This window comes from Nocardia sp. XZ_19_369 (assembly GCF_015355715.1).
In the GTDB taxonomy this organism is placed as follows: domain Bacteria; phylum Actinomycetota; class Actinomycetes; order Mycobacteriales; family Mycobacteriaceae; genus Nocardia.
In genome coordinates this window covers 1-56307 of record NZ_JACVED010000012.1, presented here as the reverse complement: position 1 = coordinate 56307, position 56307 = coordinate 1, and the positions used below count along the sequence as shown (strand labels likewise).

Here is a 56307-nt window from a genome sequence, read left to right as displayed (position 1 = left end):
TCGGCAAGAACGACGAGGCAGACCAGATCACCATGCGCGCCGGGATCGACCTCTACAACAAATACGGACCCAACATGACGCCGGAACAGTTCCACCAAGGTGTGACCGAGGCGATCGACAAGATGGAGGCCGCCGAGAACGACGGCAGGGATCTCACCCAGTTCAGGCACGAGAACTGATGCGCAACCCCGGCCCCGCCGTCTGCGTAATCGCCAGTGCGGGTGCCGCTTTCGGCACGGTGATACTGCTCGGGCGCATGTGGAGTGCCTGCGACGTCGGCGGTGCCGGCAATGCGATGGTCCTGCTGCTGCTCTACCTGCCCGCCACCTTTGTCGTCTCGGTCGCGGTGACGGGGGTTGTGTATGCGGTCACGCAAAGGGTGAGTCATCGGACGTCGCTCGCCTGCCTCGCCGCCGTCGTCGCCGCAGTGCTGATCGTGTGGGCCACGCTGTGGTTGTTCCACGGCGGCGACTACCCGACACCGATCTGCGAGGACAACATCCCGCCGTGGTGGCCGGACTGGATCCCGCTGTAATCGCGCGCGATAGCTCAGTTCAGCGGCGAAAGGCTCGTTCGCTCACCCGATCACCGTGATTTCATCGAGTATCGCTCGACGTCCGGCTAGGTAGTCGAGCCCGTCGACATGGCTGGCGACCGCCTCCGTCAACGCGCGCAGTTCGGTAACTTCTTGTTGCCTCACGGCCACCCCTCCCTGCTGCAGGGCTGCCAGTAAGTTGTCGGCGCATTCTTCGAATTCCCCACCGAAGTTCATGGATTCGCATGCCTCTCTGACGTCGGCGGGTATGCGTTCCCCGAGACCAGCCAGTAAGGCGTCCATCCTGGCTTTCCATTCCACGGCTTTCCATTCCGGCGCGAGCATCAATCACTCCTAACGTAGATTTCCGTTTTAGGAAATCGTCTGCGGGATTCCTTCTCCGTCATACTTGCACACGCCGGGGCCACTGACGGGCCATGCTGTTCGGATAGTGCCGTCGGAGTTGACGATGGCGACGATTTTCACTCCATCTCGCGTGCCTTCCACTTTGTACCGCCCATTCGGCTGCGGCTTATCAGGAATGCTGTCCGGCGATTTCGCCACACTCGTTGCCTCCTGGGCGATTCGCGCTTCATTCCAACCCTTCGGGAACACTGTTTTTCCGGGTTCCCCGCCGGTTTCCTTGAACCCGTGCCCGCCACCAGTAGCATCGCCGTTGACCACGTGATTGATGCGGTCGGGGGTAATCTTTATTTTATCGCCTGGTGGATACTGACGCGGAATCATCTCCGCGTTCATCTCAGAGTACGCTGCTCCTTTGTTGTAGACGAATTCGACGCGATGCTTGACCTTGACATCGTCCCCAGGTTTTACGTCGGGGATCTCATAAGTGTAATTGTCACCTCTTTTCGTCCTTTTGATTTTTCGCGCTTCCCCGTTAACCGTCACCGTCAGGTCATCGTCCCAATATGTGCCTTTGCGAATCCCCGTGTTATTGGTGACTGTTATTTTTCCGGTCTGCGAGCCGGGCGAATCAGGTTTCCACACCGCCGTGGCGGTCTGCGGCAGGAGCGCACCTTGACCCGGTTCGGTTTTTGTAATCGTCTGGTTTGGGTCGAGATAGTCTATTTTGCTGGCCACCGGAGTGACTGGAACGCCGGAGCGGCCCAGCCTTGCTCCGGGCGGAGAGGTAAGCGGAGCGCTCGTAGTCCTAACGCCCTTCTCACTGCTGACCGGATGCTTCAACCCAGTGAATTGAACAGAGCTGGAACGACTCCGTGGTGCCGCGGCCACGAAGGAAGCCGCCCCCAGCAGTGCCAGTAGGGGGGTCCGACGGTCTAGACCGCTGCCGGTCGTTTCTTGATCGACTTCTGGGCCGCCGGGTGGAGGTGACTGCGGACCGTGTACCGGCGGGGACGCGGGAGCCGGGATCTCCGGATGCAGGATGCGTTGTTTGAGGTCGGCGAATTCGGCGTCGGTCAGAACGCCTTGGTCATGGAGCTGGGCGGCGCGTTCGAGCTGGGAAACAACGTCCTCACCCGACGCTGCCGGAGGAGCTGGTGGTATCCCACCGGGTTGGTCCGGGACTCCCGGCGCAGCTGGTGCCGCCGGTGGTGCTGGTGGCAGGTTGCCGGGCAAGACGGGTTCGGGTGCGCCGGGGACCGGAATGATGGGGGTGCCGTTGTAGGGGCCGGGTGCGGGTGGGATGTAGGCGCCACCGTTGGGCCCACCGCCGGGACCAGCAGGATCCGGCAACGTGGGCACCACCGGTGTGGGTACTGGTGCGGTGCTCGGCACTCCGGGTTGAGGCTGCGGGGGCGGCGGGGGCGGACACGACACCATCGGAGACGGGATGCAGATCGGCTGCGCCGCGACAGGATTGGCCCAGAACACCGCAGCACCGCCACCGAGAAATACGACCAGCATCACGTAACCGGTAAGCCGTCTCCCCACGGTTGGCTGTATCGCGGTGAAGGTGGTCACCGGCCCGATCCGGGTGCGCTGCGGATCCGCTCGACCAACTTGTCAGCGCCTTGCCAGAACAGCCGTCCCGCGATCGACATGACCACGAAATAGCCCAAATACACCCAGATCACACCGTACTGATCGGCCCAACCGGGTATCCGATTCAACACCGCGAACGCCGCGATCAACACAGCCAGCCCGACCACCAGAGCGACGACCGGACGAACCAGCCCCGCCTCGGGATTCGCTGCCGATGCCCCCTCGGCGTTGCCTGCCGCGGTGGATGCTCCTGGAGTCACTGCCCATGCTCCCTTCGCCTGCTCTGACAGCCTTGGTCGAACTGGGGAATGCGCGGAGAACTGTTCACACGACAACATCATCGAGATCAGTACCGTCGGGATGCTACTCCGCTGACTCACGGCCTTGACCAGCAACGATTGCTGGCGATGGCAACGATCCGATCACTACGGGGACGGCGGCGCGGCCGGTCAGAACGATTGGGGTTCACCGTAGACGGTGACCGAGTCGTCACGGGTGGCGGTGGAAACAGTGAACGAGGCGATCGTGCGCATCGCCACCTGCCCGATACAGGCATCCACATGCAACGCCACCCCCTTCAACGCCAAGTCCCCTGTCGCGGCGGCGATCGGCTTGGCGGCCAGGGTGACGGTGGTGATCGAGCCCGGCCGCAGCGTCACCTGGACATTGCCACCCAATCCCGCATTGGCGCCACCGTTGAGACCGGCAGTGCCCGAAGGCGACTGCGACAGTGTGCCGTTACCGGAGGCTCCGAGGTTCGCGCCCAGGTTGGCGTTCAACCCCAGCGTCAGCCCGGGCGAGACATCGGTATTGCAGCCGATCATCACCCCCGCCGCGATCACCCCCGCCCGCACCGCAGTAGCACCCTGCCCACCGATCGACGCGCTGGCAGTAACCGACAAGAACGCCTCACGGGAGAATGCCGCAGCGTTCAACGGCGGCACCGGATCCAGCGTCTCCTCGGTCTTAGCTATCGAAATCTCCCAACCCTCCGGGGATTGCATCGTCTGAGCCTTATCAATACCCGGGCCCGCGAACCCGACCCCAGAGGCGGACACACCGAACAGCAACGCTGCGGACACCGGGCCCCCCACTGAGAGGAACGATCGGGCCCTGCTTCTAGACACGAGCATGCAGGTCAAACCTCCACAATCGGTGGACTCCACTGTCATGAGCAAAGCTCGGCGAACATTAGCTGCTCGCGAAGGCTGTATAAGTCGTTCCGGATCGAGACACACCGGACCTCTGCGATCGAGGCCGGTCCATAACTCGGACAACGCTCTCGCCCATAGGCTTTCGATCAATCGACCGCCCAGTACAGTGCGCAACTCGACTGGTTGTGCGCACCAAGGATGTATTCGTAACCGCACTCGCTCCGGATCGATGCCACCTCGCGTACCAGAGGTCGGGAGGCCAGGTGCGCGCGCTCTGCGCCAGCCGTTGTACGGCCGCCGCTGACGCTAAGACTTGGTAGCCGCGAATCGTGCGGAGTTCGCTTGGGTCTGGACTAGGTCCGGCTCGAACTTCCGGGCAGAAGGGACCGTCCGCGTTCGAAGAAGCGTTGAACCTGGTTGCGGGTGAGGTTGGTCCAGGCTTGGACCGGGGCCGACCACCATGGCGCGATCTCGCGGGGCCGGGTGGTGACGGCGTGGCAGACCAGATCCGAGGCCTCGTCGACGGTGAGGCCGGGGACGCGGCTGAAGTCGGTGGGGGCGCTCATTCTGGTGTGCACCAGCGGCATGTAGATGGAGGTGGTGGTGACGCCGTCGCCGGAGACTTCCGCGGCGACGCTGCGCAGCCACACGTCGAAGGCCGACTTCGACGCACCGTAGGCCGCCCACTGCGGGGCGGGCGGCATGAGCACACCCCAGGTGGAGATGTTGACGATGTGGCCCTGCTTGCGTTCGCGCATGTCCGGCAGCAGGGTGAGCAGCAGGCGCACCGGGCCCAGGTAGTTGATGTCGATGGTGCGGGTGAAATCGTGGAAGCGGTCGTAGGAATCGCTGATGGAGCGGCGAATCGACTTGCCGGCGTTGTTGATCACCACATCGATGTGACCGTGTTCGTCCAGGAACCGACGAGCCAACCGCTCCACCGCGTCCATGTCGGTGAGATCAGCGGGATAGACGTGCGCGGTACCGCCGTCGGACTCGATCTCGGCGGCGACCTGTCGCAGATCGTCGGCGGACCGGGCGACCAGCAGCACGATCGCGCCCGCCGCACCGAGCTTGCGCGCACTCGCCTTGCCGATGCCGTGCGACGCGCCGGTGACCAGCACAACTTTGCCGTCGACGGCCTCACGCAGCGTCTTCGCCCGCGGACGAGAAGTCGGATACAGCAGTCGCGTCGCCACTCGCTCGGCGATCGGCCGCCCGTTGCTCTGCGCCGGAGTCTCGTTCACGCTTCCGACTCTATTAGCAGCACGCCAATTTGGGTGGCGATACTAGTGCGCCGCTCCCGCGTTGGAACGGACGCGCGCGGGTGAGGCGAATCGCGCGATCATCGCCATCGCGATGAGCAGCGTGGCGCCGACCGCAGTCGCGATATGCATTCCGGAGACGAAGGATTCGCGGGCGGACTCGATCAGCGCGGCGTTGTCGCCGGACTCGTGGATGGTCTCGCCGAGGGTGGCCGCGAAGTCACCGCCGGAGCGGAAGATCAGTGCGGCAAGCGATCCCAGCAGGGCGAGGCCGAGCGCGTTGCCGAGCTCAAAGCTGGTCTCCGAGATGCCGACGGCCGAGCCGGCCCGTTCCGCGGGGACCGAGGACACCGCCACGTCCGACACCAGTGTGAAGGCGAGGCCGTAACCGATGCCGGCGATGGTGGATCCGGCCAGGTACCACCCGAGACCACCGTGCACGCCGACGCCGAGCAGCATAAGGTTGCCGACGGCCGAGGCGATCAGCGCGAACACGAAGGTGTTGCGGGTGCCGAAGCGATGACCGACTCGGGCACCGCTCATCGAGAAGATGAAGACCGCGACCGCCATCGGAATCCCGAGCAGCGCCGCGGCGAGCGGGTCGCGTCCGGTGACCGACTGGAGGTAGATGCTGGTGAGGTAGCTCATCGCGGCCAGCGACATCATGCCGACGAGACTGGACCCGATGGCCACCGAGAACCCGGCCCTGGAGAACAGCCGCAGGTCGAGCAGCGGTTCGTCGAGCGTGCGCTGCCTGCGCACGAACGCGGTCAGCATCAGCACGCCGAGCAGCGAGATGATGACCGACTCCGCGTCGATCCCGTTGGCTGCCGCATGCTTGACTCCGTACACCAGCGGCAGAATGCCGCCGATGGACAGCGCGACGCTCGGCAGATCGAGTGGTCCGAGCACACCCGCGCGGTGCTCGGGCAGTACGAACGGACCGAAGGCAAGCAGGATCAGCAGCACCGGGATGTTGATGAGAAAGACCGAGCCCCACCAGAATTGGTGCAGCAGCACGCCGCCGATGATCGGGCCGACGGCCGAGCCGCCCGCGAAGAACGCGGTCCATACGCCGATGGCGGCGGCCCGTTCGCGCGCGTTCGGGAACAGCGTGGAGATCAGCGCGAGGCTGGACGGCAGCAGGGTCGCGCCGCCGACACCCATCAGCGCCCGCGCCACGATGAGCACCGCGGCGCTCGGCGCGAAGGCGGCAACGACCGAGGCGATGCCGAAGATGGTGGCGCCGACGAGCAGGATGTTGCGCCGCCCGATCCGGTCACCGAGGTTGCCCATGGTGATCAGCAGGCCCGCGATCAGGAAGCCGTAGATGTCCAGGATCCACAGCTGCTGGGCGGCCGACGGGTCGAGGTCGACGGTGAGGGTCGGCATCGCCAGGAACAGCACCGAGATGTCCATCGACACCAGCAGCACCGGCAGCAGCAACACCGCGAGCCCGAACCATGCGCGGCGCGAGCCGACAGTGGGCGCCGCCTCCGCGGACCGCACCGCCTCAACGTCTGTCATCCTAGGTATTCCTCTCCATCTCGCGTACGCCGTACGCACAACTGGAGTACAGTGTACGCAAGCTCCCCCGGAAGTGAAAGTGAGTCATGGGATGACTGAGCTCAAGCTCAACCGAGCCGCCATCATCGACACCGCGATAACGCTTGCCGACGAAGAGGGCCTCGACGCGTTGTCCATGCGTCGGATCGCCGACAAGATGGGCGTCGGCGCCATGTCCCTGTACCGGCACGTCGCGAACAAGGACGAACTGCTCGAGGCGATGACCGACGAGGTGGCGCGGCGCAATCCCTACCCCTCCGCCGAGGGCCAGCAGTGGACCTGGCGCGACCGGGTCCGCATCGCCGCCGAGATCGATTGGGCGCTCTACCAGCAACATCCGTGGGTCCTCCTCACCTTCGCCACGCCGCGCTACAGCTTCGGCCCGCAAAGCCTGGCCTGCCTGGCGTGGATGGTCGAGGGATTTTCCGAGCTGAATGTGTCGACGCGGGAAGCCACGACCATGGCGTTCAGCGTGTGGAATCACATCTCCGGCGCGACCCTGCCGCACATCAGCGCTGCGCTGATGGCGCGCAAGGGGATGAACCCGGAGGGTGACAATGGATTGCGCACGATGCTGAAAGGAAAATCACAATTTCCGGTGCCGCCCGCGCTCGCCGACCTGGAGGGCAGCGGGATCAACGACCTTTCGCAAGAAGATCTGCTCTACGCCGGTCTCGCCGCGCTCTGCGACGGCTTCGAGGCCAAGGCACGCAGGCGGGCCGACTTGACCTGAACCTAGCTTCATGTTGCACGGTGGTCGGTGACCATCACGAACAGGAGCCACCGTGCACGCGATCCGTCTTCACGCCTTCGGCCCGGCCGACAATCTGCGCTACGAAACCCTGCCCGATCTGAACCCGGGGCCGGGCCAGGTGCGAATCACCGTGGCAGCGGCCGGAGTTCATCTCATCGACACCGCGTTGCGCAAGGGGTTGTCCGGGCCTTACCCCGTGCCGGAGCTGCCGACGGTGCCCGGGCGTGAGGTCGCCGGGACAATCGATGCGGTCGGCGCCGAGGTCGACGCGGGCTGGATCGGTAAGCAGGTGGTCGCGCACCTGGGCATGGTGCCCGGCGGGTATGCGTCGTCAGCGGTGACGGAAGTGGCTCGGCTGCACGAGATTCCGGCGAATCTCGACCCTGCGGAGGCGGTCGCGATGATCGGTACCGGCCGCACCACCATTGGCATTCTGCAATTCACCGAACTCGGTCCGGACAGCGTTGCCATCGTGACGGCGGCGGCGGGTGGCATCGGCACGCTGCTGGTGCAGTACGCGAAGAATGCCGGGGCGACCGTTATCGGTCTTGCGGGTGGTCCCGCGAAAGTTGCACTGGTGCAACGCAATGGAGCGGACCTTGCGGTCGACTACCTGCGCGCCGACTGGCCCGATCAGATCCGTGGCTACCTCGGGGACCGTTCGGCGACAGTGCTGTTCGACTCGGTAGGCGGCGAGACGGCCCGCGCTGCCCTCGATCTACTGGGCAAAGGTGGGCAGCATCTGGTCTTCGGTGCGTCCGGTCAAGATCCGAAAGATGCTGGGACACCGCCACTCTCCGCAGATGAGCTCGCTGCGCGCGGTATCACGTCCGAGTTCGTGATCGGCCCGCCCATGCTCCAGCGCGCGGGCGGTGACCTTCGCACCCTCGAGGACCGTGCGATCGCCGAGGCGGCCGCCGGGCGGCTACGTCCCGCGGTCCACCGATTCCCGCTCGCCGACGCTGCCGCGGCGCATCACGCATTGGAGAACCGTGGTACGACCGGCAAGGTCGTGCTGATCCCGTGACGGCTACGGACTGAATGTGGTTGGCGCGCAGGGAGTTCGATCGCGGACGCCCCGGGGTGATCAGCTGCGTCCGCGATCGCGCAGGTGTGCTCAGTCCGTCGGCTCGCCGTTCACCACTGCGTAGGCGAAGCCGTCCCAGCCTTTGCTGCCGACGGTCTGCACGACCGTCGCGTCCAGTGCCGGTTCGGCGGCGAGCAGCTCGACGGTGGCGCGGCTGGCGCGGATGGCCTGGTCCTCGGAGGTGGCGTCGACGAGGCCACCGTGGCGGACGACATTGTCGACGATGATCACCGAGCCCGGGCGGGTCAGGCGCAGGGCCCACTGGACGTAGTTGGGGTTGTTGACCTTGTCGGCGTCGATGAACACCAGATCGAAGGGCTCGGGGGTCTCCTCGGCCAGCACCGGCAGGCTGTCCAGGGCCGCGCCGACGCGGATGTCGACCCGCTCGCCCACCCCGGCGTCGTCGAGGTTCTTGCGCGCGACCTCGGCGTGCTTCGGCTCGAACTCGAGCGTGACCACCTGGCCCTTCTCGCCGACCGCGCGAGCAAGCCAGATCGTGCTGTACCCGCCGAGGGTGCCGATCTCCAGCACCCGCCGCGCTCGCGCCGTCCGCGCGAGCAGATACAGGAACTTCCCTTGCGGCGCAGACACATCGATCGCAGGCAACTCCGCCGCGGCATTCGCCGTCAGCGCCGCCGCCGTCGCCGCGTCCTGCACCAGAGTGTCCACGATGTAACCATCGACATCGGCCCATTCGGTTGTCGTCATACCTCGCAGTCTGCCACCGCACTCCCTCCCCCGCCCACCACAGCAAGCCCGCACTCTCTCTGGGGATCCGCACCCTTTAGGGGCACCCCTAGTGGGTGCGGATCCCAAGAGAGAGTGCGGCTGTTGCCCGAAGCGACGCCCTTGCCCGTCACCCCCACCCGTTTGGCAGCCGCACACCTTTTTCCTAATCCGCACACCCGGTATACGGGGTGTGCGGATTAGGAAAAGGGTGTGCACCGACAAAGGTGTCCGCCTTTTGCGTCCCCGGCGCACCCGTCCTGCTCCGGCTGCTCACGGCCTGCCCCACCCACCCGCACCCAATCCCCCATTTCGACTGCGTCCTTCCCCGAAAGATCCCGAAAACAGCACCACAGCCAGTCCCCACGCCGGAACCCACACCCTGCCCATCCCAAGCCGCGGAAGAGAAAGCCGGGAACCCCACCCGACGCGCCCAGCACTATCCGGGCATCCCATCGACTGCCATCAACCCTCAGGTCAGCTCACCCGGAAGGTCTTTAAGCGCGCGGCCCTAGACGGGTACACCCCAAGACACCCCGCCAAGGTTCACCTTCCCGATGGGAGCAATCAACGACTCCCCAGGCGGACGGTCCAGTGAGCTGAAGACCTCGCCAGGTTTTCCCGTGAGTAGTGCTGGGCGCGTCGTGTGCCGTACCCGGCTTACCTCCGCAGTCGGTCACGCGGCGCTCGGTTCCAGCGTGGTCATCTGGCTGTGGTTGCGTTCCTAGAGCTCCGAGGGGTGGAACACGTTGAGGGGTATGGAGACTCCCAAGTCGTGCACATCATTCGCAGACGGTCAGCGCCCCATGAAGGGTGTACACGGTCTGCGAGATCACCCCAACGCTGGCGGCGCGGTGGTTGCCAGCAAGATCCGCACTGGCTCTCGGGATCCGCACCCACTACGGGGACCCCAAGTGGGTGCGGATCCCGAGAGAGGGTGCGGATTTCGCTGGCAGCGGCCCGCTTTCATGATCGACGGGCATGGAGGGCGGAAAACGCGAGTAAGCCCGCCATGATGTCCCACTCGAAGCCGAGCCAATCACCCAGCGGGACATAGGGGTCGGAAAACGCGAGTAAGCACGCCATGACGTCCCGCTCGGGGCCGAGCAGATCACCCAGCGGGACATAGGGGCGGGAAAACGCGAGTGAGTCCGGCGTGATGTCCCACTCGGCATGCGGCTGCTCACCCAGCGGGACATAGCGGCGGCGAGCCGTGCGCTTTGGTGCCACTGGGGTTCGGTTGATCATGAACGGAGCTCCAGGGGGTACGCGAAATCGCGCCAATGCTGGCGGGGCGCGGTGGTTGCCAGCAAGATCCGCACTGGCTCTCGGGATCCGCACCCACTACGGGGGTCCCCAAGTGGGTCTCAACTGACAGCACATCCCTGACACTTCGGTGACAGGACATCCCGGACACTGATCGGTTCGTCGGTGCAGTGTTCATCGATGGGCCAGAAGGTAGTCACGATGGAGCAGAGGCTTGCTGCTGTGTTCGCTGATGTTGCTGCTGGTAGGTCGACAGTTGTCGGGGTGTGTGCGGAGCTGGGGATCAGCAGGGACCGGTTTTATGTGTATCGACGCCGGTTCGCTGAGGAGGATTTGGCTGGTCTGACGCCGCGCTCGCGCCGGCCCAAGACCAGCCCGACCCGTACCGGGGAGTTGATGAGCGGGTTGATCGTGGCGGCCCGTAAAGAGCTCGAACGCGAGGGCTGGGACAACGGCGCCCTGTCGATCCGGGCTCGGCTGCTCCACGACGGTGTCGTGGATGCCCCGTGTGCTCGCACGATCCACCGCGTTCTGACCCGGGCCGGGATGGTCGAACCCGAACCCCGCAAACGCCCCCGCGCCACCTACCGGCGCTTCGTGTTCCCCGCCACCGACGACTGCTGGCATATCGACGCTTTCGAACACACCCTCGCCGATCACGCCGCAACAGTGGTGGTGATCTTCCAGCTCACCGACGACCACTCCCGCTACGAACTCACCGACCTCGCCTGGGCGCGCGAGGACACCGAAGGAGCCTGGCGATGCGTCGCGACCGCGATCGAACGCTATGGACAACCACGAATGATCCTGTCCGACAACGGCTTATCGTTTACCGGCAAACACATGGGCATCATGGTGTCCTTCGAACGCAACCTCGCCCGCCTGGGAATCAAACTCATCACCACCGCACCACGACATCCCCAAACCAACGGCAAAAACGAACGCGCCCACCGCACCCTGCGCAAATGGCTCACCGCCCAACCCCCAGCGACCAGCCTGCCCGAACTACAAACCCTGCTCGATGACTACCGGCCCCTCTACAACACCCGACCCCACCAAGGACTACACGGCACAACACCAGACCAGACACGTCTCACCGGCCGCCGCCACACACCCCACACCGACCTCGCAACCCCCTACCTCCTAGCCCGCGAAGCCACCGTCACCAGCCGCGGACTGGTCAACATCGCAGGCGCCGCCATCCCCATCGGCACCGAATACGCCGACCGCACAGTCACCGCCTTCGTCCGCGACGACGACGTCCTGATCTTCTACCGAGAACAACTCGTCCGAGAACTCACCCTCGACCGCACCCGCAGACGACAAGACCCCATCCGCCCCCGCAACGGACCACACCGACCTACCCTCAACTACAACCCATAACTGTCCGGCATGTCCTGTCACCAACTGTCAGCAATGTCCTGTCACATCACAGGGTCCCCAAGTGGGTGCGGATCCCGAGAAAGGGTGCGGATTTGGCTGGCAGCGGGCTGGTTCATCTCCCGCTGGTCTTGAAAGCCAACGGCACCGCTTCCCTTAGACGGGCGCACTCCTCCGCCGCCCCGCGTGCGGTGGGTGGTTTTGATGTGCACCGTGTCCCTTCGCGGGCAGGCTCGCGCAGCTCGGTGTGCCAGCGGTCCAGGTCAATGGTCGTCGGCGGGGAGGGGCCAGTGGTCGATGTGGGTGAGGACGGCGGTGTCGGCCAGTATTGTGCGGGCCTTGCTGAGGTAGTGCTGGAGGTGGGGGGAATTCTGTTGTAGGCGTTGCGATTCGGCTAGCCAGCCGCTGGCTTGGCGTTGGACTTCGGTGGTGGTGAGGGGGTGGTCGGCGGGGAGGAGGGTGCCGCCGTGGCCGGGGGCGACGAGCATGGCGGAGCCGAGGTGTTTGAGGCAGCGGGCGGTGCCGTGGTCGTCGGCCAGGGTGCGGTAGGCGGTGAGGGCTTGTTGCCAGGAGCGCAGGGCGCGGCGGGGTTCGCCGCGCGACCACCACACGATGCCCATGGTTTCGCGGATGTGTGCGCGGCCGTCGGGGTCGCGGCCGTCGCGGGTGAGTGATTCGGCGAGTTCCAGGCGGTCTTGGGCGGCGTCGAGCCGACCTTGGCGGATGTGGACGACGGCCAGGTTGATCAGCGCGCAGACCTCGCCCGCTACGTCTTCCCGCGGGAGGAGCCACCAGGCGGACTCCAAATGGGCAACTACAGCGTCCAGGCTGCCGGAGGAATCCGTCGGTGGATCGGCCGGCCCAGGTGGACCGGACGGCTCAGGCGGATCGGCCGGCTCAGGTGGACCGGGCGGCTCAGGCGGACCGGACGGCTCAGGTGGACCGGGCGGCTCAGGCGGATCGGACGGCCCAGGCGGCTCAGGCGGACCGGACGGCGCAGGCGGACCGGACGGCGCAGGCGGATCCTGCGGCGCAGGCGGATCGAGCGGTCCAGGTGGTTCGAACGGCCCAGGTGGACCGGTCGGCCCAGGCGGATCGAGCGGCCCAGGCGGACCGGTCGGCCCAGGTGGATCGAGCGGCGGACGCGCATCGGTCGGCGGACGCGGATCGGTCGAAAGCCATTCGGCCAACTCGCGCAATGCCTCTTCGTGTTCCCACCGAGCGGCCAGACTGGTGGACACGTTGCGGGGCCGGTAACGCTTCGGTCGTTCGGTCAGCTGTCCCGCCCGCATCGACGCCAGATCCCGGTGCAGCACAAGGTCTTCCATCCCGTGCACCCGGCCCAGTTCAGCGGCCAGCAGGAGGTTGCGCTCCGACTCGCCGATGCGGGCATACCACCCGTCCAGCGCATCCCCGATTCGCACCAGTTCCGGCACCAGCGTGGTCGGTAGGTCCGAACCGAGGTCCGCGCAGGCGCTGACGAGCTTGCACAGGTCCGACTCTTCGGCTTCGAACCAGCGGCGCGACCCGGCGGCGAAGCGCACCGAATCCAACGCCAACGCCCACCGAGCGGCTCTATCGGCGTAATAGTGCACGAGCGCGGTCAACGCCGCAGCCCATCGCGGACCCGCGATCACCTGCTCTTCTCGGGGCTGTCCAGGTACCTCGAGTAGTCGATAACGTTGCGCGGCACCGGTTGCCACGCGGCCGTCCTGTAACAGGTCACGGAGCAGCACAGCGGCCGTTCGTGGCGACTCGTCCTGTGTCCACGGCAGCCGAGCCGGTGCGTCGAGCGCGGCGGTCAATACGGCAAGCAATGCGGCCGTCTCGAATTCGTTGACCGGCAGTTCCCGCAAAACCGCGACTACGTCATCACTCCACTCCTCGATGACGCGCGGCGGGTCCGGCTCCGGCCGCGGCCCAACCTCCTCCGTAGAAACCTCAGGCCCCGGCTCGACCAGATCAGCGATCATGTCGAGTTCGTGTGCTGTACGGACCTTTTCGCGATACCGCTGCACGAACCGGTACCCCACATAGACCGCTGCCGCGACAACGACGAGCACCGACAGCCACCGTAAAGTCCCGGCCGCCACCTCGACCGCAGGACTCTCCCCGAGCGAGTTCACGACCACATTGCGGGCCAGCTCGAACAGCAGCGCATAAGCAACCACCGACGCGGTCCCCAGAAACCCCTGCCAGATAGAGGATCTCGGCGCGCTCGGTTCGACCGACGACGCGCCCTCCTGCTCGCCGGGATGACTCATCGCAACACTCCCCCGGTCAGCCCCGGCACCAGCCAGCGCCGCCACGTCGCCAACAACAACGCGACCGGCAGAATGGCCGACATCAACGCACCCGCCGCCAATTGTGCCGAGTTCTCACTGAATTGACGCGCCTCGCCCCACAGCAACAGCGACCACGGCGTCGCCCCCGCGCCGCTGATCAGCAGTCCGATCACGAAATCGTTCCAGACCTGGATGAATTCGAGCACCGCCACCGCACCGAGCGCCGGACCCGCGGTGGTCAGCACGCGCCGGGCGATCGTTCCTGGCCCCGCCAGACCGTGCAGTGCATCGGCAGCAGGGGTGCCGGGCGCGGCCAGCAGAGCGCCGCGCAGCACCAAAATCGCGATCGGCAGACCAGCCGCTGCGTGCAGCAGAATCAATGGGATTCGGGTGCCGGAGAGCCCATAGGTGTCGATGAAGGTGTTGACCGGTCCGAGGTAGCTCTGCACCGGCAGCACCGAGAGCACCACCAGCGACACCACCGCGATGTTCGCAGCAGGACGGTTAGGGCGCAGTGCCGCAAGCCGATACGCGACCGGCACCCCGGCGGCGACCACGACGACGGTGGCCAGCCCGGCCACCCACGCGGTCGTCTCCAGTGACCGCAGCAGGGCCGGGTCGCGCCACATGCGGGTGATCGCGCCGAAGCCCCACCCGTTCCGATCTCGCAGCGCCGCCAGGATCAGCGCGACGATCGGAAGCAACGCCACTCCCGAGACCGCCAGCATCACCAGCACCCGCAGCGGTTTCGCCGGATGCCGCGCCACCTCCACCGTGTGCCGCCTCGGCACCGACCAGCTCGTCTTCTGGGTGCGCACATCGGGCTGCAACAGCCAGGCCACGAATCCGACCAGCACCGCGAGCGGCAAACCGTAGGCCGCCGCGACACCCGCCTCGATCTCGGAGTCGACGGCCAACCGCCACCAGTGCACGGTCGCGCTGTCGACTTGGTACTGCATCGAACCCGGCACCCCGATCAGCACCACATCGAACACCCTGGCCGCGGCCACTCCCACGGCCAACCCGACGATCAGCATCACCGGACGCAGTTGGGCGTCGAGCCGCTGCGCCAACGTCCCCTTCTCGCCGCGATACAGGTAACGGGCGCGGGCCGGATCGGACTCGATGGCGCGAATACCGGCACGGAACAGCCCCGTGACGAACCCGAACCAGGTCCACAGGAACGCCGAACCCAGCATCGCCGCGAACCAGAACCGGTACACCCCAACGCTTTCGATGCCGAGCCGATCCCCGAGGTACTGGAAGATCAGTCGAAAGGCGACACCGGACACCACCGCGGAGATCCCCACCGGCACGATCAGCGGCCACCACAACCACCGCGAATCCCTTCCCCACCAAGCGATCCCGAGCGCCACCACCAGCAGCACCACCCCGAACAACACCCACACCAACGTGCGCACATACGCCCAACTGCCGTCACGCCCCAGCGCGGTCCCCAGCACCACCAACCCCGCGACAACCAGCCCCAGCAGCACCGGCCACAACCCCCACCGAAGCCACGTGGCCCGCTGATCCCCCCGCTGCCTGACAAGCTGCGTCACCCCGACCGCACCGACCGCGACGAGCGCACACGAAACAACCACCAGCGGCCGAGCCCGCACCGCACTGACCACCGTCCACACCACCGGCACCACGACCAGCGACACCGTCAGCACGGTCGCAGGCAGCCCGGCTACCAACCCTACCCACCGCCGCGGATGACTCCCCGCGACCAGTGGCCCGCGCATCCGCCGGGTAGCAATCTCCAAACGCAGCCCGTGCGAATCGAAGTCAGTGCGTTCGGTCGCCGCGTCAGGTGGCTCGGTCATCGCCACCCCCAACGCCGCGTCGCCTCGTCATCACCGCCGCCGATCCACCGCATCGAGCGCGGCGATCGCCCGATCGGTCGCATCATCGAGCTCTTCGATCTTCCCGTCCCCGACAGCGATCAGAAAGTCGGTCAATATGCGCCACAATCCATTTCGCCCTCCGACCGCACCGATCCGATCGGACAGATCGAAAGCACTGCGCGTACTCAACGTGCGCGCCGAGGGTTCGAGGAAGCTCGAATACCGGGCGTTGGTGCGCAGATTCGGCGCGATGAACCCGTGATACTCCTCGATCCACGGCAGCGACGCGGACGGTTCGGCAAGCGCCGCAACCACTTCCATGGCCCGCTCGGTCGCCGACTCGGTCACCACCATCACATCACCGCCCACGATGCGCGGCGGGTTCTGCCCCGAGGTGACCGCCGGAAACGCGGCGACCCCGACCTCGTCCTCCAAACGGCGACCGGATCGGCGCACGGCGGCGCGCACGATGGGTTCGGCGAAGTCCGGCACGACGACCATCACCGCGCGCCGATGCTCGAACACCTCGCGCACCGCGTCCGGGAACTGGCGGGTCAATGCGGCCGCGATACCGCCGGGAAACGCATGCCGATGCCCCCACAGCGCACCGAGATGACCGAATGCGGCACGCACCGCAGGACTTTCCCAAGAACGACCATTTCCGTCGACCGCCACTTCGTCGTAGATCCGCGGCGATTCGGCGAGCAGCGCGTTCTCGAACAGGTCGGTGAGCACCCAGCCGTCCGCCGCACCGAGTGCGAGCAACCGCACCGGCGACTCGGCGAGCACCTCCATGCGGTCCAGCCAGTCCATGATGGTCCAGCCGGCCGGGTCACCGAGGCGGTACTTGTCCGCCAGTCGCCGGTTGTACCAGACCATCGACTTGTCCGCCGCCTTGAACGGCACGCCATACAGTTTCCCGCTGTACTGCACCAACTGCCGCCACACGTCCGGGTAGCGCGACCCGCGCTCGTCGGACCACAGCGTCTCCGCGAGCGGCCGCAGTTTGCGCTGTTCGGCCAGCGCCCGCACCCGGCCGGCCTGCGGCAGCATCACGATGTCCGGCGCCGAGCGGCCACCCGCGGTGAACGCCGTCTCGATGTCGTCGCCGAGCGGCACGACATCCACCGGGCGGTCGTAGCCGAGGCGGGCGAGCACCGCGCGGAACGCCGCCAGCTCGGACCCGCTCCAGGACACCCCGATGCGGACCGCACCGGGGTTGCCGAGCAGCAGGTCGGGGGCGCAGGCGGCCGCGAGTGGCGCCACGAGCGCCACGTGCAGTAGTTCCCGCCTGGTTCGCATGACCCCCCGGCCACTTATGTCGAGATACTGCCTACTTGGAGAAGTTCTCCGGCGGCTGCCACGGCCTGCCGTGCGGGTCGTCGGACCGGTAGGTCGGCGGCTGCTGTTGCTGCGGTTGTTGCTGCGGCGGTTGCTGCTGACCCTCCTGCTGCGGCGGCTGCTGCGGCGGCTGCTGCTGCGGCGGCGGCTGCGGAAGCTCTTCCTGCGGCGGCGGATACGCCTTTTCCGCAGAGGAAATCACCGACTGATGCGGCGACGCCTGGCGGGGCGTGACCGGCGGCGCGGCCATCAGGTCATCCACCGGCTTGCGGGCGGTCTCTTCCGCCGCACGGACCGCGCGCTCGATGGCGGGGTCGGGCGCGGTGTCGAACCAGTCCGCGACGTCGTCGGAGTCGTCCTCCACCTTGGTCGGCTCACCGTCGGAGGCGGGCGGCTCGTAGCGGAAAATACCGTCCTCGCCCTTGGCGCCGAAGCTGGTGGCGAAGCCTTCGAGGGCCTTTCCGAAATCGCTCGGCACCAGCCACACCTTGTTGGCGTCGCCGCGCGCGACCATCGGCAGCGTCTGCATGTATTGGTAGGCAAGCAGTTCCGGCGTCGGCTTGCCGTTCTTGATTGCGGCGAAGACCTTTTCGATGGCCTTGGCCTGACCCTGTGCCTGCAGGTAGGAGGCGGCCCGCTCACCCTGCGCGCGCAGAATGCGGCTCTGCCGTTCACCTTCGGCCTCCAGGATCGCCGACTGCTTGGCGCCCTCGGCGGAGAGCACCTGCGCCTGCTTGGAGCCCTCGGCCATCTTGATCTGCGATTCGCGGGTGCCCTCGGCGGTGAGGATCATCGCGCGCTTCTCACGATCGGCCTTCATCTGCTTTTCCATCGACTCCTGGATGGACGCGGGCGGGTCGATGCTCTTCAGCTCGACCCGGGCCACGCGCAGACCCCAGCGGCCGGTCGCCTCGTCCAGCACGCCGCGCAGCTGGCCGTTGATCTGATCGCGGGAGGTCAGCGTCTGCTCCAGGGTCATGCCGCCGACCACGTTGCGCAGCGTGGTGACGGTGAGCTGCTCGACCGCGGCGATGTAGTTGCTGATCTCGTAGACCGCCGCCTGCGGGCTGGTGACCTGGAAATACACCACGGTGTCGATGAGCAGCGTCAGGTTGTCCTCGGTGATCACCGGCTGCGGCGGGAACGACACCACCCGCTCGCGCAGATCCACCTTGGCGCGAATGCGATCGGCGAACGGGACCAGGAACGTCAACTGCCCCGACACCGTGCGCGAATACCGGCCCAGCCGCTCGATCACCGCCGCTTCCGCCTGCGGTACCAGCGCGATCGACTTGAAGACCACCACCACGACCAAAAGCACGAGTACAGCGGCAACGATCAGTACAGCCATTTACGGCCCCTTCCAGACGATGGCGGTCGCGCCTTCGATCCTCATGACATACACCTTCGTACCGGGTTCGTACACCTCGGACTCGTCCATCGGCCGGGCGGTCCAGACTTCCCCGCCCAGTTTCACCTGGCCGGCATGCGCGGCCACCTCTTCCAGCACCAGCGCCGATTTACCTTGCAGCGCATCCACGTTCGTCGGCGTCGGCGGCGGGGTGCCGAAGCGGCGGCGCAGGATCGGCCGCACCCCGAGGAACAACACCAGCGTGAGCACCCCGAAGACGACGGCATCGACCACCAGCGAGGTGCCCGCGATCGCGCTGACGCCCGCGGTACCCAGCGCGGCGGTACCGAGCATGATCAGCGTCAGGTCCCCGGTGAGCATTTCCGCCGCCGCGAGCAAGATGCCCGCGACCAGCCAAATTATTGCGGCCACGCAACCACTGTAGTGCGCCGGTGATGATCACGGGCGGCACTGACACGACTACAGATCTCGGGTGATCACGAATCGCGCACGCGTGTCGCGCGGCCATATCGGCCGCGTCGCAGTACTGAAATCGCCAGCGGCGGTGCTAGCTTCGAGCGGGTGAGCGGGCATGACAGCTATGGCGGCGACATTTTCTCCGGACACTCCCGAGCGAAGAAGCGGGTGGTCCCGCGGGTTACGGCGGAGCGCGACCTGGTGGTCGAGGACGCGGCCAGCGGATTCTGCGGCGCCGTGGTGGGTTTCGATCGCAGCTACGACGGTGAGTTCGTGAAGCTCGAGGACGCGCGCGGCGCGGTGCGGCTGTTCGCGCTGCGCGAGGCCGCGTTCCTCATCGACGGCGAGCCGGTCACGCTGATCAAGCCGACCGCCACCGCGCCGAAGCAGCCCACTCGCTCGGCTTCCGGCTCCACCAGGGTCGAGGGTCTGCGTGCGCGCGTCGCCAGGACCAGCCGGATCTGGGTGGAGGGTGTGCACGACGCCGCGCTGGTCGAGCGGGTGTGGGGGCACGATCTGCGGGTCGAAGGCGTGGTCGTGGAGCATCTGGAGGGTCTGGACAATCTCGCCGAGCGGCTCACCGAATTCGAGCCGGGACCGGGCCGCCGCGTCGGGGTGCTGGTCGACCACCTGGTCACCGGATCCAAGGAGACCCAGCTCACCACCGGGCTCGGCCCGAACGTATTGGTCACCGGACATCCGTTCATCGACGTCTGGCAGGCGGTGCGCCCGGCCACCGTCGGGATCGCCGCCTGGCCGCAGGTGCCGCGCGGCGAAGACTGGAAAACCGGCATTTGTGATCGATTGGGCTGGGGCACCCCGCAGGAGGGCTGGCGGCGGGTCTACGGCGCGGTCGAATCGTTCCGCGACCTGGAGGCGCCGCTCATCGGGGCGGTGGAGCGCCTGATCGACTTCGTCACCGAACCGGAATAGCAGGTCCGCGCGAGTGACTCGCGTCGCTGCTCAGGAATGCCGTTCGCGGGAATGCCCGCGAATAACCGTCACCCTTTATGCTCGATAATTATGTGCTCTCCTAGTGCCACGCTGACGGTGTGGGCCGGCTCCTGGCTGGCCGGCTGTAGCGCGCCCGACGACGTCCTGGCGGCCCTGCACGCGTGGGCGCCCCAGCACACCATCGCCGCGGGCGATCCGGTCACCGGTGGTCGCACCGACCTGCCGTGGTCGTCCAGGGGCAACCTGCCCGGGACCGGAATGATGGCGCTGCTCAAGGTGATTCGGGAGAGCATGGCCCAGCCCGGCGCCCAGCTGCGGCTGGTGCTTCCGGTGCCAGGCGACGTACGCGGCCTGCCCACCGGCACCGCCTTCGCCGCCGACGCGATCGAGGCGGAGGAGGGCCTGCTGATCGGGGTGCCCGGCACCGAGGGCACCGGCCTCATCCCGCAGTGGACCGACGAGGACACGCTCCAGTGGTCGGTCTACAGCACGCCGATCCCGCCCGCGCCCGGCCAGGACATGTCGCTCGGCGAGGCCGAATACGCGATGCGCGAGGCGGTTCGCGATGCCGCCGACGCCCTGCTGCAGCTGCACACCACCTCGGTCGGCTCGGCCGAATCGGACCCCCGCGAACTCATCGAGGCCGAGCTCGCCGACTACTCCCGGCACGACTACCCGGACTCGATTCCGTTGCGCGCCAGGAAGATTCTCGATACCGCCGATCACGTCGCCGCCATACTCACGGTGGCGCAACGGGAACCGGCATCCTCACCGACCTCGGCCAGCGCGATCGGCGCGCAGGAGTCGCTGCTGCGCCCGCTGTGGGACGCGATCCGCGCGGCGCGGCTGGTCGCCATCCACGCGGCGGCGCGCAGCACGCCATGAGCCGCGCGCTCCCGTCAGCTCGATACCCAGCGCCGACTAGGTAACACCGCCCTACCCGGCCGCGACCTGGGGACACGACCGCGACCATCCAGCTTCTGGTTGAATGGGCCGACCATCCGATCCCTCCAGCAGGAGGTATGACATGGACCTTCGCCATCGTGGCGCTGCGGCACTCACAGCCGCGTTGATCGCCCTCGGGCTACCAGGGGCACCTGCGTCTGCGATTGTCGGCGGCGCGGAAACCGAAGCGAGCGACTATCCGTGGCTCGCCGCTGTCGGCAGTCCGTTGTTTCTCACGCGCCCCTCCGGGCAGTTCTGCGGCGGTGCGCTCATCGCGCCGGATCAACTCCTCACCGCGGCGCACTGTGTCGCGCTGGCCGAGCAGGTCCCCCAAGCCCTCACCGTCACCTTCGGACGCACCGAGCTGCGCGAGTCGACGGGAGTCACGGTGCACGTCAAGGACATTCGCGTGCACCCCGACTTCCACGACTCCGATGTCGACGGCGAGACCGTTCATCACAACGATCTCGCCATCCTCACCCTCGACCGTCCCCAACCCGGACCGATGCTGGAAGTCGCCGTCCCCCAATCGAACTCCGGCACCATCCTCGGATGGGGCGCCACGTCCGAAGCCGACGAATCCAACACCCACCTCCGCACCGCGACCGTCCCGCTCGTGCCGGACGCCGAATGCGCCGCGGCCTACGGCACCGCGTTCGATCCGCGCGACATGCTGTGCGCCGGTTCGACCGTGGCCGATACGGGTCAATACGACAGTGGCGGGCCACTTCTCGTGGACGGCCGCCTGGTCGGGCTCACCTCGTGGGGCAAGGGTGCCGCGCGTCCGGGTTTCCCCGGCGTGTACACCAAGCTGTCCGCCGTACTGTTCTGATCGCCGGAAGCCGCTGCACGACTACGCTTGCGCCTCGCCCCCACGCGGCTCAGTGCTGATACGGCTGCTGCGGCGGGTACTGCTGCTGCACCGGATACGGCTGCTGCGGCGTGTACGGCTGCTGCTGCGGATACTGCTGCCCCGGGTAGGGCTGCTGGTACTGCTGTTGCTGCCCGGGATAGGGCTGCTGTCCCTGATACTGCTGCTGCGGCGAATACTGCTGCTGCGCTGGATATTGCTGTCCGCCATACGGCTGCTGTGGCGGATACGGCTGCCCGCCGTTGCCCTGCTGCGGCAGCTGTCCCTGGCCGTTCTGGTTGTTCTTCTTACGGGCCGACAGCCAGATGATGAGCCCGATACCGACTACCACCAGCCCGAAGCACACCAGGCCCACTACCCACGAGCCGCCCCCCTTGCTACGGCTACCCCGGCGCCTGGCCTCACTGGTTTCCAGGGCGGCCGTCCAGACGTTCTGGTCGGACCACACCTGCGGATCCAGCAATCCGGTGTTGGTCAACATTTCGGTATAGATCATCGAATTCATTCCTTGCACCCCGCTTCGGCTTCTCCGAAGGCGAATGCATGCTATCGCAACCCGATTGGAGTTACCTTTCGGCCACAACTCGGCGCTGCGGCGCACAGCAACCGACCGCACAGGGCGTGCCGTTCAGGGTGCAGCCGAAACCGGAAACCTCGCCGAGGTGCCGGGCAGCGGTGTCGTTGAGCTGCTCGTCGATCAGTTCGACGACCAGCGCGGCGAAGCGCGGATCGGTGCCGGGAGTGGCGGCGCGGGCGAAGGCCATGCCGAGTTCGGCGGCTTTCTCCTTGGCCTCGTTGTCCAGATCCCAGATCACCTCGAGATGATCGGAGACGAAGCCGACCGGGCAGACGACGACCGACTCGACATTCTTGGCCGCCAGATCGTCCAGGTGATCAACGATGTCGGGCTCGAGCCACGGCACCTGCGGCGGGCCGGACCTGGACTGCCAGACCACGTCGTAATCCGTGAAACCGGTTGCGGCGGCGGCCAAGCGGGCGGCCTCGGCGACCTGACGGCTGTACAGGTGACCACCGTCGGCGGGCGGACCCGCGGCCGTATCGGCGGAGAGCGGAATGGAGTGCGCGGTGAAGACCAACCGCGCGCCATCCCGGCGATCGGCCGGAAGTCCTTGCTGCGCAGCGCGAATGGCGTCGGCGAAGGCCTCGATCAGCAACGGATGATCGAAATACTGGCGCACCTTGACCAGGTCCGGCGCACCGTCACCGAAAGCGGTTCGCGCCCTGACGATGTCCTCGTGGTACTGCAGGCACCCGGAGTAGCCGCCCCACGCCGAGGTGGGGAACACCAGCGCGGAGCGGACACCGTCGGCGGCCATCCGCGCGACGGTGTCCTCCACCATCGGAGCCCAATTGCGATTGCCGAAATACACCGGGAGATCGATACCGGCCGTGACCAATTCGGCCTCGACCGCCGCGATGATGTCCCGGTTCAGCGCGTTGATCGGCGAGACACCGCCGAAGTGCAGGTAGTGCTGGGCGACCTCTTCGAGACGTTCGCGCGGCACGCCGCGATCCCGAGTGACGTTCTCCAGGAACGGCATCACGTCCTCGGGCCGTTCCGGGCCACCGAAGGACAGCAGCAGAAGTGCGTCGACAGCCCGGACCACAATGCCTCCTCGGCGGCTCAGTTGATCGACATGCCCTCGGGGAACCAGGTGTTGTGGCTGGCTCCACCGTCGACGTAGATGATCGACGCGGTCGTCCCGGGCAGCCAGTCCGACAGCAGCGCGACGATCGACTTCGCGACCACCGTCGGGTCGTCGACGTCCCAGCCGATCGGCGAGGCGCCGTCCCAGTACTGGTTGAGCTGATTCAGCTTGGCCGCGTCGTCGGTGGCGGTGCCCGCGATGGCCTTGGCGGCCAGCGTCTTGATCGGGCCCGCGGCGATCAGGTTCGAGCGAATCTTCTTGGCGGCGCCCACTTCGCGCGCCACGTACCGGTTGACCGACTCGAGCGCGGCCTTGGCCACACCCATCCAGTTGTAGTACGGCATCGCCGTGCGCGGATCGAAGTCCATGCCGACGATCGAGCCGCGCTCGTTCATCACCGGCAGCACCGCGCGGGCCAGCGACGCGTAGCTCCAGGCCGAGATCTCGAAGGCCTTGGCCGCGTCCGGGCCCGGGCCGTCGAGGAACGGACGCGCCTCCGGGCCCATCAGGGTGCGCGGCGCGAACGCGATCGAGTGCAGCACGCCGTCGATGCCCTCGGGCGCCAGCTCACGCACCTTGTCCGCCAGCTCGCCGAGGTTCTCCTCGTTGGTGACGTCGAGCGGGATGGCCGGGGGGACCTCTTGCGGCAGCCGCTTGGCGATCCGATCGATCAGCCGCAGCCGCTCCGGAATGCCGGTGATGATCACCTTCGCGCCCTGCTCCTGCGCGACGGCGGCCGCGTGGAACGCGATCGACGAGTCGGTGATGATGCCGGTGACCAGAATGGTCTTGCCTTCGAGCAGTCCGCCCATGTGTTTTCGGTTCTCCTGGAGTCGTGTGTGGATTGCTTGCGGCCGTCGAGGTTTCGCAGGCCGCCGTGGCGTCAGGTCAGTGGCCCATGCCCATGCCGCCGTCGACCGGGATGATCGCGCCGGACACGTAGCGGGAGTCCTCGGAGGCCAGGAAGCTGACCACGGCCGCAACGTCTTCCGGCTGGCCGAGGCGCTGCAGCGGGATGAACTTCTTGGCGGTGTCCCGCAGATCCTGCGGCAGGTCCGCGGTCATATCCGTCTCGATGAAGCCGGGCGCGACGACATTCGCGGTGATGGAGCGCGAACCGAGCTCACGGGTGATCGAGCGCGCCAGACCGATGACACCGGCCTTGGACGAGGCGTAGTTGATCTGGCCGGGGCCGCCGCCGAGGCCGACCACCGAGCCGAGGAAGATCATCCGGCCCCAGCGCGCCCGCAGCATCGCGCGGTTGGCCCGCTTGGCGCAACGGAACGCGCCTGTCAGGTTCGCGTCGATGACCTTGGTGAACTGCTCCTCGGTCATCCGCATCAGCAGCGTGTCATCGGTGATGCCGGCATTCGCGACGAGCACCTCGACCGGACCCTGCTTCTCCTCGATCTCGGTGAACGCGGCATCGACCGAAGCACTGTCGGTCACATCGCATTTCACGCCGAACAACCCGTCCGGCACCCCCGATCCGCGATGCGTGACAGCCACCTTGTGACCGTCGGCGACCAAGCGTTGTGCGACTGCGAGACCGATGCCACGGTTACCGCCCGTCACCAGGACGGACCGCGGTGTGATGTTGGACATGGGCAACAACCTACCTGGTCGGATCAGACGGTTACGACCCGCCCGGCCACCGTCCCGGGCCGCACAGACGAGTGATGCCGACACCAGGAATGGTGCCGGCATCGCCGGGTATCGCTGAACACACCCGGCCGCCGCCGGACCCACCGGTGGTCAGCAGCTGGGGCACCACGACGACACCGTCGCGGTGAATCCCAGTGCGGGAACAGCTTCGCCCGGGCGAGACGACACGGACGACCATGCCGCACGTCGCTAAAAGCTGATGTGCCAGCGGGACTGGGCGCTTCGCTGCTACGGCAGACGCTGGCGATACAGCAGCCCGATGATCACACCTGCGGACGTGATCAGCAGCCCGAGCAGCAACCACGGCCTGCTCGCATCGCCCCTGGTGAGTTCGAAGCCGATCTGCTGTTCGAGGGTGTCGTACACCTTGCTCAGTTCCTGCAGGGTGGACGCGGAGTAGAACTCGCCGCCGGACAACCGCGCGATCTCCCGCATCGCCTCGTCGTCGACTTCCACCTTCACCTTGTCGGTGCCGCCGCCTTCCCTTGGAATCTCGACGACACCCCACTTGGTGCCGTACGAGATCGTCGAGATCGGGACGTTCTTGTTCTTGGCCAGTCGCGCGGCGACGAACTCGTGCCGCGGATTGTCCATGTCCTCGTAGGCGGGGACGGTCTGCTTGCCGTCCGACATCAGCACGATCCGTGCCGGCGGCGGTTCGGCGGCGCCGCCGAGCACCGAGGCGAGGGTATCGATCGCGTTGAGTGCGGTGATGATTCCCTCACCGGTGGCCGTGCGCTCGGCGAGCTTCACGTTGTCGATCGCCGCCTTGACGGACTCGTGGTTGGTCGTCGGCGTCACCATCACCGAGGCCGTGCCCGCGAAGGTGATGAACCCGATGTTGAGGCCCTCCGGCAGGCCGTCCACGAACTCCTTGCCCGCCTTCTTCGCGACCTCGATCCGGCTCGGCGGCACATCGGTCGCCTCCATCGATAGCGACACGTCCATCACCAACATGACGGTCGCCCGGTTGCGCGCCACCTTCTTCACCGCGGTCGGCCCCGCCGCCGCGATCGTCAAGAACACCAGTCCGATCACCATGAGCGCGATCGGCACATGCCGGAACAGGCTCGGTCGCGTCGGCGCGACCTTCTCCAGCAGTTCCATGTTGCTGAACTGCAGCATGTGCTTGTGCTTGCTGCGCTGAACCAGCACATAGCCCAGCGCGATCAACGCGATAACGGCCAGAAAGCCGAGCCACAGCGATGCGGTGAAATGCGAAATACTCACTGGCGTGGCACCCGCCCGGTCGGGGCGCCGAAGCTGTGGCGCCGGGTGGACACGAACCGGACCACGTCGGAGATCCAGTCCCGGTCGGTCTGCAGGGTGAGCACGGGCGCGCCGCAACTGCGCAACGCCTGTTCGACCTGATCCCGGTGCCGCTGCGCGGCGGCCGCGAAATCGGCACGCAGCGTGGGCGTCACGCTGAATTCGCGGGTGCGCCCGGTCTCCGGGTCGTGCAGGACGACGTCGCCGACGTCGGGCAGCGAGAGATCGCGCGGGTCGAGCACCTCCACCGCGAGCAGGTCGTGCCGCGCCGAGATGGCGCGCAGCGAACGCTGCCAGTCGATGTCACCAAGGAAGTCGCTGATGATGACCGCCAGTCCACGTTTGCGCTGCGGGCGGCGCAGCGATTCGATGCCGCCGCGCAGATCACCGCGCACGCCGTCGCGGGCGTGCGGGGTGGTCGCGATGCTGCGCAGCAGCGACTGGGCGTGCACCCGTCCGCTGCGCGCGGGCACCCGCACCAGTTCCTCGCCGGTCGCCACGACGGCGCCGATCCGGTTGCCGCCGCCGCTGGTGAGGTGGGTGATGGCGGCCGCGGCGGCGATCGCCAGGTCGCGCTTCTGGCAGTAGGCGGTACCGAAGTCGAGGCTGGCCGACAGGTCGACGACCATCCAGGTTTCCAGCTCCCGGTCGGCGATGGTCTGGCGCACGTGCGGATGGGTGGTGCGGGCGGTGACCGACCAATCCATCTGCCGCACATCGTCACCCGGCTGATAGGTGCGGGCCTCGCCCGGCTCGGAACCGGGGCCGGGGATCAGGCCGAGGTGATCGCCGTGCAGCACGCCGTCGAGCCTGCGGCGCACCGTGAGCTCGAGCGTTTTCAGCGCCGCGGCCAAGCGCGGATCGGTCAGCTCGCCCGCGTGGAACGAAGGCGGAGCGTGCGGAGACCTGGACACTGCTGGAGACGGTTCCGGCGCCGCGGTCACTTGTTCTGAACGTTGCCGGCGGGCTGGGACTGCTGCCCGTTCGGCGGCTGCGGCACGGGCTGCGGGACGCTCTGCTGCTGCGGGTGCTGAGCGGGCTGCGGCGCGTTCTGCTGCGAAACCTGTTGCGGCGCACCGACGGCGGGCGCGGCGGACGCACCCGGTGCAACAGCCTGCGGGGCGACCTGCGGCATGCCGACGGTCTGCAGCACCCGCTTGATCACTTCCTCCGGGCTGATCTCGTCGGCCAGCGCGTCGTAGGACAGCACGAGCCGGTGCCGCAGCACGTCCGGGATCACCTCGACCACGTCCTGGGGCACCACGTAGTCGCGGCCGCGGATCAACGCGACGGCGCGGGCCGCGGCGATGATGCCGAGGCTGGCGCGCGGGGAGGCGCCGTAGGCGATCCAGCTGGCCACGTCCTGCATGCCGAAGTCGGCGGGCTTGCGGGTCGCCGCGATCACCCGGACCACGTAGTCGACCAGCGCGTGGTGCACGAAGGTGCTGGCCGCGACCTGCTGCAGCCGGACGACCTCCTCCGGGGTCAGGATGCGCGTCGCCTCCGGCGGGGTGACACCCATCCGGTAGATGATCTCGCGCTCCTCCTCGACCGAGGGGTAGTCGACGACGACCTTGAACAGGAAGCGGTCGCGCTGCGCCTCGGGCAGCGGGTACACGCCCTCGCTCTCGATCGGGTTCTGCGTCGCCATCACCAGGAACGGGTTCGGCATCGGGTAGGTCTTGCCACCGATCGACACGTGCCGCTCGGCCATCACCTCGAGCAAGGCCGACTGCACCTTCGCGGGCGCGCGGTTGATCTCGTCGGCGAGCACGAAGTTCGCGACGACCGGGCCGAGCTCGGTGTCGAATTCCTCGCGGCCCTGCCGGTAGATACGGGTACCGATGAGGTCGGTGGGCACCAGGTCCGGGGTGAACTGCACCCGGGAGAACGAGCCGCCGATGACCTTGGCGAAGGTCTCCACGGCCAGCGTCTTCGCGATGCCCGGCACACCTTCGAGCAGCACATGACCACGCGCGAGCACGCCGACGAGCAGCCGTTCGACCAGGCGATCCTGGCCGACGATAACCCGCTTGACCTCGTATATCGCCTTCTCCAGCGTCTGGACGTCACGCTCCAGGGTGCTCGGCTGGGACGCAGGCGCATCTTTCGCCAAATTCGCCCCGCTCACAGCTTCGGCTCGCTGGCGCTCGCCTCCGCTGTACGCGGGACGCGCTGCACCTTCGGTTCGCTCGCTGCGCTCGCTCACCCCGTCTGTCGAAGCCACCAACATCCCCGCTTTCGCCTTGGTCCTGTGCGTGCTGCCACAACTATTCCAGGTAATGGCCGTATGTGCCGCAACCGGACCCGACATGAAGGGAATTCAAAGCTTTCGATGTCCGATTCACCGCGACGCGTCAGCCGACGATACGCACCGCGTACGGCATGATCCCACCTTCGCGGACCGACGTCACCCGGACGACGGACCCCGATTCCGGCGCCTCGATCATCTGCCCGTCGCCGAGATACAGCGCGACGTGCTGGCTGCCGTTGGGCCCCCAGAACAGCATGTCGCCGCGGGCGCGCTGGTCCACCGGCACCCGGGTGCCCATGTTGTATTGGTAGCCGCTGTAGTGCGGCAGCGAAACCCCGATTCCGGCGAAGGCATAGATCATCAGACCGGAGCAGTCGAAGCCGACCTTGTTGTAGTCGCCGTAGCTGTCGGCGACGCCGCCGTCGCGGATGCCGAGCGTCGGACCGTCCTCGTCGCCGCCGCCCCAGGCGTAGATGACGCCGAGCTGGGACATGGCGCGGTCGACCACCGTCTCGATCGCCGCGGAGCCGCCGATGGACGGCAAGCTCGGACGCGGGGTGCTCTGGCGCGGTCGCGGTGAATTCTCGAGCTGGGTGTGCGGGCGTTTCCCCTCGCCGAGTTGGCCGGCGCGCCCCTGGGCGTTCTGGTCGGCGGCGGCGCGAGCCGCGGCTGCCGCGGCGGCGGCGCGCACGGCGGCTTCCTCGGCCCTGCGCTGCTGGTCCCACGTCAGATAGGCCTCGCGCTGGCCTTCCAGTCCGGCGACGTGCTGGCGCGCGAAGTCCAAGCGGCCCTGCGCATCCTGGCGCTGGCGTAACAGGTTGTCGCGCTGCACGGTCTGCTGGTCCAGCGCGGCCTTGGCGGCGGCGACGGCATGCTCGGCGTCGATCTTGGCCTGCTCGGCGGCCGCGGCGGCGGCATCGGCCGCCGACTTCGCTTGGCGCGCACTGGAATTCTTGTTGCCCTGGTCGACCTGGGCGCGGCGTAGGCCGTCGAGCACCTGCTGCTGGTTTTTCGAGACCAGGGCTAGTAGTTGGGCCTGGTCCAGGGCGGCAGCGGGGGTGGCCGCGGCTAGGTAGACGACCATCGATTCGGCGGCCGGGCGGGTGTAGGCCTGGGCGGCGAACTGGTCGAAGTTGCGCCGGGCGGCACCGACTCGCGTTCCGGCATCGGCCAATTCACGCTCGGTCTGCACGACGAAGGCGGCGGCCGCGTCGGCGGCGTCGCGCGCGTTCTGCAGATCGACGAGGGCCTTGTTCACCTCTTCGCGCTTGCGGGCGACCTCGCCGTCGAGCTGCTGCAGCTGCTGGTCGACCACCGCGACCTGATTGATCAGCGCACCGACCTCGGTCACGCCCGCGTCGACTTGTGCTCCGGCATCGGCGATCTCGCCGTCACTCGGGTTCGGCGGGGCGGGCGGCACCGCGACCGCGGGACCGGCCAGGAGCAGGGCGGTGGTCATCAGCAACCCCAGAGCGATCACCAGTGGACGCCGATAGGCCACCTCGCGGTGATTGCGCATCGCACCTCCCAAGGACCCGACTCCGGCAACGCTCGTGAGCATCGACCGGACCAGCGGCCCCGTGCCCGCAGACTCGCAAGCGCTCTAACACGGGCGATGGTCGGCAGATAACCCCTGACAACCCTTCTTCCCCATCAGCAACTACACGACCGTACGACACTTCCGTCACCAAGGGAACTCCAGCCACAGAATGTCAGGCGGGTAATTTTTCCTTTGCCTGGAATTAGCCGGATATGGCAAAGGTTTCCGGCCGGTAGAACATACCGGTCGTCAGGGAAAGTAGCTGGTTCGAAACCAGCTATGCGGTAGGGGTCCCTAGCGCGGGTCGGCGCCGGAAACGTCCACCGGCGTGGCGGGTTCGCCGCGCCGACGCGACTTCACGAAGTAGAGCCCGGCCACGACGGCAGCGGTGCCGACGAGCAACACACCGGTGATCGCGGTATAGGACACGCTCTCCGGCTGCTCCAGCTTGTCCACGAAAAGCCGTGCGGCTTCGGCGGAGTGCGCGCCACCCTTGAACTTCGCGGTGTCCTCGGCCCACTCCAGGCGGACCCGGGAGATGGTGTCGCTGTAGGTGCCCACCCAGTCGTCGCTCAGCACCACCACAGTGCCGTGCTGGGTCTTGCCGACCTCGGTGGCCAGGTCCCGTAGGCTCGAATCGTGGCCTGGATTACCGGGAACGACCACGATGCTCAGCGCGATGCCGTCCGCCCGCGCGTCGGCGGCGACCGCGGCCAACTCCGTCTGATCCTTGCCGTCCACCGTGGCGACGTGGTTGTCGGCCAGGTCGGCATTGATGGTGGTGACGGTGTCCTCGGTGATATTCGGCGGCAGGCCGGCGGCCATGGGTGTGAAAACCGAGGTGTGCGAGACGGTCATCTTCCATCCGGTCTGTCGAGCCGCATCGGCATCCGAAGCGACGTGCATCCAACACTGCAAGGTGAGCTCAACGCCACCCGGCTGGCTCCGAAAGCACAGTACGCGACGGAGAGTCGGAGCACGCGCACACGGCACGCGACGCGCCCCGGTGTGGATCGCCGTCGGCGGTGGCGTCCGGTACCCCAGCCGCCCCCGTGCGCCTCACAGGACAAGCGTACTGTTAAGGTCATAGCGCGAGGAACCGGCGCCCTCCGGCGCTGGAGCACCTGCAAAGACCATCCGTAGCGACTGCTTGCAGGTCGCTCGAAAAAACCAGCCGTTGGCACAGCCCCGCCGACGGCCAACCCTCACAGACGAGTGGAGCTGACGTGACGACAAGTATCGATACTTTCGGCGCCAAGGGCACCCTCGAGGTCGGAAGCAACTCCTACGAGATCTTCCGCCTCTCCGCCGTGCCCGGCACCGAGAAACTCCCCTACGCACTCAAGGTCCTCGCGGAGAACCTGCTCCGCACCGAGGACGGCGCGAACATCACCGCCGATCACATTCGCGCCATCGCGGACTGGGATCCGTCGGCCCAGCCGAGCATCGAGATCCAGTTCACCCCGGCCCGGGTGATCATGCAGGACTTCACCGGCGTGCCCTGCATCGTCGACCTCGCCACCATGCGCGAGGCCGTGGCCACCCTCGGCGGCGACCCGAACAAGGTCAACCCGCTGGCGCCCGCCGAGATGGTCATCGACCACTCGGTGATCATCGACGTGTTCGGCCGCGCCGACGCGCTCGAGCGCAACGTCGACATCGAATACTCCCGCAACCGTGAGCGTTACCAGTTCCTGCGCTGGGGCCAGGGCGCGTTCGACGACTTCAAGGTCGTCCCCCCGGGCACCGGCATCGTGCACCAGGTCAACATCGAGCACCTGGCCCGCACCGTGATGGTCCGCAACGGCCAGGCCTACCCGGACACCTGCGTCGGCACCGACTCGCACACCACGATGGTCAACGGCCTCGGCGTATTGGGTTGGGGCGTCGGCGGTATCGAGGCCGAGGCGGCCATGCTCGGCCAGCCCGTCTCCATGCTGATCCCGCGCGTCGTCGGCTTCAAGCTGACCGGTGAGATCAAGCCCGGTGTCACCGCCACCGACGTGGTGCTCACCGTCACCGACATGCTGCGCAAGCACGGCGTGGTCGGCAAGTTCGTCGAGTTCTACGGCAAGGGCGTCGCCGAGGTGCCGCTGGCGAACCGCGCCACCCTGGGCAACATGAGCCCCGAATTCGGTTCCACCGCAGCGATCTTCCCGATCGACGAGGTGACCATCGACTACCTGCGCCTGACCGGCCGCACCGACGATCAGCTCGCGCTGGTCGAGGCGTACGCCAAGGAACAGGGCATGTGGCACGACGCCGAGCACGAGCCGGTGTACTCGGAGTACATGGAGCTCGACCTGGGCGACGTGGTGCCCTCCATCGCGGGCCCGAAGCGCCCGCAGGACCGAATCCTGTTGTCGGAGTCCAAGACCGCGTTCCGCAAGGACATCCACAACTACACCAGCGACGCGGAGGGCAGCCCCGCCGCCGCCACCCCGCACACGCACCTGGACGAGGCCATCGAGGAGTCCTTCCCGGCCAGCGATCCGGCCGTGCTGTCCTTCGCCGACGACGACGCGGTGCTGGTCCCGTCCGCCGCGAACGGCGCCGTCGGCCGGCCGAGCAAGCCGGTCAAGGTGTCCTCGGAGGAGTACGGCGACTTCGTGCTCGACCACGGCGCCGTGGTGGTCGCCTCGATCACCTCCTGCACCAACACCTCCAACCCGTCGGTCATGCTCGGCGCCGCGCTACTCGCGCGCAACGCCGTCGAGAAGGGCCTGACCTCCAAGCCGTGGGTCAAGACCTCCATGGCGCCGGGTTCGCAGGTCGTCAACGACTACTACAACAAGGCAGGCCTGTGGCCCTACCTGGAGAAGCTCGGCTTCTTCCTGGTCGGCTACGGCTGCGCCACCTGCATCGGCAACACCGGCCCGCTGCCGGAGGCCGTGTCGAAGGCGATCAACGACCACGACCTGTCGGTCACCGCGGTGCTCTCCGGCAACCGCAACTTCGAAGGCCGCATCTCCCCCGACGTGAAGATGAACTACCTGGCCTCCCCGCCGCTGGTCATCGCCTACGCGCTCGCCGGAACGATGGACTTCGACTTCGAGACCGACCCGCTGGGCCAGGACTCCGACGGCAACGACGTCTTCCTGAAGGACATCTGGCCGTCGCCGAAGGAGATCGAGGAGACCATCGGCTCCGCGATCAGCCAGGACATGTTCATCAAGTCCTACGCCGACGTGTTCAAGGGCGACGAGCGCTGGCGTGGACTGGAGACCCCCGAGGGCAAGACCTTCGCCTGGGATCCGCAGTCCACCTACGTGCGCAAGCCCCCGTACTTCGACGGCATGCCGCAGAACCCGGAGCCGGTCACCGACATCAAGGGCGCGCGAGTGCTTGCCTACCTGGGCGATTCGGTCACCACCGACCACATCTCCCCCGCGGGCAACATCAAGCCGGGCACCCCGGCCGCGCAGTACCTGGAGTCCAACGGCGTCGAGCGCAAGGACTACAACTCCTACGGCTCGCGTCGCGGTAACCACGAGGTGATGATTCGCGGCACCTTCGCCAACATCCGGCTGCGCAACCAGCTCCTCGACGACGTCTCGGGCGGTTACACCCGCGACTTCACCCAGGACGGCGCCCCGCAGGCCTTCATCTACGACGCCTCGCAGAACTACCAGGCCGCGGGCATCCCGCTGGTCGTGCTCGGCGGCAAGGAGTACGGCTCGGGGTCCTCGCGCGACTGGGCGGCCAAGGGCACCTCGCTGCTCGGCGTGAAGGCCGTCATCACCGAGTCCTTCGAGCGCATCCACCGCTCGAACCTCATCGGCATGGGCGTCATCCCGCTGCAGTTCCCGGCCGGCGAGTCGGCCGCGTCGCTGAAGCTGGACGGCACCGAGACCTTCGACATCGAGGGCATCACCAAGCTGAACGAGGGTGCGACTCCGAAGACCCTGAAGGTCACCGCCACCAAGGAGAACGGTGAGAAGATCACCTTCGACGCGGTGGTGCGGATCGACACCCCCGGTGAGGCCGATTACTACCGCAACGGCGGCATCCTGCAGTACGTGCTGCGCAACATGATTCGCGGCTGATCACGCACTCGCCGTTAGTCGAGAGTCCGCGCACCGCGTTTTCGCGGTGCGCGGACTTCTCACACCTCTTGGAGGAGCACGTCCGCTATGCCCAAAGTCAGTGATGATCACCTCGCCGCCCGGCGCAGCCAGATTCTCGACGGGGCGCGGCGATGCTTTGCCGAATACGGGTACGAGGGCGCCACGGTGCGCCGCCTCGAGGAAGAGATCGGCCTGTCCCGCGGCGCGATCTTCCACCACTTCCGGGACAAGGACGCACTGTTCCTCGCGCTGGCGCAGGAAGACGCCGAGCGGATGGCCGACGTGGCGGCCAACCAGGGCATCGTCGGCGTCATGCGCGACATGCTCGCCCACCCCGAGCAATTCAATTGGCTCGGCACCCGTCTGGAGATCGCGCGCCGCTTGCGCACCGATCCCGAATTCCGCGCAGGCTGGACGCAGCGCTCCGCCGAACTCACCGCCGCGACGCTCGCCCGACTGGAACGCCGCAAAGCAGCGGGCGCCCTACGCGACGACGTCCCCACCGATGTCCTGCTCGGCTACCTCGACCTGGTTTTGGACGGCCTCATCGCCCGCATCGCCTCCGGGCACACCAACGAAAACCTCACTGCGGTATTGGATCTCGTCGAAGCCTCGGTGCGTCGACGGGACTGAGCGCCGGCTGCGGACGGCGGCGCATGCGGAACCGCGCCGATGCCGCTGCGTCGAAGTCCGGACATCCGGGGGCTGGATGGGGCTTCGACACAGGGCCTAGCCGCAACACGAGCCGAATCCCAGACCACCGGTCGGCAGCGCCGGATACTCGATCTGCGCGGCCGCCTCGACCTCCCGCAGAATGCGTTCCCGGTTTGCCGGATCCAGATATCGACCCCGGCAGACCACCGCGTGGATCCGCCGGGTATTGCCGATATCGGCGAGTGGATCACTGTCCAGGACAACAAGATCCGCGTGCTTGCCCACTTCGACGGTGCCACTGACCGCGTCCAGCCCGGCACATCGTGCGGCGTTGCGGGTGGCGGACTGCAGCGCCTGCATCGGCGAAAGCCCCGCCCGCACCAAGGATTCCAACTCCTCGTGCAGCGAAAAGCCGGGGAACACAAAGGGATTGCCCGCGTCGGTGCCCGCGACGATGCCGACGCCCGCAGCGTTCATCGCGCCGAGCAGTTCGAGCCGCGAGTCGAAGTTGCGTCGCAGCATGGTGACCTCTGCGGCGTCGGGCTCGGGGCCGGTCCGTTGCTGCCAGAACTGGCGCACGAAGTCAGGCAGGTAGCGCAACCGCTCGTCGTCCGGACGCCCGGGCGCCACACCGGTCGCCAAGCGTTCCAGGACGACCAAGGTCGGCGATTGCCAGACACCGCGCCGGATCATCAGATCGAACAACGCCGCGGCGACTTCGGGACTGTGCGAGTCCGCCGCCGCGCGTTCCATGCGGGCCCGATCCGCTCGCTGCGTATTCGGATCCACCGGTCCGGCATTGATCTCCGCGTAGAACTCGGGTGTCCGCGAAGAGGTGGACAACAGCATGCCGTACAGGTGCTCGATGGTGTGCTGCCCGAGCTCGACGGCCTCGGCCACCGGGATGCGGTGCGGCACGTGTCCGGCGAAAGGCAAGCCGGCCCTGCGTGACTCGTCCGCGATGGCCGTGAATGTTTCGCGGGTCAGCAGCGAGTAGACCTTCACGAAGTCGGCACCCTCGTGCTTGCTCCGCCGGACGGCCGCCCGCGCTTCGGCTTCGGTCGACACCACCGTCGAACCGGGCCAGATGCCGGGCGGTCCGTCGATGATGCTGCTCGCCAGGACGATTCGCGGGCCGAGCACCGTGCCCTGTTCGATGCGCCGCCGCAGGTCGTGTATCTCGGGAAAGCCCCACATCTCCCGGATACCGGTGACGCCGTGCACGACGTGCAGTGGCGGAAAGGTGCTCTCCGCCTGCGCCATATGGGTGTGCATGTCCCACAGGCCGGGGATGACGAACTTGCCCGTCAGGTCCAGTGTGCGCACCGCAGGCAGCCGTGGCAGGTCCGGATACCGGCCCACCGCGAGGATCCGATCCGCGGCGAGCACGATCGTCGTGTCTGGCCGCGGCGGTGACCCGGTTCCGTCGATGACCGTCGCCCCGGAAAGCACCGTGATCGGCTCGGGCGCGCCGGGATCGGCGCCGGCGGCGGCTTGCGCGAGCAGTCCACCCGCCACCGCTCCCGCCGCGCCCTTGACCAGCCAGGACAAAAACTCCGCGCGATCCATGTCCGGTATCACCGCGTCCCACCTTCCGGTGTCAGTTCACCCCCGGCCGACCGCGCAGGCGGACCGGCCGCTCACGCCAAGACTAACGACCCGAAGTGGGCAGTGGACGAAAAACGTTGCCGCAGGGCACCTTCGACTCGACGGCTACTCCCCCGGCTCCAGACTGCCGAGCAGTGCACGAGCGATGCGGTCGAGTTCGTGGCGGTCGTGCGCGGACAGCACGGACAGCATGCGGGTTTCGTTTTCGGTGTGGGCGGTGACGACCTTGTCGACGAGCTTGCGGCCGTCGTCGGTCAGGGCGACGCGCACGGCGCGACGGTCGGCGGGGTCGGCGATGCGGCGGACCAGACCCGCGGATTCGAGCCGGTCGAGGCGGCCGGTCATGCCCGCTCGGGAGAGCATCAGCGTGTCGGCGAGCACGGACGGGTTGAGCTCGAACGGTTCGCCGGAACGGCGCAGGGCGGCGAGCACGTCGAACTCGCCGCGCTGCAAGCCGTGTGCGGTGAAGACCTCTTCGATCACCCGTTGCGCAACGACGAGCAGCCTGCCGAGGCGGCCGACGATCGCCATGGCCTCCAGCTCCAAGTCGGGTCGTTCGCGCCGCCACTGCGCGACGATCGCGTCGACGGGATCGTCCATCACGTCACGGCCTTTGCCGGTCGAGGCCTGCCGAACAGAGGCCGGTGCGGTCTCGGGTGCGTCAGCCATGTGCGTGCGAAATCAGTTGTCGCGTCTCCACCATGGACAGGATTCTATTCGCTGATATATAGTTCGGTAGCGAATTATCAATCAACGAACTACCTGGAGATCCAGTGAGCATCACCGCGCCTCGCACCGACGCCGCCATCCGTCAGCCTCAGGACGCCGAGACTCTCAGCACCGACGCGGTCACCGTGCGGCTACTGCTCGACTCCGCCGACACCGACGGCACACTGAGCACCCTCGAAGTCACCATGCAGCCCGGCGCCGACGGCGCGGCACCGCACTACCACACCAGTTCCGACGAACTGTTCTACGTCGCGGACGGCGAACTGCAACTGCTGGCCGGCGACCGGATCGTCACCGTCGGCGCGGGCGGCTCGATCGTGGTGCCGAAGTTCATGCCGCACGCCTTCGGCGCCACGCCCGACAGCTCCGCGCGCATCATGATCGCGCTGCTGCCCGGCGTGCAGCGCTTCGAATACTTCCGACTGCTCGACCGCATCGCCAAGGGCGAATCCACCCTGGCCGATCTCGCCGCGGCGCAGGAGGAATTCGACAACCACTTCGTCGACGCGCCGAACTGGTGGGCCGAGCGCAACGCCAACCGCCGCTGAGGGTCGTGCACAATCCGACTGTGACCAACCCGTCGATGCAGGTCGGAACAACCCCGGCCGCACAGGAGGTTCGCAGGAGATGACCTTTTCCGTCCCGATCGTCGTCCGCGGTTACGAACTCGACACGCAAGGCCACCTGAACCAGGCTGTCTATCTGCAATACGCCGAGCACGCGCGCTGGGAGCTCATGCGGGCGGCGGGCGCACCGCAGGAAAAGCTCGTCGCCAGCGGCGTCGGACCGGTCGTGCTGGAAACCACCATCAAGTATCTGCGCGAGCTGCGCGGCGGCGACGAGGTGACCGTTTCGGTCGACTTCGAATGGCTGACCGGCAAGACGTTTGTGTTCCGGCACGAGATCCGCAAACTCGACGGCACCGTCGCGGCCGAGATATCGACGATTACCGGCCTGCTCGACCTCACCGCCCGTAAGCTCGTCGCCGCGCCGGGCGAACGCTTCGCGGAGCTGGCCGAGCGGCCCGACCTGCTCGGACTTTGAATCGGCAAGTGCAGATGCACAGCCGCCAACCCTGAGCAATATATGGCTCAATTTTTCCATCCGGAAATAGCTCACCGGTTGCGCTCTCGCCATGTCCGGAGCACCGAAAATCTTTCGGCGCTAGCGCATCCTGGTTCGAAATTCGGTTTGCCACCGGCCGTGAAATCTCTCGAACCGATCCGATCCGGCCGAGCTGCGCGTTATGATCCAAGTCACGCTCGGGGGTCGTGGCAAATCGCGAGCAGATCGGATTCAGATCGGAGAATGAGCTATGACCGACGCACTCCGCCTTCCCGGAACCGCGCCGAAGAGTGACCGCGTTGCTCCGCTGCGGGGTGTGCTGGTCGCGGAGTCGGACCGAGATATCACCGTCCGGGTACCCGAGGGAACGTGGACTTTCCGTCGGTCCGATGTCGTTCGCGTGCTCGATTCGCCGCTGACCGACGGACTCTCCTGCGTGCCCGATGGCATCACGACGTTGCCCGACGGCACCGCACCCCGGACCGGCAGAGTCAGCGCGGCCGGCGACGTCGGTGCCGTGCGCGTCGGCCGCCAGGTGGTGGTGGACATCCGCGCCGGTGCGACCGCCGATTTCACCCGCAAGATGCGCATCGACCTCATCGATCGGCCGATGACCATCCCGGAGACACCTTCCCCGGCGCGCGGCGACGAAGAATTGCGGCAGCTCACCGAGCGTTGGGCCGAGCGCCTGAACATCGCCGACCTCACCGGCGCGCACGGCGCCACCTACACCTACTGTCAGACCAAGTCGTTCGCGACCAGCGACGATGGCATCAACTGCGACAGTCTCGACTGAGCGGTGCGCGCATGACGGCACGCCGGGCGAGCTCGGTCCTCGTAGTGTCGGAATCCGACGACCTGCACGCCACCGCCATGGCGGCGACGCTGCGAGAGCATCACGCGCTCAGCGCGATTCACCTCGACCTGCGCGACTTCCCGCGGGAGTCGGGCAGTTTCCGGTTGGATCGGCTCGGCACCGCACGCTCGCTCTCGCATCTCATCGGACTCGACGACGTGCGCTCGGTCTGGTGGCGCCGCCCGCATCCGTGCCAGGTGCCCGGCGGGGTCCGCGCCACCGACGACGAGTTCCGCCAGGCCGAATGCGACAGCTTCATCCAGGGCATGCTCTGGTCCATTCCGGCCAACTGGATCAACGACCCCGGCGCCGACCGCACCGCGGCCCGCAAGATCGTGCAGCTGGAGACGGCGCTGCGGGCCGGGTTCGCGGTGCCGGAGACGCTGATCACCAACGATCCGGACGAGGCCCGCAGTTTCGCCGAATCCCGGCCCGGCCCAGTCATTTACAAGCGCACCGGGACCAGCCGCGCCGAGTTCGCCGAGACCAGGATCATCACCGAGGCCGACTACGGCAGGCTCGCGGGCATCCGCGCCGCGCCGACCACCTTCCAGGATTACATCGACGCCGAATGCGATCTGCGGGTCGTCTGGGTGGACGGCGTCGAATGGACGGTGCGCATCGACTCGCAGGCCGGTGTCGGCCGGGTCGATTCCCGCCTGGACACCTCGGTCGACTTCGTGCCCGAGCATCTGCCCGCGTCGGTGAGTAAATCGCTTGCCACGCTGATGGGTGCGCTCGGATTGTCCTTCGGCGTCTTGGACATTCGGCTCGGCCTCGACGGCGAGTACTACTTCCTCGAGGTCAACCCGCAGGGCCAGTTCGCGTACCTGGAGATCAAGACCGGCCTGCCCATTTTCCGCAGTCTGGCCAACCTGCTCGTCGACGGCGACGGCTCGGTCAGCGGCTACTGACGGCGGTGGGCTTGCAGCACCACACCCGAGGTGCGGAACGGAACCACCTCCGCCAGCTGTAGCCGCTGCGCCGGCATCTCGTCGAACAGCCGTTGGCTTGCGCCGAGCAGCACCGGAAACACCAGCAGCCGAAGCTCATCCACCGCGTCGAGACGCAGGAACTCCTGTGCGGTCCGGGCACCAGCGAACACGACGAGTGGCTTGCCCGGCTCGCTCTTCAGCTCGGCGATCTCGGCGGCGAGATCCGCGCCGATCCGGCGCGCGGGCTGCCACGGCAGGTCCGGGTCCGGCCGGGTGGACAGCACGATCTTCGGCAGCGCGTTGACCAGTGGTGCCAGCAGCGCGTCGCCTGGTGTGGCCGGATCCTGTTGCGCGCCCGGCCAATACTGGGCGAGCAGCGCGTAGGAGGCACGGCCGAAGATCTGGGCGTCCACCGCACCGAGCAGCTCGGCGAGGTACGCGTCCAGCTCGGGGTCGTCGACCTCGATCCAGTCCAGCGCACCGGGGCAAACGAACTCATCGGTTCGGTCGAAAAACATACCGGCCGAACCGGTTTCGAGTTCTGCGGACGCTACTGGCTCTTACGGCGGTTCGCACCGCCGCGGCTGCGGAGCTGCACATGCGACTCCACCAGCACATTGTGGATGAAGCCGTAGGAGCGACCGGTCGCTCGCGCCAGCGAGCGAATGCTCGCCCCTGCCTCGTACTGCTTCTTCAACTGGGTCTGTAGGCGGTCCCGGGACTTCCCCGTGACGCGTGTTCCCTTACCCAGGGTGGCTTTGACTTGCGTTGGCCTGTCGCTCATGGCTTCCTCCGAGTCGCCGAGCAGCTCTTTCCAGGCTAAGCACTCGAGGGTCCGTGATCAACGGATTCTTGTGATGAAAGTCACGCAAGCTGAATAAGTTCCAAATATTCGGCGGACCAATGGTCTTCCGTACCGTCCGGTAGCAAAATCACGCGCTCCGGCGACAGCGCTTCCGCGGCGCCCGGGTCGTGCGTCACCAGGACGACCGCGCCCGCGTAAGTGCGCAGCGCGTCGAGTACTTGCTCGCGCGAAACGGGATCCAAGTTGTTGGTCGGCTCGTCGAGCAGCAGCACGTTGGCGGCCGAGGAGACCAGCCCGGCCAGCGCGAGACGAGTCTTCTCACCACCGGACAACGTGCCCGCAGGCTGATCCAACTGGGGACCGGTGAACATGAACGCGCCGAGCAGACTGCGCAGGTTCTGCTCCCCCGCGTCCGGCGCGGCGTGCCGGATGTTCTCCCACACCGTGGCTTGGTCGTCGAGGGTGTCGTGCTCCTGGGCGAAGTAACCGACCTTGAGGCCGTGGCCGGGCACCAGGTTGCCCGCGGTCGGTTGTTCGACCCCGGCGAGCATGCGCAGCAGCGTGGTCTTGCCAGCGCCGTTGAGGCCGAGCACCACGACCCGGCTGCCGCGGTCGATCGCGAGGTCGACGCCGGTGAAGATCTCCAGCGAGCCGTAGACCTTGGTCAGGTTCTCCGCCATCAGCGGCGTCTTGCCGCACGGGGCGGGTTCGGGGAACTTGATCCTGGCCACCTTGTCGGCCACGCGCACGTCGTCCAGCTCGGCGATCAACCGGTCGGCGCGCTTGGCCATGTTCTGTGCCGCAGTGGCTTTCGTGGCCTTGGCACCGAGCTTGGCGGCCTGCACGCGCAGCGCGCTCGCCTTCTTCTCGGCATTGGCGCGTTCGCGACGGCGGCGCTGTTCGTCGGTGGCGCGGGCGTCCAGGTACTTCTGCCAGCTCATGTTGTAGACGTCGGCCTCGCCGCGCACCGCGTCCAGGAACCACACCTTGTTCACCACGTCGCCGAGCAGTTCCACATCGTGGCTGATCACGATCAGGCCGCCGTCGTGGTTCTGCAGGAAACCGCGCAGCCAGGTGATCGAGTCGGCGTCGAGGTGGTTGGTCGGCTCGTCGAGCAGCAGGATGGTGTCGGAGCGCCCGCCGCTGCCGTCGGAGGCGGCGAACAGGATGCGCGCCAACTCGATTCGCCGACGCTGACCGCCGGACAGGGTGCGCAGCGCCTGGGCGAGCACCCGATCGGGCAGGCCGAGGCTGTTGCAGATGCGGGCGGCGTCGCTCTCGGCGACATAGCCGCCGAGCGCGGAGAAACGCTCCTCCAGGCGGCCATACTTGCGGACCGCCTTGTCGCGCTCGGCCTCGTCGGCCACCTCGGCCATCAGCGCCTGCTGCTTCTCCATGTCGCGGATCAGCGTGTCCAGGCCGCGGGCCGAGAGCACCCGGTCGCGGGCCAGGATGTCGAGGTTGCCCTCCTTCGGATCCTGCGGCAGGTAGCCGACATCGCTGGAGCGCAAGATCTTTCCGGCATACGGCTCGCCCTCGCCCGCCAGGATGCGCAGCGTGGTGGTCTTGCCAGCACCGTTGCGCCCGACCAGTCCGATCCGGTCGCCGGACTGCACCCGCAGGGCCGGTCCGGGGGCCGACAGCAGGGTGCGGACTCCGGCCCGGACCTCCAGGTCGGTCGCGGTGATCACAGATTTCTCCTCGCGGATCAGTGGTGCTGGGCGGTAAGTACTCGATTGTGCGACGCCGATACACACAAGAACCACCGATTTTACCTGGGTTCCGGCACCGCTCTTACCCGCGACGACTCGGGTGTGACGGCCGTAACTGAACCGCCGAGTAACCTGCCGTGGCATGAGTAACGATCTTTTGGGCAAAAGCGCTCTGGTGAGCGGGGCAAGTCGGGGTATCGGTAAGGCCGTCGCGGCGGAGCTGCTGAGCCGCGGCGCGAACGTACTGATCACCGCGCGCAAGCAGGACCCGCTGGACGAGACCGCCGCCGAGCTGCGAGCCCTCGGCCACCAGGGTGAGGTCGTCGCGCTGGCGGGCAACTCCGGACATGCCGAAGACCGCGCGGCGGCCATCGACCGGTTGATGGCCGAGTTCGGTTCGGTCGACATCCTGATCAACAACACCGGCATCAACCCCGTGTTCGGGTCGCTGATGGAGGCCGACCTGGATGCGGTGCGCAAGATCTTCGATGTGAACGTCGTCGCGGCGCTCGGCTACATCCAGCAGGCGTTCAAGGCGTGGATGGGTGAGCACGGCGGCGCGGTGGTCAACGTCGCCAGCGTCGCGGGCATCCGCTCGTCCGGCGTGATCGCCGCGTACGGCGCGTCGAAGGCGGCGCTCATCCGGCTCACCGACGAACTCGCCTGGCAGCTCGGGCCGAAGATCCGGGTGAACGCGGTCGCACCGGGCGTGATCAAGACGAAGTTCGCCGACGCGCTGTACGCCGAGGACGAGGAGCGGGCGGCCAGCGTCTACCCGATGAAGCGGCTCGGTACGCCGGAGGATGTGGCGCGGCTGATCGGGTTCCTGGTCTCGGACGAGGCGGCGTGGATCACCGGGGAGACCGTGCGAGTGGACGGCGGATTGCTGTCCACCGGCGGCATCTGAGCGTCCCGAAGGGCCGATAGCAGTGAGCAGGGCTTGGACGTGACGGCGGATGTCGTCGTATGCGGGCTCGGCCCGGCCGGTCGGGCGCTGGCGCATCGTTGCCTGGCTCGTGGGCTGTCGGTCACCGTGGTCGATCCTGCACCGGATCGTCGGTGGACGGCGACCTACGCGGCGTGGGCGGACGAGTTGCCCGGGTGGCTGGATGCGGCGGCCATTGCGGCGACGGTCGACCGGCCGACGGCGTGGGGAACTCGTGCGCACCGCATCGAGCGGGCTTATGCCGTGCTCGATACGGACCGGCTGCGGGAGTCGCTCGAGCTGACCGGAGCCGAGGTCGTCGCGGATCGCGCGGTGGCGCTCACCGCCGGCACGGTGGCACTGGCCTCTGGTCGGCTGCTGAGCGCGCAACGGGTCATCGATGCGCGTGGCATTGCCCGCTCCCCCACGTTGGCCGAGCAGACGGCCTACGGGCTCGTGCTCGACGCGAAGCGGTGTGCGGGACTCGTGCCGCTGTTCATGGACTGGCGTGTGGACAACGGCGCGTCAGAGGAGGCACCGCGATCGTTTCTGTATGCGGTGCCGCTCGGCGGCGGCGAGATGCTGCTGGAGGAAACCTGCCTGGCCGGTCGGCCGGCGCTCGACGGCACCGAGCTGCGCGAGCGGCTGGTGCACCGATTACGTTCCCGTGGCATCGAACTCACCGGTGCCGAGCGGGTGGAGCGAGTGCGGTTCCCGGTCGAAGGTGGCAGCCCCGGGCGAGGCACCTTCGGCGCGGCGGGCGGATTCGCGCATCCGGCGACCGGGTACAGCGTGGCCGCCTCCCTCGCGGCGGCCGACGGCGTCGCGGCGGGAGCGGCGGTCTGGCCCGTGTCGGCGCGGGCCGTGTACCGACTGCGGGCCGCCGGTTTGCGAGCGTTGCTCGCGTTGCCGCCGACCGACCTCCCGGTTTTTTTCGACGCATTCTTCGGCCTGCCCACCGCCGCGCAACGCGCGTATCTTTCGGGCCGCACCGACCTGAATGGCATGGTCAGCGCCATGCGGACGCTGTTCGTGTCGCTACCGCCGACACAGCGTCGGCGCGTCGCGGCCGCGACACTCGGGATGCCGATTCGCTCGCCTATTCGAATGCGTTCCGCCATCATGGAGGAATGAGTGGGCCTTACCGTCCAGCACTCAACCGTCCCGGGCCGCTGCCGCAGCGGGCCCGCGGACGAGGCACCCGCGTCGAGGGGATTCAGCAGTGAGGTCGATCTGGAAGGGCTCGATCGCGTTCGGGCTGGTGAATGTCCCGGTCAAGGTCTATACCGCGACCGAGGACCACGACATCCGATTCCATCAGGTGCACGCCAAGGATGGTGGTCGGATCAAATACGACCGCGTCTGCACGGTGTGCGGTAAGTCCGTGCAGTACGCCGACATCGATAAGGCGTATGAATCGCCCGACGGCGACAAGGTCATTCTGACCGACGAGGACTTCGCCAAACTTCCCGCCGCCGAGAAACACGAGATCCCGGTGCTGCAGTTCGTCCCGAACGAGCAGATCGACCCGATCCTGTTCGACAAGAGCTACTACCTCGAGCCCGATTCCAGCACGCCCAAGGCCTATGTGCTGCTGGCGACGACGCTGGACCGCATCGACCGCACCGCGCTGGTGCACTTCACGCTGCGGCAGAAGACCAGGCTCGCGGCGCTGCGGGTGCGCGACGGGATGCTGGTGCTGCAGACGCTGCTGTGGCCGGACGAGGTGCGCGAGGTCGAGTTCGAATCCCTGGACGGGGTCGCCGAACCGAAGCCGCAAGAGATCAAGATGGCCGAGACGTTGGTCGAGACCATGTCCGACGATTTCGACCCGGATCAGTTCACCGACGAGTACCAGATCGAGCTCAAGCGGTTGCTCGACGAGGCCATCGCCAGCGGCACCGGCAAGGTGCCCGAGCAGCCGGAGGCCGCGCCCGCGGAGATGGACGCCGAGGTGGTCGACCTGGTCGCCGCCCTGCAGCGCAGCCTGGAGGCCAGTGGCCGGCGCGCGGCGGGCAGCGCCGACGACAACGGCAAGGCCAAGCCGGCGAAGAAGGCAGCAGCCAAGAAGACCCCGGCCAAGAAAGCGGCTGCGAAGAGCACCGCGAAGCCTGCGAAAAAGGCGGCCAAGAAGACCGCCGCGCGCAAGGGGGCCTGAGGGTACGACGGCATCCGGCTGGCAAACTGTCGGCATGGATTCTGCCGTTGTGATCGTCCCGATGGGTCTCGGCCACCTGCGCCAGGTCCTCGATCTCGGTCACGAAGTCTTCGACGTCACCGCCAAGCCGTACACGTCGTGGTCGTTGACCTCGGTGGCCGAACACCTCGACAGCCCCGACAACGCCTGCTGGGTCGCGCTCGATTCGGACCGTGTGGTCGGTTTCGTGCTCGGGTCCATGGAATTCGAGAACCGCGACGACTGGGCCTATCTCGAATGGATCGCCGTCGCGCCGGACATGCAGGGGCACGGCATCGCCCGGCGGCTGGTCGACGTGTGCTCGGAGGCGTTGTTCGCGCGCGGTGCGCGGCGCATCGTCACCGATGTGGAAGACCGCAATACGGCCTCGACGGCGTTGATGACGCGCAGCGGGTTCACTCCCGCCGCCACGGTGACGCTGTTCGTCCGGCCGAATCCCAACGATCCCGACCCGGACTCCCAGGTCACCCCCGCCGCGATCGCCCCCGGCACCAAGCGCGCGCTCATCCGCAGAGGCAGGCTGGCCGGGGACAACCGAATGGCTCGCTAGCGTTTTTCAGAACATGCCGTTGGGGATCTGATCCTCGTCCGGGACCGGCTGCAGTGCGTGCCAGTGCTCGGTGATCATGCCGTCGACCAGTCGCCAGATGTCGACCACGGCCGCGCCGCGCGGGTCATCCTGCGGAATCAGGTGGTAGTGCACGGCCACGTAGTCGTCGTCGGCGATCACCCGTTTGATGTCGAGCCGGGACCCGGCGATCGGCGAGTTGGCGGTGAACTCCAGGAAAGCGTCTCTGCCGGAAGGGTTTCCGGGGGCGTGTGCGCGGAAGTCTTCGTGTAGCAGCGCACGCATGCCGTCGAGGTTGCCTTCGGCGAATTGCGCGAGGCCGTGCAGGACGAGGTTCTTGTTGCGGGCGGCGAGGTCGTTTGTCATGCGGCCACCGTGGCAGTCGCGGTGGCGGGCTGTCGATTACCAGGGATGTAATGGCTGCGGGTCGGTCGGGTGGTGATACTGGGCGGGTGGATCAGGAGCATCGGCCGGTCGGTGAGCTGCTGCGCGAGTGGCGGCTGCGGCGCGGGCTGAGTCAGCTCGAACTGTCCGTTCAGGCCGACATCTCGTCCCGGCACGTGAGTTTCGTCGAGACCGGGCGAACCTTACCCAGTGCGGTGATGGTCGAACGGTTCGCCGAGCATTTGAATGTGCCACTGCGTGAACGCAACCGGCTGTTGGTCGCGGCCGGGCACGCGCCCGTTTACCGGCATCGGTCGCCGGACGATCCCGAGTTGGCCCGGGCACGGGATGCGGTGCGGCGGGTGCTCGATGTGCACGAGCCGTTTCCCGCATTGGCGGTCGACCGCCGGTGGAATCTGTTGTTCGCGAACACGGCCACCCGCGTCTTCTTCGACGGGGTGGATCCGATGCTGCTGCGTGCGCCGATCAATATGATGCGGATCGGGCTGCACCCCAATGGTTTTGCGCCTCGACTACGCAACTTGGACCAGGTGCGTGGCTTTCTGCTGCCGCGGCTGGCTCGCCAGGCCGGGCAGACCGGTGATGCCGAACTGCGCACCCTGTACGACGAATTGAGCTCGTACTATCCTGCGGGCGAGACGGTTTCGATCGATCCGGCGGAGGTTGCGCTGCCGATTCGGATTCGGCATCGGGACGCCGAATTGTGCTTCTTCAACACGATCACCACCTTCGGTGCCGCGTTCGACATCACCCTCGATGAGATCGCGGTGGAGGCCTATTTTCCATCCGACACGGTGACTTCCGACTATCTGTATGCGCTTGCGCAGGAGGGCGAGCGAGTTGGCATGAACGGGTCGTGACAGGTCAGCCCGCTGCAAGCCGACCTTGTTCGAAGAACGCCAGCAGTTTCGACGCGGTGTCGACTTCCGCGCGCTCGCGTAACGCGCCGAACGAGGCGTTCCAGAATTCTCCGGTGCGTGGTGTCCATGGACCGACGTAGGCGTAGGGCGCCGGGTGGCCCGCATCGCCGGGTGAGACACCGTAATTCACCTCGCCGACAGAGCTGGACAGATCAAAGTGTTCCGGCCACAGCACCGGTGTGATATCCGGTGCCAGACATCGCAATGCCTTGTCCCCCAGTGCGAACCACTCACTGATCTGCCGTGCGGCCGCGGGATCGATCTCCATCGCGCTGTCGGGATCTACCCCTGTCGTGTCCTTGTACAGCTCCTTCGGTGCCTCCGGCTCGAATCCGGCCAGCTTCGCGACGTCTCGGTAGGTCCCGCGGAGCGCTGCCCGCCCCTCCGGCCACACCAATTCGGCGCCGACGACCGACACCGGCCACTGCACGCCGCCGAAGCCGTGGTGTACCGCGCGTAGGCGGATCGTTCCGTATTGCCGGTACTGCGGTCCTGCGATCAACAACTCCGCGGCCGCGTGCAGGCCCAACCGCGACTGCATATAACTCTGCTCGTCCACACCGGCATCATTGCCGGTGTGGACGCGTCATGCAGGGGTTTCGGCTACGGCTGGGCCGCATCCTCGGGGATCGTGATGCCGAAGTGCGAGATAATCGCGTCGACACCTCGCTTCAATCCGGACACGTCCTGCTCCACTCCCGACATGCCCTGCTTCAGCCCCGAAATATCGCTCTTGACCACCGTGAACTCGTCCCGAACCTCTTGCTGGAATGTTCCCATTTCCTGTTGGAACGTTTCCATTTCGTGCTGGAACATTCTGGTTTCGTGCTGGAACGCACCCATTTCCTGACGGAACGAGCTCATGTCCAGTCGGAACGATACGAAGTCCTCCCGCAACTCCCAGACTTCTTGTTCGATTCCTATCACCCAGCGGTGCGTCTTCTTCACCCTTCTCTTCGTCTTGAAGATGGCGTCCTTGTACGAGCGCCGATTCTCAATCAGCTGTTTGTATTTCGTCTCCAAAACGCGCACACGCACATCCAGCGCTGGCAGTGTCACTGTCATGTAGAGCCCCCTGTCGTCTCGAATGGAAGCCCCAGTGTAGGACCGAGCACCGACAGAAAACCACTCGGAAATCTCGCCCAGCGAACGTATTTCAGCGACACACCGGCGAATCGCCGATCTCACCAATTTCAGGAACGTTCGCAACTGGAACTAACTGCGAAACTTGGCTTCCAATTCCGCCGCAGCGGCCTGCAGATCGGCCGGATCGTTATTCTTGAAGATCCCTTCGTACCCGGTCTCCGCCCGCACCGCCGCCTCGACCTCCGGATCGTGGTACAGCCGAGCCAGTTTCAGCAGCGTCGGGTTGTCCTTGTCGGCACCGCGTGCGGCGAAGATGTTGATGTACTGCTTCAGTTCCGGGCGTTCCGGGTCGTCGGTGTAGATCGTCTCGTTCTTCGTCAAGCCGGCAGGCCTGGCGAAGGTGTCGTCGACGAAGGCGGCGTCGACGCTGCTGAGGGATTGCGCGGTCAGCGTCGGATCGATGGGGGTCAGGCGCACCTTCGACGCCGCGGTGTCCACGTCTTCCAGCTTGGAATCCCAGCCTGCGTTGCCCCGCAACACGATCAGACCGGCCGCGGCCAGCGACAGCAGCGGCCGAACCTGATTGGCCGGGTTGTTGCTCAAGGTGATCTGGCCGCCCTGCGGGATGTTTGCGACCGACTTGTGCTTACGCGAGTACAGCGCCAACGGGAAGATCTCCGTCGCCCCGATCGGCACCAGGGTGTCGTTGTTGCGGGCGTTGTAGTTGGCCAGATACCGCACGTGCTGAAACTTGTTGAGATCGATGCGGCGTTGCGCCAGTGCGGGGTTGGGTTGGTTGTAGTCGGTGAAGTTGACGTACTCGACGGTGATGCCCTGCTCGGCGGCCTTCTTCTTGTATACGTCCCAATGCGGCAGTGCGACGTCGTTCACACCGATGCGGATCACGTCGTCGCGGTGTTCGGCGCCACAGGAAACCGAGGCGACGGCCAGGGCGGACAGGATCGGGAGCAGCAGTAGTCGGTGCTTCAAGCGCATTGCGAGCAAACTAGATGCTCAGCCGATGCTGCGGAATGGTTTCGCTCATCACAATTCAAACCATTGTCTCCCCCGCTGCCGGATCGCTTGGATTACCAGGTTCATATCGCGACAAGCATTTCGGGAGCACGAGTGAAATTCCATCGGGTACTGGCGATCCCGGTCCTGGTAGCCACCGCGGCCCTCACCCTTACGGCGTGCGGTTCTGACGACAAGGCCTCCTCCGACACGGTAGTGCGGATCGGCACCACCGACAAGGACAAAGCCTGGGACGTCTTCGAGCAGCGGGCCAAAGACAAGGGCATCACGCTGAAGATCACCAACTTCTCCGATTACAAACAGCCGAATCTCGCGCTCGCGCAGAAGCAGATCGATGTGAATCTGTTCCAGCACCTGCAGTTCCTCGGCGCCTACAACGTCGCGAACAACGACACCCTGACGCCGATCGGGTCCACCTACATCGTGCCGCTGGGCCTGTATTCGAAGAAGCACAAGACCCTCGCGGATCTGCCGCAGAGCGCGGAGATCGCGATCCCGAACGACCCCACCAATCAGGCGCGGGCCCTGTTCGTATTGCAGGCGGCCGGTCTGCTGAAGCTCTCCTCGACCACCAACTCCCCCACCCCTGCCGACATCGACAAGGGTGCGTCCAAGGTCAAGGTGACCACCGTCGATGCCGCGCAGACCGCGCTCTCGCTCGCCTCGGTCGACGGCTCGATCGTCAACAACACGTTCCTCGAGCGTTCCGGCATCGACCCCCATTCGGCGCTGTACAAGGACGATCCGAAGAATCCGGCGGCCGAGCCGTACATCAACGCGCTGGTGACCAGGGCCGAGGACAAGAACAACCCGAAGCTGCTGCAGCTGGTCGAGCTCTGGCACGACCCCGAGGTGCAGCAGGCGCACAACGAGGTCACCAAGGGCACCGCCGTCGAGGTGCGGCGCACCGGTCCCGAGCTGGAGCAGATTCTGCAGCGGGTGCAGCAGTCCATCCGCGACGGCAAGTGAGCAATCCGCCTGCCGTCGAGTTCCGTTCGGTCACCAAGGTTTTCGGCAAAGGTGCGGATGCCCAGGTCGCGCTGGACGATATCGATCTGCGGATCGAGCAGGGCGAGATCTTCGGCGTGATCGGCTATTCCGGCGCGGGCAAGAGCACGCTGGTCCGGTTGATCAATGCCTTGGAGAAGCCGACCAGCGGCACCATCGAGATCTCCGGCACTCCCATCACCGGGGTGCGGGAGCGCGAGGTGCGTCGACTGCGCCGCGACATCGGGATGGTGTTCCAACAGTTCAACCTGTTCCGATCACGCACGGCCGCAGGCAATATCGAGTATCCGCTCAAGGTGGCCGGCTGGCAGCGGGCCGAGCGCAAGGCACGGGTCGCGGAGCTGCTGGAGTTCGTCGGGCTGTCCGACAAGGCCCGCAGCTACCCCGATCAGCTCTCCGGTGGGCAGAAGCAGCGGGTCGGCATCGCCCGCGCCCTGGCGACTTCGCCGTCGCTGCTGCTCGCGGACGAGTCGACCTCGGCGCTGGATCCGGAGACCACCGGTGAGGTACTGCGGCTGCTGAAGAAGATCAACCGGGAGCTCGGCGTCACCATCGTGGTGATCACCCACGAGATGGATGTCATCCGCGCGGTGGCCGACCGGGTCGCCGTGCTCGCCGAGGGCCGGATCGTCGAACTCGCCAGCACCTTCGAGGTTTTCGCGACCCCGCAGGCCGCACCGACGCAGTCGTTCGTCGCGACGGTGCTGCACAACCGGCCGTCCGAGGACGAACTGCGCAGGCTCGGTGAGCTGCACGGCGGCCGGCTCGTCACCGTCGATATCGATGACCGGCGCGGTATCGGTGCGGCGTTGTCCACCGCGACATCGGCCGGCGTCCGGTTCGAGGTGGTGTACGGCGGCGTCAGCACGTTGCAGGACAAGACATTCGGCAGCGTCACGCTGGTGCTACACGGGGACGACGAGGCGATCGACAAGGTGATCGATGAACTCGACCGTCCCAGTCTGCTCGAAAAGATCCCTACGGACTGAAAGGAGTACCGATGCAGACGGATTGGGACAAACTCCGGCCGGTCCTGAACGAGGCGATCGGCACCACCATCTATCTGGTGCTGGTCGCGTTCGTGGTCGGCGGGCTGATCGGGCTCTTCCTCGGCACCATGCTCTACACCACCCGCAAGGGTGGGCTGCTGGCGAACGCGCCGATCAACGTGCTGCTCAACGTGATAGTGAATGTGGTGCGGCCGATCCCTTTCATCATCCTGCTCGCGGCGCTCGGCCCCGTGACGTTGCAGGTGGTCGGCACCACCATCGGCACCGAGGCCGCGGCGTTCGTGATGATCGTCGCGGCGTCGTTCGGTATCGCCAGGATCGTCGAGCAGAACCTGGTGACGGTCGACCCCGGCGTGATCGAGGCGGCCAGGGCCGTCGGGGCCGGACCGCTGCGAATCATTTTGACGCTGTTGATCCCTGAGGCGCTCGGACCGCTGATCCTCGGCTACACCTTCGTGGTGATCGGGATCGTCGACATGTCGGCGATGGCGGGCACCGTCGGCGGTGGTGGGCTCGGCGATTTCGCGTTGGTCTACGGCTATCAGCGATTCGATTGGCAGGTCACGCTTGTCGCGACTCTAATCATCATCGCAGGGGTGCAGGGCATCCAGTTCGCCGGCAACTGGCTGGCCCGAAAGGCCTTGCGCCGCTGAACAGCTCGCTGGGTGTCCGGACACTTCGCCCGGACACCCAGCGGCAGGACTTATTCGGCGTTCGCGGTGCAGTGGGTGGTGCCCGCGATCCGCGCTGCGTTCGGGGCCGAACTACCGAAATTCCATGGCGGCGGGCCGAATGCGGCGATGGCCGCCCGCTCTGCCTCGGCCCGGGTGGCGCCCGTGCCGCCGAGGTAGCGGCCGTCGCGTTCCGCGATGGCGCCGCATCCGTTGACGAATCGCACGATGATCGTGCAGTTCGTCGCGCCCTCGTCGCGGCAGTCCGCCAGCGCGGCCGCGTCGGCCTCCGCCCAGTTCGGGTAATCCCACGCCGTCGAGACCGACGCGCCGCCCGAATGCACCGAGATCGCCTTCGACCCGTAGAACGAGCCGTCCGAGCCGGGCTCGGCGGTGGCCGATCCCGCACTCGCCGCGACGAAAGCCGCGGCCGCGAACAGGCCGAGGGCAGCCTTGCCCGATAGAGACATCATGATCCTCCCCGAGAAGAAATAGTTTCGGATCAGAGCATGGAGCATTGCATCCGATATGTCCAAATGTTCGACTAACTGCTGTGTACCTGAAAAGCACAGGTGTGCAGAGTCATTCGAAACGAAACCCTCGGGTCGGTCAACCGTCGTGCCGAGTCTCAGCTCGCGTTCTTCGTACACGAGGACAGCGCGATGCTCGCCGCCCGCGGTGAAGCGCTACCGAGATCAGGGAATGGCGGCGCACTCTCACCGAGTTTGGCGATAGCCAACCGCTCCGCCTCCGCCCGCGTCGGCGCCCAGTCCGCCGCGAACTGCCCATCGGCGCCCCGCGCCACCGCCGCACAACCATTCGCGAACCGCACCATGATCTTGCAGTCCCACACCGCGCAATCCCGGATCGCCGCCGCATCCGCCGCCACGTACGACGGATGATCGACCGCCTCGACCACCTTGCCGGCCCCCGGCGAAACAGCGAGCGTCCCATAGTAATTGCCTGCAGCATGTGCAGAGCCGACCACGGTGAGCGCTGCAGCGGATGTCAGCACCGCACCCAGCGCAGCCCTATTCAGAAGTGACACAGTAATCCCCGTTTCGAGAAAGTTGACGCGACGCTGATCATCGCCGAGCGCAGGCGCGGTGTCCAGTATTTCGTTGCGGCCCTTGGGGATCGCGGCACCGCAGCACGTTATCGTGACTGCCGCAATGATTCGTCGTGCTCACGGTCTTCGCGGTAGTAGCGCTGCGTGAGAGCGGCCAAGCGATTGATCTCCGCCACCATGGCGTCGCCGTCCATCGGGCGGGCGACGATCGGGTCGCCGGTTCTGACGTAGTAGCGGCCGTCCGGGTAGTCCATCCACCAGAAGGCGCGACCGAACGTCGGACGCGAGTCGACGGCGGTGCCCGGCGACACCGTGATCTCGCCTAGCCCGAGGCGTTCCCGTTTGAACAGGCGATCCAGTTGCTCGGCCAGGCCGAGCCGGCCCGACGACCGCATCGTCCGGTCCCGGTCCGCCGCCACCTCGGCCCGGCGCACTTCGATCGGCGCGGCGGTGCCCGCCGACGTATCCGGCAGCGCGGCGACGAGTAGCGCAGCGGCGCCGCTGGCCGGGCCGTACCTCATGACGACATCGGCCCCGGTGTCAGCGGCTTGCCCAGGAAGCTGCGTGAGGGTGGTCGCTGCGGAACCATTGACTGCGGCGTGAAAACGTAAGGTACGCGCCAGGTCTGGGCCGTCGAATCCCTTCGACTCGATCCGCACCTCCGGCTCGAGCAGCACAGCAAGCGCACGTTCCAACTCGAGCGAATGCCTGCCGAGCAGCGCGTCGACCGCGCCTTCCCGCTGCCGCACGAGATCATCGAAATCGACTGCGTCCGGGCGGAATTGCAGCGGGTAAGGCAGACGGTCCCGGCCTGGATTGGTCGACGGAGTGGTAGTTCTCTATGGCTTTGGCGAAGACTTCCTTCATCAGCATTACTTCATCGATGTGTCTCTGATCCGATTTTGGATCGAGCCCGGACCGGTTGAGCCCTTCCGCGTGAACTTTTTCTTCGAGAACTTGACCTGACGGGAATCCACCGAATCCGCTGACGAACTCGACGTTTCAGCTTTCTTCGAGAAGGTCACGCAGATTCCCTATGTTGCGATCACACTCCTGCGATAGACCGTTACCCACGTCCGAGTCGAGGAACAACTCGCCGGCGTTGCTGAGGCGAGAAGCGCGTGCCATTTTGATGCTGATCCGTCACTCATAGGCTTGCCCCTCATCCCTATGGAAGATACATCGCCAATTCATCGGCGTGTCGTACCGATACTGCACACGGAGCATCCTGCTGAGGTTCACCGTATCGAGTCAGCATGTCGAAGAGCACCGTGCCGCCCGAGACTTCGACCACAACGCCGCACCCGAGATTATCTGGGTCGCTGGCCCTGCCGAACTGCAGCGCCGAACGGTTCCCGACCCTCACCGGCTTGAACTCGCTGAAATCACGACGTCCTTGAACATCCTTCAACGTCGGAGTGCCGGCAAGAATACTGAGCGTGTACCACCCCGTCTGCGCACGCCAACGGCATACTTTCCATCCGTCGAACTCGACTCCGGCGACACCCGTCTTCTTACTGTCCGGGTCTAGCCCAGTCGCCCGCACAGCATCCGACGAGAGAGCGCAAGGATCCCAAGGTGCAACGTCCTTGGCAGGCGAAATCCGTGCCGATGTACCAACACTTACCGACGTGCTCATAGCACCAGCACTGGTCGGCATCCCATCCGAACTGTCCTGACAACCAACAAGCACCATCACAACACCAACCGCAAGACCCACAACGCGGCCGACACTCCCCCTGCCCGTCATCACACCCCTCCCAAACCAGAGTTCACCACCGGAACATCCCAGTTGAGCCTCGACGATCCGACTCCCCCGCGACCTGCCCAAACCCTACCGCCCACCAACAACCAAACCCTAGTTCCCCGGCAGATACTTCACCAACTCAGTTGCATGCCTGACAGCGACTACACATGGATCCTCTTGACGCGGTTCACTATACCGACCGAGCACATCGAAAATGACTGTCCCCCTGGGCACTTCGACTGCCACACCGCACCCGAGATGATCATTGTCGCTTGCGAGCTTGAACTGAACCGCTTGGCGACCATCGATGCGCAATGCCTTGAGATCTGTAAAATCCTTACGGTCCCGAACCTCTTGAAGAGTCGGAAAGCCCGCAAAAATGCTGGTGTTGTACCAACGCGCCGACGCTCGCCAATCGCAAACGTTCCAGCCGTCGAACTCGACTCCGGCGACACCCGTCTTCTTACTGTCCGGGTCTAGCCCAGTCGCCCGCACAGCATCCGACGAGAGAGCGCAAGGATCCCAAGGTGCAACGTCCTTGGCAGGCGAAATCCGTGCCGATGTACCAACACTTACCGACGTGCTCATAGCACCAGCACTGGTCGGCATCCCATCCGAACTGTCCTGACAACCAACAAGCACCATCACAACACCAACCGCAAGACCCACAACGCGGCCGACACTCCCCCTGCCCGTCATCACACCCCTCCCAAACCAGAGTTCACCACCGGAACATCCCAGTTGAGCCTCGACGATCCGACTCCCCCGCGACCTGCCCAAACCCTACCGCCCACCAACAACCACCCGCAATGACCACGGTCGAGGTTGGCGTGGCGGTGGACCGCATGGTGAAATTTCAGCTTCGATGGAACCGATCGTCGGCTTGCTGCGTCGGTATTCAGTGACGGAGCGACCGACTACAACCCGCACACGCGAAAGGGACTGCCCCTGGTTTGGTTGATTCCTGATCTGTGAGGACTTGGTCCTCGCTGGAAGGATGTCCACCATGCCGAAGCCGTATCCGGAGGAGTTCCGCCGCGATGTCGTCGCCGTCGCTCGCAAGGG

58 protein-coding genes and 2 pseudogenes (1 of these 60 only partly in view) are annotated in these 56307 nt (G+C 66.5%); 23 read left to right on the top strand and 37 right to left on the bottom strand.

The genetic code is table 11. The annotated features are described in order from the left end of the window. Together IBX18_RS36470 and IBX18_RS36465 are read left to right on the top strand one after the other, a co-directional pair. Positions 1 to 179 carry the end of a polymorphic toxin type 44 domain-containing protein gene (locus IBX18_RS36470; protein WP_194838007.1) on the top strand. It extends 913 nt beyond the left edge of the window, so 179 of the gene's 1092 nt are visible here — the last part of the coding sequence; the start codon falls outside the window, past its left edge; the stop codon is at positions 177 to 179. Beyond that, the gene (locus IBX18_RS36465) at positions 179 to 535 is read left to right on the top strand and encodes a hypothetical protein (protein WP_194838006.1); all 357 of its coding nucleotides are present in this window, start codon (positions 179 to 181) and stop codon (positions 533 to 535) included. The genes IBX18_RS36470 and IBX18_RS36465 overlap by 1 nt, the downstream gene beginning before the upstream one ends. Before the next feature lie 42 nt (positions 536 to 577). Here the strand turns inward: IBX18_RS36465 and IBX18_RS36460 are convergent, their stop codons facing one another. The 7 genes and pseudogenes from IBX18_RS36460 to IBX18_RS36435 all read right to left on the bottom strand — a co-directional run bounded on the left by IBX18_RS36460 (position 578) and on the right by IBX18_RS36435 (position 6446). Continuing rightward, a complete protein-coding gene (locus IBX18_RS36460; RefSeq protein ID WP_194838005.1) occupies positions 578 to 880 on the bottom strand; it encodes a hypothetical protein in 303 nt (100 codons plus the stop codon). A 27-nt stretch (positions 881 to 907) separates the two neighbouring features. Beyond that, positions 908 to 1636, bottom strand: a complete 729-nt coding sequence (locus IBX18_RS43285) for an EndoU domain-containing protein (protein WP_306796562.1) — start codon at positions 1634 to 1636, stop codon at positions 908 to 910. A 312-nt stretch (positions 1637 to 1948) separates the two neighbouring features. Then, positions 1949 to 2338, bottom strand: a pseudogene (locus IBX18_RS43535) (SHOCT domain-containing protein); the annotation flags it as partial. Positions 2339 to 2475: 137 nt separating this feature from the next. After that, complete coding sequence (locus IBX18_RS36450) at positions 2476 to 2760, bottom strand: hypothetical protein (protein WP_194838003.1); 285 nt, start codon at positions 2758 to 2760, stop codon at positions 2476 to 2478. 189 nt (positions 2761 to 2949) lie between these two features. Beyond that, positions 2950 to 3504 carry an MspA family porin gene (locus IBX18_RS36445; protein ID WP_194838002.1) on the bottom strand — a complete coding sequence of 185 codons (555 nt, stop codon included), beginning with the start codon at positions 3502 to 3504 and terminating at the stop codon, positions 2950 to 2952. A gap of 503 nt (positions 3505 to 4007) precedes the next feature. Then, positions 4008 to 4901 carry an SDR family NAD(P)-dependent oxidoreductase gene (locus IBX18_RS36440; RefSeq protein ID WP_306796561.1) on the bottom strand — a complete coding sequence of 298 codons (894 nt, stop codon included), beginning with the start codon at positions 4899 to 4901 and terminating at the stop codon, positions 4008 to 4010. Positions 4902 to 4943: 42 nt separating this feature from the next. After that, positions 4944 to 6446, bottom strand: coding sequence for an MFS transporter (locus IBX18_RS36435; protein ID WP_194838001.1), 1503 nt, complete (start codon positions 6444 to 6446; stop codon positions 4944 to 4946). A 91-nt stretch (positions 6447 to 6537) separates the two neighbouring features. Between IBX18_RS36435 and IBX18_RS36430 the strand changes: the two genes are divergently transcribed. Next, the gene (locus tag IBX18_RS36430) at positions 6538 to 7218 is read left to right on the top strand and encodes a TetR/AcrR family transcriptional regulator (RefSeq protein ID WP_147142343.1); all 681 of its coding nucleotides are present in this window, start codon (positions 6538 to 6540) and stop codon (positions 7216 to 7218) included. Between the two features lie 52 nt (positions 7219 to 7270). Then, on the top strand, positions 7271 to 8266 hold the full coding sequence (locus IBX18_RS36425; RefSeq protein ID WP_194838000.1) for a zinc-binding dehydrogenase: 996 nt from the start codon (positions 7271 to 7273) through the stop codon (positions 8264 to 8266). Positions 8267 to 8356: 90 nt separating this feature from the next. Here IBX18_RS36425 and IBX18_RS36420 read toward each other — a convergent pair whose 3' ends face one another. Then, the gene (locus IBX18_RS36420) at positions 8357 to 9034 is read right to left on the bottom strand and encodes an O-methyltransferase (RefSeq protein WP_194837999.1); all 678 of its coding nucleotides are present in this window, start codon (positions 9032 to 9034) and stop codon (positions 8357 to 8359) included. A 984-nt stretch (positions 9035 to 10018) separates the two neighbouring features. Beyond that, positions 10019 to 10300: a hypothetical protein gene (locus IBX18_RS36415; RefSeq protein ID WP_194837998.1), complete on the bottom strand. Its 282-nt coding sequence runs from the start codon at positions 10298 to 10300 to the stop codon at positions 10019 to 10021. 198 nt (positions 10301 to 10498) lie between these two features. On the opposite strand from IBX18_RS36415, the pseudogene IBX18_RS43530 reads away from it, so the two are divergent. Together IBX18_RS43530 and IBX18_RS36410 are read left to right on the top strand one after the other, a co-directional pair. Next, positions 10499 to 10678 (top strand): annotated as a pseudogene (locus tag IBX18_RS43530) (helix-turn-helix domain-containing protein); the annotation flags it as partial. A gap of 36 nt (positions 10679 to 10714) precedes the next feature. Beyond that, positions 10715 to 11701: an integrase core domain-containing protein gene (locus IBX18_RS36410; protein WP_228542351.1), complete on the top strand. Its 987-nt coding sequence runs from the start codon at positions 10715 to 10717 to the stop codon at positions 11699 to 11701. 260 nt (positions 11702 to 11961) lie between these two features. Here the strand turns inward: IBX18_RS36410 and IBX18_RS36405 are convergent, their stop codons facing one another. From IBX18_RS36405 to IBX18_RS36385, 5 genes are read right to left on the bottom strand one after another with little or no spacing between them, the layout of a single operon-like run. Beyond that, positions 11962 to 13962, bottom strand: coding sequence for a tetratricopeptide repeat protein (locus tag IBX18_RS36405; protein WP_194837996.1), 2001 nt, complete (start codon positions 13960 to 13962; stop codon positions 11962 to 11964). Continuing rightward, entirely contained in the window at positions 13959 to 15812 is a 1854-nt protein-coding gene (locus IBX18_RS36400; RefSeq protein WP_194837995.1) for a hypothetical protein, read from the bottom strand. The genes IBX18_RS36405 and IBX18_RS36400 overlap by 4 nt, the downstream gene beginning before the upstream one ends. Before the next feature lie 30 nt (positions 15813 to 15842). After that, positions 15843 to 17135, bottom strand: a complete 1293-nt coding sequence (locus IBX18_RS36395) for an ABC transporter substrate-binding protein (protein WP_228542350.1) — start codon at positions 17133 to 17135, stop codon at positions 15843 to 15845. Between the two features lie 31 nt (positions 17136 to 17166). Then, on the bottom strand, positions 17167 to 18525 hold the full coding sequence (locus tag IBX18_RS36390; protein WP_194837994.1) for an SPFH domain-containing protein: 1359 nt from the start codon (positions 18523 to 18525) through the stop codon (positions 17167 to 17169). Further along, complete coding sequence (locus IBX18_RS36385) at positions 18526 to 18957, bottom strand: NfeD family protein (protein WP_194837993.1); 432 nt, start codon at positions 18955 to 18957, stop codon at positions 18526 to 18528. 150 nt (positions 18958 to 19107) lie between these two features. On the opposite strand from IBX18_RS36385, the gene IBX18_RS36380 reads away from it, so the two are divergent. The 3 genes from IBX18_RS36380 to IBX18_RS36370 all read left to right on the top strand — a co-directional run bounded on the left by IBX18_RS36380 (position 19108) and on the right by IBX18_RS36370 (position 21733). Next, positions 19108 to 19935 carry a DUF3097 domain-containing protein gene (locus tag IBX18_RS36380; RefSeq protein ID WP_147142369.1) on the top strand — a complete coding sequence of 276 codons (828 nt, stop codon included), beginning with the start codon at positions 19108 to 19110 and terminating at the stop codon, positions 19933 to 19935. Positions 19936 to 20025: 90 nt separating this feature from the next. Further along, complete coding sequence (locus tag IBX18_RS36375; protein WP_194837992.1) at positions 20026 to 20841, top strand: hypothetical protein; 816 nt, start codon at positions 20026 to 20028, stop codon at positions 20839 to 20841. A 142-nt stretch (positions 20842 to 20983) separates the two neighbouring features. Then, positions 20984 to 21733: a serine protease gene (locus IBX18_RS36370; protein ID WP_194837991.1), complete on the top strand. Its 750-nt coding sequence runs from the start codon at positions 20984 to 20986 to the stop codon at positions 21731 to 21733. 49 nt (positions 21734 to 21782) lie between these two features. Here the strand turns inward: IBX18_RS36370 and IBX18_RS36365 are convergent, their stop codons facing one another. From IBX18_RS36365 to IBX18_RS36325, 9 genes are all read right to left on the bottom strand, one after another. Further along, positions 21783 to 22268 carry a hypothetical protein gene (locus IBX18_RS36365; protein ID WP_194837990.1) on the bottom strand — a complete coding sequence of 162 codons (486 nt, stop codon included), beginning with the start codon at positions 22266 to 22268 and terminating at the stop codon, positions 21783 to 21785. A 70-nt stretch (positions 22269 to 22338) separates the two neighbouring features. Then, positions 22339 to 23400, bottom strand: coding sequence for a ferrochelatase (locus IBX18_RS36360; protein WP_194837989.1), 1062 nt, complete (start codon positions 23398 to 23400; stop codon positions 22339 to 22341). 17 nt (positions 23401 to 23417) lie between these two features. Continuing rightward, positions 23418 to 24254, bottom strand: a complete 837-nt coding sequence (inhA, locus tag IBX18_RS36355; RefSeq protein WP_147142381.1) for an NADH-dependent enoyl-ACP reductase InhA — start codon at positions 24252 to 24254, stop codon at positions 23418 to 23420. A gap of 76 nt (positions 24255 to 24330) precedes the next feature. Further along, positions 24331 to 25047 (bottom strand): 3-oxoacyl-ACP reductase FabG1, encoded by a 717-nt coding sequence (gene fabG1, locus IBX18_RS36350; protein ID WP_135231926.1) that lies wholly within the window; start codon positions 25045 to 25047, stop codon positions 24331 to 24333. Between the two features lie 288 nt (positions 25048 to 25335). Further along, entirely contained in the window at positions 25336 to 26337 is a 1002-nt protein-coding gene (locus IBX18_RS36345) for a VWA domain-containing protein (protein WP_147142384.1), read from the bottom strand. Further along, the gene (locus tag IBX18_RS36340) at positions 26334 to 27290 is read right to left on the bottom strand and encodes a DUF58 domain-containing protein (RefSeq protein ID WP_194837988.1); all 957 of its coding nucleotides are present in this window, start codon (positions 27288 to 27290) and stop codon (positions 26334 to 26336) included. Before IBX18_RS36340 ends, IBX18_RS36345 begins: the two co-directional genes overlap by 4 nt. A gap of 26 nt (positions 27291 to 27316) precedes the next feature. Continuing rightward, positions 27317 to 28606 (bottom strand): MoxR family ATPase, encoded by a 1290-nt coding sequence (locus IBX18_RS36335; RefSeq protein ID WP_228542373.1) that lies wholly within the window; start codon positions 28604 to 28606, stop codon positions 27317 to 27319. 127 nt (positions 28607 to 28733) lie between these two features. Then, positions 28734 to 30149, bottom strand: coding sequence for an NlpC/P60 family protein (locus IBX18_RS36330; RefSeq protein ID WP_194837987.1), 1416 nt, complete (start codon positions 30147 to 30149; stop codon positions 28734 to 28736). A gap of 315 nt (positions 30150 to 30464) precedes the next feature. After that, positions 30465 to 31028 carry a DUF6676 family protein gene (locus IBX18_RS36325; protein ID WP_147132007.1) on the bottom strand — a complete coding sequence of 188 codons (564 nt, stop codon included), beginning with the start codon at positions 31026 to 31028 and terminating at the stop codon, positions 30465 to 30467. Between the two features lie 368 nt (positions 31029 to 31396). Here IBX18_RS36325 and IBX18_RS36320 point away from each other — a divergent pair, with 368 nt between their 5' ends. Beyond that, positions 31397 to 34216 carry an aconitate hydratase gene (locus tag IBX18_RS36320; protein ID WP_194837986.1) on the top strand — a complete coding sequence of 940 codons (2820 nt, stop codon included), beginning with the start codon at positions 31397 to 31399 and terminating at the stop codon, positions 34214 to 34216. 87 nt (positions 34217 to 34303) lie between these two features. Then, complete coding sequence (locus IBX18_RS36315) at positions 34304 to 34870, top strand: TetR/AcrR family transcriptional regulator (RefSeq protein WP_147132001.1); 567 nt, start codon at positions 34304 to 34306, stop codon at positions 34868 to 34870. Positions 34871 to 34966: 96 nt separating this feature from the next. Here IBX18_RS36315 and IBX18_RS36310 read toward each other — a convergent pair whose 3' ends face one another. Further along, positions 34967 to 36460, bottom strand: coding sequence for an amidohydrolase family protein (locus IBX18_RS36310; protein WP_194837985.1), 1494 nt, complete (start codon positions 36458 to 36460; stop codon positions 34967 to 34969). A gap of 144 nt (positions 36461 to 36604) precedes the next feature. After that, positions 36605 to 37168 (bottom strand): MarR family winged helix-turn-helix transcriptional regulator, encoded by a 564-nt coding sequence (locus tag IBX18_RS36305; protein ID WP_228542349.1) that lies wholly within the window; start codon positions 37166 to 37168, stop codon positions 36605 to 36607. 110 nt (positions 37169 to 37278) lie between these two features. Between IBX18_RS36305 and IBX18_RS36300 the strand changes: the two genes are divergently transcribed. The 4 genes from IBX18_RS36300 (at position 37279) to IBX18_RS36285 (ending at position 40063) form a co-directional block, all read left to right on the top strand. Further along, positions 37279 to 37776, top strand: a complete 498-nt coding sequence (locus IBX18_RS36300; protein ID WP_194838166.1) for a cupin domain-containing protein — start codon at positions 37279 to 37281, stop codon at positions 37774 to 37776. 79 nt (positions 37777 to 37855) lie between these two features. Next, a complete protein-coding gene (locus IBX18_RS36295; protein ID WP_194837984.1) occupies positions 37856 to 38272 on the top strand; it encodes a thioesterase family protein in 417 nt (138 codons plus the stop codon). Between the two features lie 271 nt (positions 38273 to 38543). After that, the gene (locus IBX18_RS36290) at positions 38544 to 39089 is read left to right on the top strand and encodes a hypothetical protein (RefSeq protein ID WP_194837983.1); all 546 of its coding nucleotides are present in this window, start codon (positions 38544 to 38546) and stop codon (positions 39087 to 39089) included. Positions 39090 to 39100: 11 nt separating this feature from the next. Continuing rightward, positions 39101 to 40063 (top strand): hypothetical protein, encoded by a 963-nt coding sequence (locus IBX18_RS36285; RefSeq protein WP_194837982.1) that lies wholly within the window; start codon positions 39101 to 39103, stop codon positions 40061 to 40063. Here IBX18_RS36285 and IBX18_RS36280 read toward each other — a convergent pair. The 3 genes from IBX18_RS36280 to IBX18_RS36270 all read right to left on the bottom strand — a co-directional run bounded on the left by IBX18_RS36280 (position 40057) and on the right by IBX18_RS36270 (position 42580). Continuing rightward, a complete protein-coding gene (locus IBX18_RS36280) occupies positions 40057 to 40602 on the bottom strand; it encodes a dihydrofolate reductase family protein (RefSeq protein WP_194837981.1) in 546 nt (181 codons plus the stop codon). The genes IBX18_RS36285 and IBX18_RS36280 overlap by 7 nt on opposite strands. A 32-nt stretch (positions 40603 to 40634) precedes the next feature. Next, positions 40635 to 40868 (bottom strand): helix-turn-helix domain-containing protein, encoded by a 234-nt coding sequence (locus IBX18_RS36275; RefSeq protein ID WP_040736162.1) that lies wholly within the window; start codon positions 40866 to 40868, stop codon positions 40635 to 40637. An 80-nt stretch (positions 40869 to 40948) separates the two neighbouring features. Next, positions 40949 to 42580 carry an ABC-F family ATP-binding cassette domain-containing protein gene (locus IBX18_RS36270; RefSeq protein ID WP_194837980.1) on the bottom strand — a complete coding sequence of 544 codons (1632 nt, stop codon included), beginning with the start codon at positions 42578 to 42580 and terminating at the stop codon, positions 40949 to 40951. Between the two features lie 163 nt (positions 42581 to 42743). Here IBX18_RS36270 and IBX18_RS36265 point away from each other — a divergent pair, with 163 nt between their 5' ends. The 4 genes from IBX18_RS36265 (at position 42744) to IBX18_RS36250 (ending at position 46273) form a co-directional block, all read left to right on the top strand. Beyond that, positions 42744 to 43508, top strand: coding sequence for an SDR family oxidoreductase (locus IBX18_RS36265; RefSeq protein ID WP_107657835.1), 765 nt, complete (start codon positions 42744 to 42746; stop codon positions 43506 to 43508). A 39-nt stretch (positions 43509 to 43547) separates the two neighbouring features. Next, entirely contained in the window at positions 43548 to 44660 is a 1113-nt protein-coding gene (locus IBX18_RS36260) for a lycopene cyclase family protein (protein WP_194837979.1), read from the top strand. Positions 44661 to 44748: 88 nt separating this feature from the next. After that, complete coding sequence (locus IBX18_RS36255) at positions 44749 to 45684, top strand: Ku protein (RefSeq protein ID WP_194837978.1); 936 nt, start codon at positions 44749 to 44751, stop codon at positions 45682 to 45684. A 34-nt stretch (positions 45685 to 45718) separates the two neighbouring features. After that, the gene (locus IBX18_RS36250) at positions 45719 to 46273 is read left to right on the top strand and encodes a GNAT family N-acetyltransferase (RefSeq protein WP_194837977.1); all 555 of its coding nucleotides are present in this window, start codon (positions 45719 to 45721) and stop codon (positions 46271 to 46273) included. A gap of 6 nt (positions 46274 to 46279) precedes the next feature. On the opposite strand, the gene IBX18_RS36245 is transcribed toward IBX18_RS36250, so the two are convergent. After that, a complete protein-coding gene (locus IBX18_RS36245; protein WP_194837976.1) occupies positions 46280 to 46657 on the bottom strand; it encodes a nuclear transport factor 2 family protein in 378 nt (125 codons plus the stop codon). Positions 46658 to 46743: 86 nt separating this feature from the next. Here IBX18_RS36245 and IBX18_RS36240 point away from each other — a divergent pair, with 86 nt between their 5' ends. After that, on the top strand, positions 46744 to 47556 hold the full coding sequence (locus tag IBX18_RS36240) for a helix-turn-helix transcriptional regulator (protein WP_306796560.1): 813 nt from the start codon (positions 46744 to 46746) through the stop codon (positions 47554 to 47556). 4 nt (positions 47557 to 47560) lie between these two features. Here IBX18_RS36240 and IBX18_RS36235 read toward each other — a convergent pair whose 3' ends face one another. The 3 genes from IBX18_RS36235 to IBX18_RS36225 all read right to left on the bottom strand — a co-directional run bounded on the left by IBX18_RS36235 (position 47561) and on the right by IBX18_RS36225 (position 49698). Beyond that, positions 47561 to 48175, bottom strand: coding sequence for a hypothetical protein (locus IBX18_RS36235; RefSeq protein ID WP_306796559.1), 615 nt, complete (start codon positions 48173 to 48175; stop codon positions 47561 to 47563). Positions 48176 to 48219: 44 nt separating this feature from the next. Continuing rightward, positions 48220 to 48681: a hypothetical protein gene (locus tag IBX18_RS36230; RefSeq protein WP_194837974.1), complete on the bottom strand. Its 462-nt coding sequence runs from the start codon at positions 48679 to 48681 to the stop codon at positions 48220 to 48222. Between the two features lie 150 nt (positions 48682 to 48831). Further along, positions 48832 to 49698 carry a MetQ/NlpA family ABC transporter substrate-binding protein gene (locus IBX18_RS36225; protein ID WP_194837973.1) on the bottom strand — a complete coding sequence of 289 codons (867 nt, stop codon included), beginning with the start codon at positions 49696 to 49698 and terminating at the stop codon, positions 48832 to 48834. A gap of 132 nt (positions 49699 to 49830) precedes the next feature. Between IBX18_RS36225 and IBX18_RS36220 the strand changes: the two genes are divergently transcribed. From IBX18_RS36220 to IBX18_RS36210, 3 genes are read left to right on the top strand one after another with little or no spacing between them, the layout of a single operon-like run. Continuing rightward, positions 49831 to 50706, top strand: coding sequence for a MetQ/NlpA family ABC transporter substrate-binding protein (locus IBX18_RS36220; RefSeq protein ID WP_194837972.1), 876 nt, complete (start codon positions 49831 to 49833; stop codon positions 50704 to 50706). After that, positions 50703 to 51734: a methionine ABC transporter ATP-binding protein gene (locus IBX18_RS36215; RefSeq protein ID WP_194837971.1), complete on the top strand. Its 1032-nt coding sequence runs from the start codon at positions 50703 to 50705 to the stop codon at positions 51732 to 51734. Before IBX18_RS36220 ends, IBX18_RS36215 begins: the two co-directional genes overlap by 4 nt. Positions 51735 to 51745: 11 nt before the next feature. After that, positions 51746 to 52408, top strand: coding sequence for a methionine ABC transporter permease (locus tag IBX18_RS36210; protein WP_194837970.1), 663 nt, complete (start codon positions 51746 to 51748; stop codon positions 52406 to 52408). A 50-nt stretch (positions 52409 to 52458) separates the two neighbouring features. Here the strand turns inward: IBX18_RS36210 and IBX18_RS36205 are convergent, their stop codons facing one another. The 5 genes from IBX18_RS36205 to IBX18_RS43520 form a co-directional block, all read right to left on the bottom strand. Continuing rightward, positions 52459 to 52899: a DUF4189 domain-containing protein gene (locus IBX18_RS36205; protein WP_194837969.1), complete on the bottom strand. Its 441-nt coding sequence runs from the start codon at positions 52897 to 52899 to the stop codon at positions 52459 to 52461. A gap of 155 nt (positions 52900 to 53054) precedes the next feature. Beyond that, positions 53055 to 53441 carry a DUF4189 domain-containing protein gene (locus IBX18_RS36200; RefSeq protein ID WP_306796558.1) on the bottom strand — a complete coding sequence of 129 codons (387 nt, stop codon included), beginning with the start codon at positions 53439 to 53441 and terminating at the stop codon, positions 53055 to 53057. A 140-nt stretch (positions 53442 to 53581) separates the two neighbouring features. After that, the gene (locus tag IBX18_RS36195) at positions 53582 to 54295 is read right to left on the bottom strand and encodes an ESX secretion-associated protein EspG (protein WP_194838164.1); all 714 of its coding nucleotides are present in this window, start codon (positions 54293 to 54295) and stop codon (positions 53582 to 53584) included. 368 nt (positions 54296 to 54663) lie between these two features. Next, positions 54664 to 55191 carry a DUF3558 domain-containing protein gene (locus tag IBX18_RS43525; RefSeq protein WP_373889263.1) on the bottom strand — a complete coding sequence of 176 codons (528 nt, stop codon included), beginning with the start codon at positions 55189 to 55191 and terminating at the stop codon, positions 54664 to 54666. Positions 55192 to 55353: 162 nt separating this feature from the next. Next, positions 55354 to 55887, bottom strand: a complete 534-nt coding sequence (locus IBX18_RS43520) for a DUF3558 domain-containing protein (protein WP_373889262.1) — start codon at positions 55885 to 55887, stop codon at positions 55354 to 55356. Positions 55888 to 56307 lie beyond the last annotated feature (420 nt).

Bases quoted from the DNA above. Each gene is read 5' to 3' on its own strand.
- IBX18_RS36330 (WP_194837987.1), bottom strand. From the start codon at position 30,149: ATGCGCAATCACCGCGAGGTGGCCTATCGGCGTCCACTGGTGATCGCT.
- IBX18_RS36275 (WP_040736162.1), bottom strand. From the start codon at position 40,868: ATGAGCGACAGGCCAACGCAAGTCAAAGCCACCCTGGGTAAGGGAACA.
- IBX18_RS36315 (WP_147132001.1), top strand. From the start codon at position 34,304: ATGCCCAAAGTCAGTGATGATCACCTCGCCGCCCGGCGCAGCCAGATT.
- IBX18_RS36265 (WP_107657835.1), top strand. From the start codon at position 42,744: ATGAGTAACGATCTTTTGGGCAAAAGCGCTCTGGTGAGCGGGGCAAGT.
- IBX18_RS36305 (WP_228542349.1), bottom strand. From the start codon at position 37,168: ATGGCTGACGCACCCGAGACCGCACCGGCCTCTGTTCGGCAGGCCTCG.
- IBX18_RS36210 (WP_194837970.1), top strand. From the start codon at position 51,746: ATGCAGACGGATTGGGACAAACTCCGGCCGGTCCTGAACGAGGCGATC.
- IBX18_RS36280 (WP_194837981.1), bottom strand. From the start codon at position 40,602: ATGTTTTTCGACCGAACCGATGAGTTCGTTTGCCCCGGTGCGCTGGAC.
- IBX18_RS36295 (WP_194837984.1), top strand. From the start codon at position 37,856: ATGACCTTTTCCGTCCCGATCGTCGTCCGCGGTTACGAACTCGACACG.
- IBX18_RS36310 (WP_194837985.1), bottom strand. From the start codon at position 36,460: ATGGATCGCGCGGAGTTTTTGTCCTGGCTGGTCAAGGGCGCGGCGGGA.
- IBX18_RS36430 (WP_147142343.1), top strand. From the start codon at position 6,538: ATGACTGAGCTCAAGCTCAACCGAGCCGCCATCATCGACACCGCGATA.
- inhA (WP_147142381.1), bottom strand. From the start codon at position 24,254: ATGGGCGGACTGCTCGAAGGCAAGACCATTCTGGTCACCGGCATCATC.
- IBX18_RS43520 (WP_373889262.1), bottom strand. From the start codon at position 55,887: ATGGTGCTTGTTGGTTGTCAGGACAGTTCGGATGGGATGCCGACCAGT.
- IBX18_RS36465 (WP_194838006.1), top strand. From the start codon at position 179: ATGCGCAACCCCGGCCCCGCCGTCTGCGTAATCGCCAGTGCGGGTGCC.
- IBX18_RS36250 (WP_194837977.1), top strand. From the start codon at position 45,719: ATGGATTCTGCCGTTGTGATCGTCCCGATGGGTCTCGGCCACCTGCGC.
- IBX18_RS36375 (WP_194837992.1), top strand. From the start codon at position 20,026: ATGTGCTCTCCTAGTGCCACGCTGACGGTGTGGGCCGGCTCCTGGCTG.
- IBX18_RS36415 (WP_194837998.1), bottom strand. From the start codon at position 10,300: ATGATCAACCGAACCCCAGTGGCACCAAAGCGCACGGCTCGCCGCCGC.
- IBX18_RS36205 (WP_194837969.1), bottom strand. From the start codon at position 52,899: ATGATGTCTCTATCGGGCAAGGCTGCCCTCGGCCTGTTCGCGGCCGCG.
- IBX18_RS36445 (WP_194838002.1), bottom strand. From the start codon at position 3,504: ATGCAATCCCCGGAGGGTTGGGAGATTTCGATAGCTAAGACCGAGGAG.
- IBX18_RS43525 (WP_373889263.1), bottom strand. From the start codon at position 55,191: ATGGTGCTTGTTGGTTGTCAGGACAGTTCGGATGGGATGCCGACCAGT.
- IBX18_RS36285 (WP_194837982.1), top strand. From the start codon at position 39,101: ATGACGGCACGCCGGGCGAGCTCGGTCCTCGTAGTGTCGGAATCCGAC.
- IBX18_RS36435 (WP_194838001.1), bottom strand. From the start codon at position 6,446: ATGACAGACGTTGAGGCGGTGCGGTCCGCGGAGGCGGCGCCCACTGTC.
- IBX18_RS36370 (WP_194837991.1), top strand. From the start codon at position 20,984: ATGGACCTTCGCCATCGTGGCGCTGCGGCACTCACAGCCGCGTTGATC.
- IBX18_RS36245 (WP_194837976.1), bottom strand. From the start codon at position 46,657: ATGACAAACGACCTCGCCGCCCGCAACAAGAACCTCGTCCTGCACGGC.
- IBX18_RS36230 (WP_194837974.1), bottom strand. From the start codon at position 48,681: ATGACAGTGACACTGCCAGCGCTGGATGTGCGTGTGCGCGTTTTGGAG.
- IBX18_RS36460 (WP_194838005.1), bottom strand. From the start codon at position 880: ATGCTCGCGCCGGAATGGAAAGCCGTGGAATGGAAAGCCAGGATGGAC.
- IBX18_RS36390 (WP_194837994.1), bottom strand. From the start codon at position 18,525: ATGGCTGTACTGATCGTTGCCGCTGTACTCGTGCTTTTGGTCGTGGTG.
- IBX18_RS36225 (WP_194837973.1), bottom strand. From the start codon at position 49,698: ATGCGCTTGAAGCACCGACTACTGCTGCTCCCGATCCTGTCCGCCCTG.
- IBX18_RS36325 (WP_147132007.1), bottom strand. From the start codon at position 31,028: ATGACCGTCTCGCACACCTCGGTTTTCACACCCATGGCCGCCGGCCTG.
- IBX18_RS36420 (WP_194837999.1), bottom strand. From the start codon at position 9,034: ATGACGACAACCGAATGGGCCGATGTCGATGGTTACATCGTGGACACT.
- IBX18_RS36290 (WP_194837983.1), top strand. From the start codon at position 38,544: ATGACCGACGCACTCCGCCTTCCCGGAACCGCGCCGAAGAGTGACCGC.
- IBX18_RS36400 (WP_194837995.1), bottom strand. From the start codon at position 15,812: ATGACCGAGCCACCTGACGCGGCGACCGAACGCACTGACTTCGATTCG.
- IBX18_RS36365 (WP_194837990.1), bottom strand. From the start codon at position 22,268: ATGATCTATACCGAAATGTTGACCAACACCGGATTGCTGGATCCGCAG.
- IBX18_RS36395 (WP_228542350.1), bottom strand. From the start codon at position 17,135: ATGCGAACCAGGCGGGAACTACTGCACGTGGCGCTCGTGGCGCCACTC.
- IBX18_RS36410 (WP_228542351.1), top strand. From the start codon at position 10,715: ATGAGCGGGTTGATCGTGGCGGCCCGTAAAGAGCTCGAACGCGAGGGC.
- IBX18_RS36405 (WP_194837996.1), bottom strand. From the start codon at position 13,962: ATGAGTCATCCCGGCGAGCAGGAGGGCGCGTCGTCGGTCGAACCGAGC.
- fabG1 (WP_135231926.1), bottom strand. From the start codon at position 25,047: ATGTCCAACATCACACCGCGGTCCGTCCTGGTGACGGGCGGTAACCGT.